Genomic DNA, 44,849 nt, shown 5'->3' with positions numbered 1-44,849 from the left:
TGGTGACGGGCTGCCGCTCGACGGGGGGGGGGGGGTGCTGGGGGGCGGGCCGGGCGAGGGGGGGGGGGACGACGGGGGGGGCGAGCCGCTGCCGCTGCCGGAGCCCGGTGTCGACGGCTCGGAGTTCGACGACTGCGGGGGTGTGGTGGTCGTGGGCGGGGGAGTGGTCGTGGACCCGCCCGTCCCGCCCGGGGAACCGGAGTCCCCGGCCACGCTCAGCATGACGTACTGCCCGAACCCCAGCTCGGTCCCGGCCGGCGGATCGGTCGCCGTGACCTGGGCGTCGTCCGGCGGCAGCCCCTTGCTGCCATAGCCGACCACAAGCCCCTTGTCGGTCAGCGAGCGTCGGGCCTGGCCGAACGTCGCCCCGGCGAGGTTCGGCACCGCGCGCTTCTCCCGGGTGTCGAACGCGGCGTCCTTCGCTCCCGAGGTGCCGACCGGCCGGTTGATACCGCGGTCGGTGTCCTCGACGTCGACGAGGGCGATCTTCTCCAGGGGCCGGGGCGCGGGCCGCACCGCGACGACGGAGGAACGGTCGTACCCCTTCCACTCCTGGTTCCCGTCCTCGAACGTGACCGAGATACGGCTCGTGTCACCAGCGAAGGGCCGCAGCGGATTTCCGCACGAGCACTTCACGGAGGGCTGCCCCTGCGCATCGACCAGAATCGCGATTCCGGCCTGGAGCAAGGAGTCGTAGGGAACAGCCTTTCCCTTTTTGTAGTCGTGGTTCTTCACGAGAGTGTCGTGACGCAACAGGACGGGTGTGAGCCGATCGAGATAGTCCGGTATCCGATCCGTGGAGATTTTGAGGGCACGCGCCCATGCCTGTGCCTTCTGGTCGTTCCTGGGATCGGTGAGGAATTGCTCGAGCTTGTCGACGTCACAGACGGTCGGCTGCTTCGAACCCCCGTACAGACCAGGCGTGTCGCCCTGCTGCAGACTGCCCCGCACGGGCCGCGACGCGACCTGCGCGTCCTTCCCCAGCCCGCTGTTCTCGTCGAAGAAGGGATCGAGCGCGGGCACGCCCGCGGCGATCGCCTTCACCAGCGTCAAAGGCGTCTCGCGGTCGCACCCGCTGAGCGCCAGTACACAGACCAGCAGTACCGCGATCCGGTGGATCGAAGATTTCCCGGCCCTTTGCAGAAAAACGCGAATCGTCATCACCGCTCCCCCCGGCGGTTCCCCAACGCGTTTCATGCTAACGAACGGAAAAGCATTCCCGCCGGATTGAGGACAAAGAGCGGACTGAGGGGAAAGAGGTGTCAGCGACCCTGTGCGTTGAGTGAGGCCAAATAGGCGTTGTACGCCTCGAGTTCCTTGTCCCCGTCCCGGTCGGCGGCGCGGTCCTTGCGCTTGGCCTGCCGCTGCTCGGAGCCGTACCACTGGAACAGCAGCGCGATCAGCACCAGCACGGACGGGATCTCGCTGAACGCCCAGGCGATACCGCCCGCGGCGTTCTGGTCGGAGAGCGCGTCGATACCGAGCGAGGCGGGCGGGTTCTCGAACGTCTTGACCATCGGGGTGGACGCCATCATCAGCGCGATCCCGAAGAACGCGTGGAAGGGCATGCCGGCGAACAGCTCCAGCATCCGCATCAGATAGCCGGGCCGGGTGGGACCGGGGTCGACACCGATGATCGGCCAGAAGAACACCACGCCTACGGCGAGGAAGTGCACCATCATCGCGACGTGCCCCGTCTTCGAGCCCATCAGGAAGTCGAAGATGGGCGTGAAGTACAGCGCGTACAGGCTCGCGATGAAGAGCGGGATGGTGAACGCCGGGTGCGTGATGATCCGCATGTACCGGCTGTGCAGCAGGGCGAGGAGCAGCTCACGCGGCCCCTTGCGGCCCTTGCCCGCGACCGGCAGCGCACGCAGCGCCAGGGTCATCGGGGCGCCGAGCAGGATGAGGATCGGCGACAGCATGCTGATGATCATGTGCTGCACCATGTGCACGCTGAACATGACCATCCCGTAGTCGTTCAGCTTGGTGCACATCATCAGCCCGATGGACAGCACACCGGCGACATACGACACGGTCCGCCACACCGACCAGGCGTCCCCCCGCCGCCTGAGCCGCACGACCCCCCACACGTACAGCACCAGCCCCACGAGGCAGGCGACGAGGAAGAACGGGTCGGCCGACCACTGAAGACCCCGCCCCAGCGTGAACGGCGGCAGATCCATGGTCATGCCGTGCCCGCTGTGATCCATTCCGACGGCTCCTGATTCGTGGGGGTTGTGCAAGTCTGTCCGTCACAGACTAGAACCGCCCCCGGCCGCAGCTGCGGCCGGGGGCGGACTCTTCAGTTCCATGCGAAATGTCCTAGAGGACGCACTCGGCTTCCTCATAGCGCTCCGCGGGAACCGTCTTCAGCGTCTCCACGGCCTCAGCCAGCGGCACCATCACGATGTCCGTCCCCTGCAGCGCGGTCATGTGACCGAACTCGCCACGGTGCACGGCCTCGACCGCATGCCACCCGAATCGCGTCGCCAGCACCCGGTCGTACGCGGTCGGCGTACCGCCCCGCTGCACATGCCCCAGGATGACCGGCCGCGCTTCCTTCCCCAGCCGCTGCTCCAGCTCGATGGAGAGCTGACGGGCGATCCCGGCGAACCGCTCGTGCCCGTAGATGTCCTTCGCGCCCTCGTCGAACTCCATGGACCCGGCGGCCGGCTTGGCTCCCTCCGCGGCGACGACGATCGCGAACCGCTTGCCCGCCTCGAACCGTTCGCCGACCCGCTTGGCCAACTCCTCGATGTCGAAGGGCCGTTCCGGTACGACGATGGCGTGCGCACCGGCCGCCATGCCCGAGTGCAGCGCGATCCAGCCGGTGTGCCGCCCCATGACCTCGACGACGAGCACCCGCTGGTGCGACTCGGCGGTGGTCTTGAGCCGGTCCAGGGCCTCCGTGGCCACCCCCACGGCGGTGTCGAAGCCGAAGGTGACGTCCGTGACCGCGATGTCGTTGTCGATGGTCTTGGGCACGCCCACGATGGGCAGACCGGCATCCGACATCAGCCGGGCCGCCTTCAGCGTGCCCTCGCCGCCGATCGGGATGATCGCGTCGAGACCGAGGTCCTGGAGATGCCCCCTGGCCCGCTCGACCCCGTCACGCAGATGCGAGGGCTGGACCCGGGAGGAGCCGAGGATGGTGCCGCCGCGGGCCAGGATGCCACCCACCGCGTCGAGGTCGAGCTTGAGATAGTCGCACTCCAGAAGGCCCTTCCAGCCGTCCCGGAAGCCGATGACCTCGTCGCCGTGGTCGACGACGGCACGGTGCACGACGGACCGGATGACGGCGTTCAGGCCGGGGCAGTCGCCGCCGGACGTGAGGACACCAATGCGCATAGCCCGAAACAACCTTCTCAACGTGGGCCGGGGACCGGACCACGCTGTCCGGCTCGATCCCCGCCACCCTAGCGGCAGGAGGGGGCGGGGCCGTACCGTGCGTCCGCCTGCTGGACGACCCCGCTCAGGTGTGCGGACCCATCGTCAGACGGGCTGGTAAAAGCCGCCTGGAGCGCAGGTGAACTCGCAGCTCAGGCAGGCTGCTCGGCAGCGGCGATGCGCTCGGTGCGCAGCGCCTCGTACCACCGGTCGTCGGTGGGCGGCAGCGCGTTCACGTCGAGCGCCAGCTTCAGCAGCAGGTCGGCGATGAGCGGGTTGCGCGCCAGCACCGGGCCGTGCATGTACGTACCGAAGACGGTGTCGTTGTACGCGCCCTCCGTACCGTCGCCCGTGCCGTTGCCGTTGCCGAACTTGACCCGGGCGAGCGGGCGGGCCGTCGGTCCGAGGTGGGTGATGCCCTGGTGGTTCTCGAAGCCGGTCAGCGGGGGCAGACCGAGTCGCGGGTCGATGTCCCCGAGCACGTCACCGACGCACCGCGCGCCCTCGCCGCGCACCGACACCACGTCCAGCAGCCCGAGGCCGGGCTCCCGCTGGCCGAGGTCGTTGATGAACTCGTGGCCGAGGATCTGGTAGCCGGCGCACACCGAGAAGACGATCGCGCCGTTCTCCACGGCCCGGTGCAGTCCGCCGTCCCGGCGCAGCCGCTCGGCCGCGAGCCGCTGCGGACGGTCCTCGCCGCCACCGATGAGATAGATGTCCCCGGAGGTCGGGATCGGCTGGTCGCTGCGTACGTCGAGACGGGCCACGTCGAGGCCGCGCTGCCGCGCCCGGCGCTCCACGACCAGGACGTTGCCCTGGTCGCCGTACGTGCTGAGCAGGTCGGGATAGATCCAGACGATCCGCAGCTGGTTGTCGCTCACAAAAGTCCCCTGAGTGTGTCAGTTGCCGACGCGGCGGCGCAGGTCCTGGAAGGCGGTGTAGTTCGCGATGACCTCGATGCGGCCCGGCGGGCACATCTGGACGGCCTGGTCGAGGTTCTCGCAGACCTGGAAGTGCTGGTTCGCGACCTCGAGACGCACCGCGAGGTCCAGCTTCCGGTCGCCGACGACGCAGATCGGGTGCCCCGTCAGCCGCGTGTAGTCGACGTCCCACAGCCAGGAGGTGTCGGTGCCGTCGGCGCCGCGCGCGTTCACGGAGAGGATCACCGGGGTGGGCGGCGGATCGATCAGGCTGAACGTTTCGAGCCAGCCCGCGGGGTTCTTCGCGAGCAGCAGTCGCAGGTCGCGCTCCTGGAACTGCACGACGTCGTAGCGTCCGGCCACGGCCTGTACCTGGTACATGCGTTCCAGGGCGACCTGCGGCGGTACCCCGAACACGGCGGCGACGGCGGCCGAGGAGGCGGCGTTGGCCTTGTTGGCGCGGCCGGGCAGCTGGAGATGGATGGGCCACGCGGAGCCGTGCGGGTCGAGCACATGGTCCCCTGACAGCGCCCAGCTCGGCGTGGGCCGGCGGAAGCCGCACTCACCGCAGAACCAGTCGTCGCCCGGCCGCTGCATCACACCACCGCAGGACGGGCAGGACCAGGCGTCGTCCTTCCACATCTGCCCCGCGGCGACCCAGATCACATTGGGGGAGGAGGAGGCCGCCCACACGACGAGCGGGTCGTCGGCGTTGGCGATGATGACGGCCTTGCTGCCGGCCAGTCCCTCGCGCCAGTTCTCGGCGAGCATGCGGGTCTCGGCGGCCCGGTCCAGCTGGTCACGGGAGAGGTTGAGCAGGGCGATGCACTTCGGGTCGGTGTCGCGGGCGACACCGGCGAGGTACTTCTCGTCGACCTCGATCACGCCGTACCGCGCCTCTGAGCTGCCCGCGAGGGCCGAGGTGATGCCGGCCGGCATGTTGGCGCCGAGGGCGTTGGAGACGACGGGCCCGGCGGCGCGCAGCGCCTCCGCGATGAGCCGGGTGGTCGTGGTCTTGCCGTTGGTCGCCGACACCAGGACGACGTCCAGGTTCTGGGCGAGCCGGGCGAGAAGGTCGGGGTCGAGCTTGAGCGCCACCCGGCCGCCGATCACCGAACCGCTGCCGCGCCCCGCGGCGCGCGATGCCGCTGCGACCGCCTTACCGGCGGTCACGGCGATCTTGGCCCGCGGCGTGAGCGGGTCCGAGTTGCCTGCCATCAGTTCTCGATCCTCCTTGCGTACGCGCCGCGCCTGACGGCAACGTGGTGGTGGTCAGCCTATCGAGATCCATTCGCACTCCCGAATCGCCGTACCCTTGCGGCCATGCGAAACGGCTCCATTCCGGGCACCCGCGGGCGCGTCCGGCCCCTCACGCTGCTCGGTGACCCCCTCCTGCACACCGCGTGCCGGGACGTCACGGACTTCGGCCCGGAACTGGCGACGCTCGTGGAGGACTTGTTCGCGACGATGTACGCGGCCGAGGGGGTGGGCCTGGCGGCCAACCAGATCGGCGAGCCGCTGCGGGTGTTCGTCTACGACTGCCCCGACGACGATGACGTACGGCACTTGGGTCATGTGGTCAACCCACGCCTGGTGGAGGCCGACGGTGTGGTGATCCGAGGCCCGGAGGGCTGTCTGTCGCTGCCGGGTCTGGAGGCGGGGACGGAGCGCTACGACCATGCGGTGGTGGAGGGATTCACGGTGACGGGGGATCGGGTGCGGGTACACGGCACGGGCTTCTTCGCGCGCTGCCTCCAGCACGAGTGCGACCACTTGGACGGAAGGGTCTACGCGGACCACCTGACAGGCTGGCGCCACCGCAGACTGATTCGACAGGTAGGCCGAGCTTCATGGCACAGGGCCACCTGACCCGCCCAGGGGCCCGGGGAACTGCGCGACAAGCCCCCACCGGCCAGTAGCCGGACGACAACCGTCAGAAGCCCGGACCGCCCACCTTGTCCCCTGCCGCGGCGAGCCGCCCCCACAACAGGTCGGCCAGACTCCGCACCAACTCGGCCCGGGAACACGGCCGTTCCCCCAGCCACCAGTCACCCGCCGCATGCATCATCCCGACGATCCCGTGCCCCCAGACCCGGGCCAGCTGCTGGCCGCCGGGCCCGAGATCCAGCCGGTCCTCGATGACCTGGGCCAACTCCTCGCCCATCTGGCGAAGCAGCGGCACCGAGTGCTTGCCGGTGTCGAACCCGGGGTCACCGGACGGCGCACCCTCCGCAGGGTGCATCAGGAACCGGTACACCTGGGGCCGGAGCTCGATCGCCGCGAGGTAGGTGTCGAGCGTGGCCTCGACCCGCTCCCGCCGCGCCGCGGGGGCGTCCAGCGCGGCCCGCAGAGAATCCAGCAACGCATCCGTATGCCTCTTGGCCAAAGCCGCGTAAAGTCCCCCCTTGTCACCGAAGTGACGGTAGAGGATCGGCTTGGTGATGCCCGCTTCCGCGGCGATCGCGTTCATGGAGGCCTGTGGTCCGTCACGCAGGACTACTCTGTCCGCGGCCTCCAGCAGCTCGCGGCGACGGCGGTCGGCGGACCGTTGCTGATCGGTCCGCTGCGTGGTGTCCATGAGCTCTCCCCACCCGTGCTGATTCGGTGACGCCTGCGCAAACTAACACTCAACATGCCCCACGCATCGAACGGGCTACCGAGCGGTCATCAGGAGTTGACTTTTCCTACCGACCGGTAACAGACTCGGGTTACCGCTAGTAACATGCACGTGCGCCGCCGCTGGAGGGGACATGGCCGAGTTCACCATGGAGCTCAACGACGAACAGAAGGAGGTCCGGGACTGGTTGCACGGCTTCGCGGCCGATGTGATCCGGCCCGCGGCCGCCGAATGGGACGAGCGTGAGGAGACTCCCTGGCCGGTCATTCAGGAGGCCGCCAAGGTCGGGATCTACTCACTCGACTTCTACGCACAGCAGTACTTCGACCCCACCGGCCTCGGCATTCCGATGGCCATGGAGGAGCTGTTCTGGGGCGACGCGGGCATCGCCCTGTCGATCGTCGGCACCGGTCTGGCCGCCGTGGGCGTCCTCGCCAACGGCACCGAGGAGCAGATCGGCACCTGGATCCCGCAGATGTACGGCGACGCGAACGACGTCAAGGTCGCCGCCTTCTGCTCCTCCGAGCCCGACGCCGGCTCGGACGTGGCCTCGATGCGCACCCGCGCGGTGTACGACGAGGCCAAGGACGAGTGGGTGCTCAACGGCACGAAGACCTGGGCGACCAACGGCGGTATCGCCAACGTCCACGTCGTCGTCGCGGTCATCGACTCCGAGCTCGGCTCCAAGGGCCACGCGTCCTTCATCATCCCGCCGAGCACGCCCGGCCTGTCCCAGGGCCAGAAGTTCAAGAAGCACGGCATCCGCGCCTCCCACACCGCCGAGGTGGTGCTGGAGAACGTCCGCGTCCCGGGCTCCTGCCTCCTCGGCGGCAAGGCGAAGCTGGACGAGCGTCTGGCCCGTGCCCGTGAGCGCGCGAAGGCGGGCGGCGAGCGCGTGAAGAACGCGGCGATGGCCACGTTCGAGGCCTCTCGTCCGGCCGTCGGCGCGATGGCGGTGGGCACCGCCCGGGCCGCGTACGAGGTCGCCCTCGACTACGCCAAGACCCGCGAGCAGTTCGGTCGCCCGATCATCGACAACCAGGGCGTCGCCTTCCAGCTCGCCGACATGCGCACCTCCATCGACGCCGCCCGCCTCCTGGTCTGGCGCGCCTCCTGGATGGCCGTCAACGGCAGGCCGTTCACCGCGGCGGAGGGCTCGATGTCCAAGCTCTTCGCGAGCGAGACGGCGAAGAAGGTCACCGCCCAGGCGGTCCAGATACTCGGCGGCAACGGCTACACCCGGGAGTACCCGGTGGAGCGGATGCACCGTGACGCCGCGATCTACACCATTTTTGAGGGCACGAGCGAGATCCAGCGGCTGGTGATCGCCCGCACCCTGTCGGGGATGCCGATCCGATAGCGCCGCACGGGGCGTCGGCAGTCGGCACGGCAGCCGGCGCCCCTATCCGATGTTCACCACCCGCGCCCAGTCGGGCGGGGAGTCCGGCACGTAGTCGGGATCGTCCTCGTCCCAGGAAGCGGACCGGGGGAAGAGTCCCACCACCGTCCGGCACGGTGGCCGGGTGTCCGGCCAGGGTGTCTGGCCGTCCGTCAGGACCACGACGACATCGGGCTTGGGTCGCGCCCGCAGCGCCCTGGCGAAGCCCGTACGCAGATCCGTGCCGCCACCGCCCACCAGCGGGATGCCCTCGCCACGGCAGAGCGGATGGATGAACTGGGCCGCCGCGTCGCACGGCAGCACGGAGACCAGATCGCGCCTGCCGCCCACGGCACGCGCGATGGCGGCGACCTCCAACAGCGCACTGCCCAGTTCGGCATCGCTGACCGACCCGGACGTGTCGATCACCACGCAGACCCGGGGCGGTCTGCGCCGCAGGCTCGGCAGGACGGCACCGGGCACGGAGGCCGAGCGCCGCGAAGGGCGGCCGTACGTGTAGTCCTCGCCCACGCCGGGGCCGGAGGCCGCAGAGCGGACCGCCGCGCCCAGCAACTCCCGCCACCGCTGCGGTGGATGGAACGCGTCCTGCGCCCACCGCTGCCAGCCTTGCGGGGTCGTCCCCGGACGCGCGGTGATGCCCTGGGCCACCCGGAACCGGACGGTGTCGCGTTCCTGCTCGCTCAGGCCGTGCGCGCCCTTCGGTCCCAGGTCCCACTCCCGGTCCAGCCCGTCGGCGCCGCTGCCGCAGTCCAGCCAGGAGAGATCCTGCGTCAGCGGTCCGAGCCGGAACTGGCGCAGGTAGTCCTCCATGAGCTGGCCTGTGGGCAGGCGCAGGGACTCCGGGTGGACCGCGCCCTCGGGCCGGACCAGGCCGTCGCCGAAGGCGTCGTCGTTGATCTCGCAGTCCGCGGCGATGTTCATCCGCAGCCGTTCCCCGACTCCGGTCAGCCCGCGTTCGCGCGCCACCCGGTCCCCGCGCCCGTGGTGGTCGCGCAGCAGGTGCGACACCTCGTGCACCCACACCCCGGCAAGCTCCTCGACGGGTGTCCGGTCCACGAACCCCGGTGAGACATAGCACCGCCAGTGCCGGTCGACGGCCATGGTCGGCACCCGTGGTGACGCGACGGTGTGCAGGGCGAAGAGGGCCGTCGCGAGATAGGGCCGGGCCCGCGCGGCCTGCAACCGGGCCGCGAAGAGCTTGTCGAGATCCAGCGCCCCGCGCGCGTCCCCGCTCAACGGCCCGCCCTCACCGCGGCCTTGGCGCGCGACGCCGCCTCGTCGGCCCGCCGGGACAGGGTCACCACCCCCGAGAGCTGCTCGATCGACGGAGGTACGTCCCAGTCCTCCTGCCGCAGCGAGGCGAGCGTGCTCGCGGGCACGACCACCAGATCCGGCGCCCCGGTCTCCACCGCCCGGACCAGCAGCGCCCACGCCGCGTCCCAGCGGGCCCGGTCCGGACGTGCGCGGACCGCCGCCACCACCCCGTCGAGCGCGGCCTGGCGCAGATCACCCCGCTCGGGCAGCACGGCCCCCGTCGGATCGGCGAGCAGCAGCTCGGGGTCGGGAAGATCCATCCTGTCGATGCTCGCCAGCAGTTCGAGCCCCGGCCCGTCTCCCACGGTCCCGCGGACCAGCAGGGACAGCACATCACGGGAGGAGCCGGCCGCGGTCGCGAAGGCGATCAGGCTCAGCGTCATGTCCCAGCTGCGGGGCGAGGGCCAGGGGCCGCCCCGGCGGGTCTCGCTGTTGGGCAGCCGGTGCACGAGCGCGGGGCGGGCGGCGAGGAGCCCGCACACCGCACGCCGGGCGAAGTCCACGGCCTCCGGCAGCTTCTCCGGGGCGAGCCGCGGCAGAGTCGCCCGGGGCCAGGTCCCGCCGAGACCGCGTACGACGACCTCGTGGTCGTGGGTCCACTGGAGATGGACGAACCGGTTGGCCAGCGGCGGGCTCAGTTCCCAGCCGTCGGCCGCCGAGGACCGCGGGTTGGCGGCGGCCACGATCCGGACCCCGGGCGGCAGTCGGAGGGCGCCGATCCGCCGTTCCAGAACGAGCCGGAGCAGGGCGGCCTGCACGGCCGGTGGCGCGGTGGACAACTCGTCCAGGAACAGCAGGCCCCGGCCGGCCCGGACCAGGCGTACGGCCCAGTCCGGCGGGGCCATCGGGACGCCCTGTTCGGCGGGGTCGTCACCTACGACGGGCAGCCCCGAGAAGTCGGAGGGCTCGTGCACGCTGGCGATCACCGTGGTCAGCGGGAGCTCCAGGGCCGTGGCGAGCTGGGTCAGGGCCGCGGTCTTGCCGATGCCGGGCTCGCCCCACAACAGCACGGGCAGGTCGGCGGCCACGGCGAGGGTGAGTGCCTCCAGTTGCATGTCCGGGCGCGGCTCGGTGGTGGTGTCGCGGAGCAGGGTCAACAGGTCGCCGGCGACGTCGAGTTGGGAGACAGGGGCGGCAGCGACGGGCGTACAAGTGGGCATATGTCATCACCTTGGGTAGCAGGAAGGCGTGCGAGGAAGCGGTGCGAGGAAGAGGGGTGCGGGGTCAGCCGCGGGTGGCGAGGCGTGGGTGCGAGCGGTGGGCGCTCGGACGGGGGTCGGCCTGGTGGAAGCGGACGCGGCCGGGTCCGGGACCGGCCATGCCCGCCCTGAACAGCCCGTACACGATCCGCTGTCGCGCGGCCGCCTCCAACTCGTCCCGCAGCGCACCGCCGCGCAGCACCGCGTCGGGGCCGAGCAGCCCCTCCACGACGGCCAGCGCACCGGAGACGTCCCCGTGGGCGAGGCGTTCGCGGACGTCGTCGAGGCACTCCGGATGCCGGTGCGTCTCGTCGATGACCCGCAGACAGGGCAACGGCGTGCCGCTCAGCGCGGCCAGCAGTTCCTCCCGCCGGACCTCGGCCGGATCGTGGTCCAGCGGGGCCAGCACCCCGTCGACCAGGCCGATCCGGTGCAGGGCGCCCCGGCAGTCGACGAGCCGAGGCTGTCCCGCCGGATCCGGTACCGCGGCCGCGGCATCCGGCACATATCCCGGTACGAGGGCGGCGGCGACCAGCGGATGCAGCCGCCCGACCCCGATCGCACCGGTGCGGAGCAACTCCAGGTCGGGCAGCACCCAGGTCGCCGCGTCGGGCAGGACGGGCAGCGCGGAGGCACCGGCAACTGCGGACGCCTCGGCGAGCCGCATCGTCGGCGGCCCGTCCCGGTTCGCGACCAGGTCCAGGACCAGCCGATGCCGGGCTCCGCACCGCACGCCCACGCGACCTTCGGACCGGCCCTCGGCGCGGAGCAGGATCGCGGCCTCGGCCGCCCACCGGTCGACGGCACAGCGGCGCCCCTGCGGCACCAGCCCCAGGACAGCCGGATCCGTGACGGGAGGGCCGTCGACGCCCGAGCGGACGCGCAGCTCATCGGCCCTGCGCGCATCCCACAGGTGACGGTGCAGGTCGAGCCGGTAGCGCCGGTGGGGCGGGGGATGCGGATGGCGGCTGCCACCGGCCCCGGAGCCGGACGATCCGTCCCACAGCGCGAGACTGATCCGCTGCCCGGCATCCGCCCAGGCGGGCGGGGTCCGCACCACGAGGCGCACCGGCCGCTCGCCTTCACCGTCGTAGCGGGCCAGCGTGAGGGTCACGCCCGGGCGCAACAGCCCGTCGGGAGCGATTCTCGGCATGTGCCAGCGCAGCAGGTCGGGAGCCAGATGCCGGAGATCGGCCCGGATCCGGGCGGTGAGCTCCGCGCCATGGACACGCGCCACGGAACGCAGTGGGAGATCGACATCGAACCCTGCGGCGGCGCAGGCCCCACCCCAGTCACCGGCGCGGCGACGAGCGGTCGCGGTCTCGATCATGGAGGGCGGCACGGCGAACTCGCGCACGCGCAGCCAGAAGGAAAGGCGGGAATTCCCGGTCACGGGCGAAGTGAGCATCAGCACTCACCTTGCGCGGACGGGTCCCCCAATCTGTGAACGCAGTGAATGGTCATCGAGGCGATCGTAGCTTCAACTCCCACCGTGTCAACGGTGTTTCAGCGGCGTCAGCTGCTCGATGTCGTACCGTCCGCGCAGTTCCTCGATCGCCGCGTAGTCCGGTGGACCCCCGTCGCCCAGGATCTCCAGGAGCTCCTCGAAGTACCGCTCGTGGTCCGGCGGCGGGGACGCCTGGAAGAACATCTTGGCGGGGGAGTCCGTCGGGTTCGCGAACGCGTGAGGACAGCCGGGCGGTACGACGATGACCGTCCCCGGCGTCGCGCGTACCACCCGGCTGCCCGAACTCGACTCCCAGCGCTGCCAGTTGTCGGGGGTGCGGATCCGCGGCTCGAAGGCGAGGACGTCCAGCTCGCCTTCGAGGACGTAGAACAACTCCTCGCTGCGGGTGTGCACATGGGCACCCACATCGAAGCCGGGCGGCACGATCACCTCGAAGGTGGACGCCGTCCGGGAGTGCGAGCCCGTCACCTTGAAGGTCACGTGCTGGGCCGGGGTCTGGACGACCCGGCCGTGTCCCGGCGGCACCAGGAGCCCTTCGGCAGCCGTCACCACGTCACCGGAAGGGCCTCGGGACCACGGATCAACGCGCCCTTCCTGAAGGGGACCTGCTCCCGTGGCACCGCCAGCCTGAGACCCGGAACACGGTCCAGCAGGGCGTCGACGAGCAGCTCGGACTCCAGCCGGGCCAGCATGCCGCCGGGGCAGTAGTGCGGGCCGAAGCCGAAGGACACATGGGGGTTGGGGCTGCGGGAGAAGTCGATCGTCTCCGGGTAGGGGAAGACGCCCGGGTCGCGGTTCGCGGACAGGTACGACACGTAGACCGCGTCGCCCGCCCGGATCCGTACGCCCTGGATGCCGACGTCCTCCAGCGCGATCCGGGACAGACCGACCGCGTTGCGGTGCGGGATGTAGCGCAGCAGTTCGTCGATGGCCTGGGGGCGGATGTCCGGCTCGGCGCGCAGCCGGTCGGCGAGGTCCGGGCGGGTGAGCAGCAGGTAGAACATCTGGCCGCTGTTGTTGGTCACCGCCTCGCCGCCGATCTGGAGCAGGACCGCGAGGCCCACCGCCTCCTCCAGGGTCACCTCACCGCTCCCCACGGCCGCCCCGAGCAGGGACGCCACGTCCTCGCCGGTGCTGCCCTCCCGGAGCCCGATGAGGTCGGCGAAGTAGGCGCCCATCTCGTTCCTGGCCTTCTCGCTGACGTTCTTGCCGTGCGAGGAGGACAGGATCAGCTGGGTCCAGGTGTGCATGCCGTGAAGGTCGGCGGCCGGGACGCCCATCAGCTCGCAGATCACCGCGATGGGGAACGGCGTCAGGACGGTGGCCGTCAGATCGGCCGGCGGGCCGTCCTGGAGCAGTTCGTCGACCAGCTCGTCCAGCATCCGCCGGGACTTCTCCCGGATCCGCTCCACGCCCTTCGCGGTGAACGCGGCGGCCACCGAGCGCCGCAGCCGGGTGTGGTCCGGCGGATCCAGGAAGCCCACCGCGCCGCGGGCCGGGATGAAGTGCGGGGCGAGCCGGGTGACCTCGGGCCGGCCCATGACGGCCTCGCGGCCGAAGCGGGGGTCGTTGGTCACCATCCGTACGTCCTCGTACCGGGTGACCAGCCAGGCCCAGCCCTCGCCGTTGGGCAGCTGGATCCGGGTGACGGGGCCCTCCCGCATCAGCTCGGTCAGCACCGGGTCGAAGTCCACGCCGTTCAGGTCGAGCGCGGGCCAGTGCCGGATGGGGGGCAGGATCTCGGTGATCGTCTCTTCGGTCATCTCATGCCGTCTCTGCGTAGCGCTGCCAGCGGCCCAGGGCCATTTCCGCGGTGATGCCGGGTCCGAACCCGGCGAGCAGCCCGCGCGCCCGGTCGTGCGCACCGCCCTCGTCGAACAGCCGGCGCAGCGCGTCCAGTACGACGGCGCTGGCGATGTTGCCGTACTCGGTGAGGGTGGCCCGGCTGAAGCGGAAGGCGTCCGGGTCGACCTGAAGGAACTTGCTGAGGTCGTCGAGTATTCGGGGTCCGCCCGCGTGGACGATGTAGAAGTCCAGGTCGGCGGCGTCCCAGCCGTGCAGCCCCGCGAGGTCCCGGAGCGCGGGCGCGAGCGGCTCCATGGTGGCCGGCACCCGCTTGTCCAGCTGGAAGTGGAATCCGGTGGCCCGGACGTCGTACATGATCCACTCCTCGGTCTTGGGGATCAGATACGACCCGTTGCGCTCCAGCGAGATCCCCTCGCCGCCCCGTCCGCGCACCACGGCGGCGGCGATCCCGTCCCCGAACAGTCCGTTGGAGAGCAGGTTGCCGATGCCGAGGTCGGTGGGCTGGTAGCACAGTGAGCAGAACTCGCAGGCCACGATGAGGGCGTTGGCCTCGGGGTAGGCCGTGCAGAAGTCGTGTGCCCGGTTGATCGCGGCCCCGCCTGCCGCGCAGCCCAGCTGGGCTATGGGGAGCTGGCGGGTGGTGCTCTCGAAGTCCATCTCGTTGATCAGCCAGGCCGTCAGCGAGGGCATCATGAAGCCCGTGCAGGACACGTAGATGATGACATCGATGTCGCTGGTCAGAAGCTCGGCGTCGTCGAGCGCCCGCTGCACCACGGCAGGCACGCGCGCCTTCGCCTCGGCCACGTAGACCTTGTTTCGCTCCTCGAAGCCCGGGTGCTTCAGCGTCTCCTCGATGGGCTGCACGATGTGGCGGGTACGCACCCCGGTGTTCTCGATCAGCCGGAGGGCCAGAGCCAGTTGGGGATGGTCGGAGTGCCGGGAGCGAGCCAGCTCCAGCGTCTCCTCCATCGTGATCACATACTCCGGGACGGACACCGAGGGTCTGCACAACGTCGCCATGAACCGTGCCTGCCTTCACCTCAGGAAGTGGTCCAGTCCACGATCACCTGAGAGTCCGACGACTTCGCGCGGGGCTACTCCAAACGCAGGACGCCGGGAGACACCTAAAGGGGCGCGGGGAACTGCGCGACCAGCCACAACGAACCCGTAGACGGCAGCGGCACAGCAACCCCTACGGCGCAGTCCCGCTGCTGTGCGCAATGCACGCCACATCAATACGGTCGGCAAGCTTCGCAAGCTCGATCGTCAGTGCGGCAACCGTATCCTCGTCCAGCCCTTCCTCACCGGCCTCGACCAAGTGCAGCCATCGTCCGCCAACCGTGCGGAGCAGCTTGCTCACATCGGCCGCGGACACCTGCAAGGTGCCCCGGTCATCGACGATCAGAGGCAGAGTCACTTCACGGTTCACACCCGGGATCGTAGCTGCGCAAGCGTCACGCTCCGTGCCAAACCGTCGTGATGTTGCAGAACTCGCGGATTCCGTGCCCGGACAGCTCACGCCCGTACCCGGACCGCTTCACCCCGCCGAACGGGAATGCCGGATGGGAGGCGGTCATGCCGTTGAAGAACACGCCGCCGGCCTCCAGATCCCGTACGAACCGGTCGACCTCGGCCTCGTCCCGGGTCCACACGTTCGAACTCAGCCCGAACGGTGAGTCGTTGGCGATGAGCACGGCCTCGTCGAGGTCACCCGCGCGGTACAGCGTGGCGACCGGCCCGAAGGCCTCCTCACGGTGGATCCGCATCTCGCGGGTGATGTCGGCGAGCACGGTCGGCGGGTAGTACCAGCCGTCCCCGGCGGGCCGCTCTCCGCCGCACAGCACGCTCGCGCCACTGCGCCTGGCGTCGTCGACCAGCTCTTCCAGATCCGCCCGCCCCTGCTCGCTCGACAGCGGACCGACGTCCGTCTCCTCCTCAAGGGGATCGCCGACCTTCAGCGCCTTCATGCCCTCGACGAACCGTTCGGCGAAGGCGTCGTACACGTCCGTGTGGACGATGAACCGCTTGGCGGCGATGCAGGACTGCCCGTTGTTCTGGACACGCGCCGTGACCGCGATCTGCGCGGCCCGGTCGATGTCGGCGGACGGCATGACCACGTACGGGTCGCTGCCGCCGAGTTCCAGCACGGTCTTCTTCACCATGTCCCCGCACACCGACGCGACCGCCCGCCCGGCGGGCTCACTGCCGGTGAGCGTGGCCGCCTTGACGCGTTCGTCGCGCAGGATCTCCTCGACCTCGCCGGAGCCGATGAGGAGGGTCTGGAAGGTGCCCTCCGAGTAGCCGGCCTGGTGGAAGAGGTCCTCCAGGAAGAGGGCGGTCTGGGGGACGTTGGAGGCGTGCTTGAGGAGACCGACGTTGCCGGCCATGAGCGCGGGCGCGGCGAACCGGATCACCTGCCAGAGCGGGAAGTTCCACGGCATCACCGCGAGCACCGGGCCCAGTGGGCGGTAGCGCACGTGGGCCCGGGACGCGCCCGAGTCCTTGACGTCGTCGTCGGCCGGCTCCTCGTCGGCCAGCAGCGACTCGGCGTGCTCGGCGTACCAGCGCATCGCCTTGGCGCACTTGGCGGCCTCCGCGCGGGCCTGCTTGACCGGCTTGCCCATCTCGGTGCTCATGACCCGGGCGATGTCCGGCTGGATCTCGTCGAGCAGACCGGCGGCCCGGTGCAGCAGACGGGCGCGTTCGGCGAAGGGCGTCGTGCGATACGTGCGGAAGGTGGCCTCCGCGAGCTGGAGCCTGCGCTCGATCTCCTCGGGGCCCATGGCCTCGTATGTCTTGAGCGTCTCGCCGTTCGCAGGGTTCACCGTCGCGATGGGCATGACCGACCTCCTGGGCAGCGGACTGTGTTTCGACCTTCCCGCGCGGCGGCGCCCGCCGCAACGTGTCAGGGCGAGTGCTCCGCCAGCCGGTCGAGAAACGTGGTCTGTGCCTTGACGATCACGGTCCGGGCCCGGTCCAGGGCGAACCACTCGACGCGGTCCAGTTCGGGGAAGTCCTGCTCCTGGCCCGACTTCGGCGGCCACTCCATCCGGAAGGTGCCCGGCACGACGGTCGCCGGATCGAGGTCGGCCTCGATCGCCCACGCCGTGACGACCTTCCCGTTGGTCTGCTTCACCTCGCCGAGCGCCACGGCCTCCCCGTCGGGCGGCGGCAGGCCGAGCTCCTCCTGGAACTCGCGCCGGGCGGCGTCCCAGGCCGGTTCCTCGTCGGGTACGTACTCGCCCTTCGGGACGGTCCAGGCCCCGGCGTCGCGGCGCGCGAAGAACGGGCCGCCCATATGGCCCAGCAACACCTCGAGGCCGCCATCGGTGTGCCGGAACAACAGCAGACCGGCGCTCGTCCTCACGGCCTCACCTCGGGATGCTTCACGGCTTCACTCCAGGGTGGGCGGCCAGCAGTGTCTCCACCGTGTCGGCCTCGTCCGGCCGTTTGTCCTCCCGGTAGCGGACCACGCGGGCGAAACGGAGCGTGACACCGGCCGGGTAGCGGGTGGACCTCTGGAGACCGTCGTAGGCGATCTCCACGACGAGGTCGGGGCGTACGGTCACTACGTAGCCGTCGGTGTCGACGGCCAGCTCCTGGAGCCGCTCGGTCTGCCAGGTCAGCATCGCGTCGGTCATGCCCTTGAAGGTCTTGCCGAGCATCGCGAAGCCGCCGTCGGCGGTGCGGGCGCCGAGGTGCAGGTTGGAGAGCCTGCCGGTGCGGCGGCCGTGGCCCCACTCGGCCGCCAGGACGACCAGGTCGAGGGTGTGCACGGGCTTGACCTTCAGCCAGGACGCGCCACGGCGGCCCGCGCTGTACGGGGCGTCCAGGGACTTCACCACCACCCCCTCGTGGCCGCGCTCCAGCGTCTCGGCGAGGAAGGCCTCGGCCGCGCCGACGTTCTGCGGACCGGACACCGGCGTCCGCCGCACCCGCATCGGCTCGGGCACCAGCCGTGCCAGCTCCGCATGCCGCTCGACGAAGGGGAGGTCCAGCAGGTCGCGGTCGTCGACGGACAGGGCGTCGAAGAAGACGGGCGAGACGGGGACCCCGGCGGCGGCCGTCGTCACGTCCACCCGGGAGCCGACGCGGCCGGCCGTCTCCTGGAAGGAACGCGGTCGCCCTTGCGCGTCGAAGGAGATGACCTCCCCGTCCAGAATGAACCGCTCGCCCCTCAACTCCAGGGCGGCAGCCGTCAGTTCGGGCAGCCGGTCGGTGATCTCGTCGAGGGTGCGGGTGTAGATCCGGACGTCGCCGCCGCTGCGGTGCACCTGGACACGGATGCCGTCCAGCTTCTCCTCGACCACACACGCGCCCAGCTTCTCGACCGCCTCGGCCACCGAGGACGCGCTGTGCGCCAGCATCGGCAGGACCGGGCGGCCGACGGTGAGCCGGAAGCGGTCCAGGGCGGCGGGGCCGTCCGCGAGCAGGGCCTCGGCGACCGTCTGGAGGGAACCCGCGAGCATCACCGCCCGGCGGACGTCGGCCGGTGGTGCCTGCGTCGCCTGCGCGAGCCCCTCCGTGGCGACCGCGTCCAGCGCGCCCTGCCGTACCTCGCCGCTGATCAGCCCGAACAGGAACCGCTGCTCGTCCTCGGTGGCCGCGCCCATCAACTCCCCGACCAGCCGGGCCCGTTCGGCCTGCGAGCCGGCGCCCGAGACCTTGCCCAGCTCGGAGAACAGGGCGTCCACGTCACGGACGGCCAGGCTCGGCGCGGTGGCCGGGGCGACCGGGCGGCTCAGCACCTTCCAGCCCACCCCGAGCCGCCCCTGCGGCAGCCGTCCCGCCAGATACGGGATGACGACCGGTACGTCATCCGGCTCGGCCTCCCGGAACAGCTCGGCGAGCAGCGCGATCTTCCTCGAGCGCGCCGAGGTCGCGGCGACCTCCTGGGACACCTGGGCCAGCCGGGCAAGCAGCATGCATCCAGAGTGCGGGACGCTTCGCTGGATTTCACGGCGAAGGACGGGGTGCGTTTTGTCTGCGGTGCGTCGTGGCTGGTCGCGCCCGCGCGGCGGCAGCCGCACATTCGACACAGTCCCGCGCCCCTCAGGGGGTTGCGTCCAGGTCCGTGAACAACAGCTCCCCATTGATGGAGGCCCCTGCCCGGTAACCGCCGGCTGCCGCGTTCACCACCTGTTCGGAGAAGCCCATCGCGTTGCCTACAGCCCAGACGCCCGGCACGGAGGTGAGCCCGGTGGGGTCGACCACCGGGTACGAGCCGAACGGGGTCTCCGTGAGCTCGGCTCCGAGCTGCTCCAGTAGCCCGGTCTGCGGTACCGCGCGGGGCGCGACGAACAGCACCTCGCGAGCCTGCACCGTGCCGTCGACCAGACGGACGCCTGTCAGTCGGTCGTTCTCGATCACCAGCTCGGCCACCGCACCGGGCACCACCTCGACCCCGGCCGTCGCGAGCCTGCGCAGGTCGTCGGCCGACAGGTCGGTCTCCGCGACCTCGTGCAGGAAGAGCGTCACGTCCTTGGACCACTGCGACACCATCAGCGCCTGGTGGACGCTCGGCGGAGCGGTGGCGAGCACGCCGAAGGCCTGGTCGCGGACCTCCCAGCCGTGGCAGTACGGACAGTGCAGCACGTCCCGGCCGAAGCGCTCGGCGACGCCGGGCACGGGCGGGAGCTCGTCCTTCAGGCCGGTCGCGATCACGAGGCGACGGGCTTGGACCGTGCGGCCGCTCGCCAGCGTCACGGTGAAGTCCGCGGTGACATCCACCGCGCGGTCCTGCACGAGCTCCACACCGTACCGTGCGAGCTCCTTGCGGCCGAGCGCCAGGAACTCGGCGGGCGGCATGCCGTCCCGTGTCAGGTAGCCCTGCATGTGCGCGGCGGGTGCGTTGCGCGGCTCGCCCGCGTCGATGACGAGGGTGCGGCGCCGGGCCCGGCCCAGGACGAGAGCCGCGGACAGGCCCGCCGCGCCGCCGCCGATCACGATCACTTCGTAGGTCCCGCTTGTCTCCGTCATACCGACACGGTCGTCCGGTGGGTGCGGTATTGACAAACTTCTTTGCTGATTCTGCAATACGTGACATGACTACCGATGACGTTCTCGCGGAGGTCGGGCCCCGGCTGCGACGGATCCGGAAGGACCGGGAGGTGACGCTCGCGGCGCTCTCCGAGTCGACCGGGATCTCCGTGAGCACCTTGTCCCGACTGGAGTCCGGCCTGCGCAAGCCCAGCCTGGAGCTGCTGCTGCCGATCGCGCAGGCCCATCAGGTGCCGCTCGACGAGCTGATCGGGACACCCCCGGTGGGGGACCCGAGGGTCCGGTCCAAGCCGCTCGTGCGGCACGGGCGCACCTACTGGCCGCTCACCCGGCAGCCCGGGGGCCTCCAGGCGTACAAGGTGCTGGTGCCGCAGAGGCAGGAGGAGCCCGAGCCGCGCACCCATGAGGGCTACGAGTGGCTGTACGTGCTGGCCGGCCGGCTGCGGATGGTGCTGGGCGAGCACGACGTGGTGCTCGCGGCCGGCGAGGTGGTCGAGTTCGACACGCGCGTGCCGCACTGGTTCGGGTCGACGGGGGAGGGGCCGGTGGAGTTCCTGAGCCTCTTCGGTCCGCAGGGGGAGCGGATGCACGTTCGGGCGCAGCCCCGGAGGTCGTGACGCCCGCTACTGTTCCGCGGCTGACTGTTCCCTGATGGGCAAGCGACCGCTTAGTATGCGATGGACCCCGTCAGACGATGCAGTCGCGTGGAGGCACCGCATGCAGGCATGGCAAGTGCACGAGAACGGCGAGCCGAGCGAGGTGATGCGTCTCGAGGAGGTGGCGACACCGACGCCGGGCGACGGCCAGGTCCTGCTGAAGGTGCGTGCCGCGAACATCAACTTCCCCGATGTGCTGATGTGCCGCGGTCACTACCAGGTACAGCCGCCGCTGCCGTTCACACCGGGCGTGGAGATCTGCGGCGAGACCGAGGACGGGCGCCGCGTGCTCGCCAACCCCGCGTTGCCCTACGGCGGTTTCGCCGAGTACGCCGTCGCCGATGCCGCCGGGCTGCTGCCCGCGCCGGAGTCGCTGGACGACGCCGAGGCCGCCGCGCTGCACATCGGGTACCAGACGGGCTGGTTCGGTCTGCACCGGCGGGCCCGTCTGGAGGCCGGTGAGACGCTGCTCGTCCACGCCGCCGCCGGTGGGGTCGGCAGCGCCGCCGTGCAGCTCGGGAAGGCGGCCGGCGCCACCGTGATCGGTGTCGTCGGCGGTGCCGACAAGGCCGCGGTGGCGCGGGAGCTGGGCTGCGACGTCGTGATCGACCGGCGTGCGGAGAACGTCATCGCCGCCGTGAAGGAGGCCACCGGCGGCCGGGGCGCCGACGTCATCTACGACCCGGTCGGCGGCGAGGCCTACACACAGTCCACCAAGGTCGTCGCCTTCGAGGGCCGGATCGTGGTCGTCGGCTTCGCCAGCGGGACCATCCCCAGCCCGGGCCTCAACCACGCGCTGGTGAAGAACTACGCGATCCTCGGCCTGCACTGGGGCCTGTACAACACCAAGAACCCGAAACTGATCCAGCACTGCCACGAGCAGCTCATCGAACTCGCCGCCCGGGACGCCATCAAGCCGCTCGTCAGCGAGCGGGTGCCGCTGAACGAGGCCGCGGCCGCGGTCCAGCGGGTCGGCGACGGGATCACAATGGGCCGGGTCGCCGTCGTCCCGTCTCTTCGGAACGGAGCCGCCGCATGACCGACGCAGCCGAACTCAAGCGCCGCACAGCGCAGTTGCTGGCCGCACACCCGCCGGCCACCACGGACCGCCTCGACTTCCTGAGGGCCCGCTTCGACGCCGGCCTCGCGTGGGTGCACTACCCCGAGGGCCTCGGCGGCCTCGGCGCCGCGCGCTCCCTCCAGGCCGTCGTGGACGCCGAGCTGGAGGCCGCGGGCGCCCCCGACAACGATCCGCGGCGCAACGGCATCGGCCTCGGCATGGCAGCGCCGACCATCCTCAAGTACGGCACCGAGGAGCAGAAGCGGCTCCTGCGGTCGCTGTGGACGGGGGAGGAGGTCTGGTGCCAGCTCTTCAGCGAGCCCGGCGCCGGATCCGACCTGGCCGCGCTCGGTACGCGGGCGGTCCGTGAGGGCGACCAGTGGGTGGTGAACGGCCAGAAGGTGTGGACGTCCAGCGCGCACAACGCCCGCTGGGCCATCCTCATCGCCCGCACCGACCCGGACGTGCCCAAGCACGCGGGCATCACGTACTTCCTGTGCGACATGACCGACCCCGGCGTCGAGGTGCGGCCGCTGCGCCAGATCACCGGCGAGGCCGAGTTCAACGAGGTCTTCCTCACCGACGTCCGCATCCCCGACTCCCGCCGCCTCGGCGAGATCGGCGACGGCTGGCGGGTCGCGCAGACCACGCTCAACAACGAGCGCGTCGCCATCGGCGGTATGCGGCTGCCCCGCGAGGGCGGCATGATCGGCCCGGTCTCCAAGACCTGGCGCGAGCGCCCCGAACTGCGCACCCACGATCTGCACCAGCGACTGCTGAAGCTGTGGGTCGAGGCCGAGGTCGCCCGCCTGACCGGCGAACGTCTGCGCCAGCAGCTCGCCCTGGGCCAGCCCGGCCCCGAGGGCGCCGGCATGAAGCTCGCCTTCGCCCGCCTCAACCAGGAGATCAGCGGCCTGGAGGTCGAAATGCGCGGCGAGGAAGGCCTGTTGTACGACGACTGGACCATGCGCCGGCCCGAGATGGTGGACTTCGTCGGCCGCGACGCCGGCTACCGCTACCTCCGCTCCAAGGGCAACAGCATCGAGGGCGGGACCAGCGAGGTCCTGCTGAACATCGTCGCCGAGCGCGTCCTGGGCCTGCCCTCGGAACCGCGCACCGACAAGGACGTCGCATGGAAGGACCTGTCCCGATGAAAAAGGCGCCCGACCTGCTGTACTCGGAGGAGGAAGACGCGCTGCGGTCCGCCGTACGGGACCTGCTCGCCGACCACTGCGACGCCCCCGGCGTCATCACCCGCGCCGAGTCCGACGCCCCGCACGACCTCGCTGCCTGGAAGGCCCTCGCGGACGGCATGGGCCTCGCCGGGCTCCTGGTACCGGAGGCGCAGGGCGGCCAGGGTGCCACGCACCGCGAAGTCGCTGTCGTGCTGGAGGAGTTGGGGCGCGCGGTCGCCCCGGTGCCGTACCTCACCAGTGCCGTCGTCGCGACCGAGGCGCTGCTGGCCTGCGGCACCGAGGACCTGCTCGCCGAGCTGGCGTCGGGACGGAAGATCGGCGCCCTCGCCGTCTCGCTGCACGTCGCCGCGGGCGGCGCCTACAAGGTCGTACGCCATGAAGACGGCTCCCTGCACGGGGAGTTGACCGGCATCGCGGACGCCACGGCCGCCGATGTGCTGCTGGTTCCGGCGGACGACGGCGGGCTGTACGCGGTGGACGCTTCCAGCGCTGCCGTCACCGCGCAGGTGTCCCTGGACCTGACCCGGCCGCTCGCGACCGTGACCCTGGACGGTGCGCCCGGTCGTCTCCTGGGCGACGCCGAACCCGCCGTACGGCGAGCGCTGCGCTCCGGAGCGGGACTGCTCGCCTCCGAGCAACTCGGCATCGCCGACTGGACGTTGACCGAGACCGTGCGCTACCTGAAGGAGCGCAAGCAGTTCAACCGGTCCGTCGGCGGGTTCCAGGCGCTCAAGCACCGGCTCGCCCAGCTGTGGCTGGAGGTCGTCAACCTGCGGGCCGCGGCGCGCAACGCCGCCGACGCGCTGGCGAGGGGTGAGGACGCCGATGTGGCGGTCGCCGTCGCTCAGGCCTACGCGGCCTCCGTCGCCGTGCACGCCGCCGAGGAGGCCCTGCAGCTGCACGCCGGCATCGGTATGACGTGGGAGCACCCGATCCACCTGTACCTCAAGCGGGCGAAGGCCGACTCCCTCGCCTACGGCACCGCGGGCGCCCACCGTGCCGCACTGGCCGAACTCGTGGACCTCCAGGCTCCCTGACGTTCACCAGGAAAAGCCCGTCCCACCTGGGGCGGGCTTTTTCGTGTGCCCCGCGCGGGGGCGATGAACAGACGGCGGCAGTCCGGCCAACTCCTGTCACGGGCATGCCCTTTGAGGGACCGGCGACCCCATACTCGCCGGTGTCCGTACCGCCCTCAAAGGGAGGCAGGCATGGCCCTCATCACCCGTCGCAGAGCCCTCACCACCCTCGGCGCCGCCCTCGCGGGCGCCGTCGCCCTGCCCGCCACCGACGCGTTCGCGGGTGAACACAAGCACCACCTGCGGCCGTTGTGGCGGGCCCACGCCCACAACGACTACGAGCACCCCCGCCCCCTCCTCGACGCCCTCGACCACCGCTTCGGCAGCGTCGAGGCCGACATCTTCCTCGTCGGCGACCAGCTCCTCATCGGCCACACCGCGGACGACCTCGACCCGACCCGCACCCTGGAATCCCTCTACCTCGACCCGCTGGCCGCCCGCGTGAGGGCCAACCACGGCTCGGTGTACCGGGGTTACCGGACGCCCCTCCAACTGCTCATCGACATCAAGACCGAGGGCTCCTCGACGTACCTCGAACTCGACCTGCATCTGCGGCGCTACAAGCATCTGTTCACCGCGTACGCCCACGGCCGTGTCCTCCCCGGCCCGGTCACCGCCGTCATCTCCGGCGACCGCGCCGCCCGTGCGCCCATGGAGGCGCAGACCGTACGACGCGCCTTCTACGACGGTCGCCTCGCCGACCTCGGCAGCTCGGCGCCCTCCTCCCTCATCTCGCTGATCAGCGACAACTGGACGCTCAACTTCACCTGGCAGGGCGTGGGGGCCTTCCCCGACGTCGAGCGGCGGAAGCTGCGCGGCATCGTCCGGGCCGCTCATGCGCGCGGGCAGAAGGTGCGCTTCTGGGCCACGCAGGACCTGGCGGGTCCCGCGCGTGACGCGCTGTGGGGCGAGCTGCTCGCCGCCGGCGTCGACTACCTCAACACCGACGACCTCGCCGGCCTCGAAGCCTTCCCGGACGCCCACCGGTCGGCGTAGAAACCACACGTTCGGCGGACAGGTCAGCCGCCCGGACGAACCCTCCGCTACGCCACACTTGCGGCCGAACGCCGTGAACCAGGCGTTACTGGCGTGGCGGAGGAGGCCGACGATGGCGATTTCCATCTCTGTGGTGATGTTGCTGCTGATCCTGGCGGTGATCTTCCTGCGCAACGGCGGGCTGAAGGTCTCGCACGCGCTGGTGTGCGCACTGCTCGGCTTCTACATGGCCAGTACGAGCATCGCCCCGACCATCCACAGCGGCCTCACGGCGACGGCGGACATCGTCAGCAGCCTCCGGCCCTGAGGTTCATCCGGTCGAGAAGACCCCGATGCCGTTCGGTACCGGGCGTTCGGCGCCGCCGGTGGGGTGGTTGCGCACCGACACGGCACCCGCCCCGGGATCGCGGGTGACCAGCGTCGACGAACCGCCGCCGTCCAGGCTGAAGGCGTCGACCGAGCCCAACCCCTTCATGGTGTCCGCCACTTCGGCGACAGTCAGACCCGTGCGGTATGCGTCCGCCCCGTCCACCGCGAGCAGCAGCACCCGCCGGCCGCCGTCCGTGATCCCCACGGCGGTGCGCACGGCAGCGGTCGTGCCGTCGAGGCCGGGCAGCGGCTGTCCGTCGTCGAGGACCGGGTAGCCGCCGATGGCGAAGCGGTACGGGATCCGGGTCGCCGAGGCGACCAGGCCGTGCCGGACCCGTACGCGCTCGCCGACAGAGAGTTTCCGTAACTGCCGCGCGCCCTCCTCCCGGCCGACGAGCACGGTGGTACCCGCGGCGACGGGACCGCCGCCCGGGGTCTCGGCGGCCGCCACGACCCGGTCCCGCCGGACCGTCACCTCGTAGGTGTCCGTGCTGCACGGGGCGGCCCGGTCGGTGTCCGTGCCGCAGGTGGCACGCACCCGGGAGGCGCTGCCCCAGGTGCTGGTGAAGGCGCCGACGGAGTCGACCGGCAGCGCGTACTGATTGAGCCCGCCCAGCGGCAGCAGCGTCCAGGGAGTGCGGACGGATCCGGACAGGGCAAGGCTGTCGAGCCGGGCCCGTCGGTCGACCCCCATGCCGAGCACGTTCCTGGTGGAGGTGCCCGGTGGCATCGCGGGGCCGAAACGCTGGCCGTCGGGCACCGCCGCCTTGAGCGTGCGGCCGCCCGCGATCGCCGGGCCCACGCTCGCGCCGGTCGCTTCGACGCCGGGGTGCTGGGTCTCGGTGATGTTGAAGAAGTCGCCGTTGACGCCCGCGATCGCACCCTGGGTGTCCGCCAGTTGCGAGACGGGCGCCCGCGCGGCGACCGCTCCCGGATGCAGCAGGTCGAGCCGGACGTGCGGATCGCGCAGGTTGACGGTGAGGACATGGATGCGCGTGGGGCCCTTGGCCGCCTGGATGTCGTACTGCTGGTATGTGACGCCCGACGCGATCCGGACGGCGGCCTGCGCGGCGCCGGCCGGTGCCGCCCCCGTCAGGACCGCACCGGCCAGCACACCGCATGCCGTGAGAAACGTCAGTACCGCTCTGCCTGCTCGGAACCTGTTCTGACGAAGCGTCACAGTCCCCCCTGAGGTCTCGTCAACTGTCCCAGGACTCAGAGGAAGTGCACCAGACGGCAGTCTGTCCAGGAGCCGAGAAGACGGGAACGGATCAGGAAACGCACCCCTTCGGGTGCTTCGAGCGAGAAGCCGCTGCCACGCCCCTCGACGACGTCGACGATCAGCCGGGTGTGGCTCCACACCTCGAACTGGCTGCGCGACATCCAGAACGTCACCGCCTCCCCGACGCCCTCGACCTCCAGCTCCGCGAGCAGCACGTCCGAGCCGCCGGTGCGGAACTCGCCCGCCGGGTAGCACATGGGGGCGCTGCCGTCGCAGCAGCCGCCGGACTGATGGAACATCAGCGGGCCGTGCGCCTCGTGCAGCCGGCGCAGCAGATCGGCGGCCGCGGGGGTGAGCTCGACGCGCGGGGTCTCCTCATACATGTGCCCCAGCGCAGCACGCGCCACGTTGCGAGAAGGTTGCACCCCGGAGCAGGGTGGGGGCATGTACTCGACCCGCGTCTCCTGTCGTGTGAACGCCCCGCGTGCGGCCGTCTACCGGATGCTCGTGGACGCCGGCGCGCTCGCCAGGTGGCGGGTGCCCGAGGGGATGAGCAGCGAGGTGCACGCCTTCGATGCCCGGGAGGGTGGCGCGTTCCGTATCTCCCTCACCTACGACCTGCCGACCGGCACCGGCAAGTCCGGCTCGCACACGGACACGTACCACGGCCGGTTCCTGCGGCTCGTGCCGGACGAGCGGGTGGTCGAGGAGTTCGAGTTCGAGACCGGGGACCCCGCCCTGCGCGGCACGATGACGATGACGACCACGCTCACCGAGACGGCGGGCGGGACCGAGGTCGTCGTCCTGCACGAAGGGATTCCCGACGCCGTGCCGGCGGACCAGAACGAGGAGGGTACGCGGATGGCGCTGGCCCATCTCGCGCGGCTGGTCGAGGGCTGAGCGTCAGACCTCGCCGACGTTGGCGGTGAGCAGGCGGAGCAACTGCTTGGCCGTGGCGTCCTGTTCGGGGGTCAGTCCCATGGCGTCCCCGATGGCCACCGGAACCGTCTGCGCCCGCTCGCGCAGCTCGGCTCCCGCGTCGGTGAGGGTGAGGGAGACCGAGCGCTCGTCCTCCGGGCGGCGTTCACGGCGCAGCAGGCCGTGCGCCTCCAGGCGCTTCAGCAGCGGGGAGAGGGTGCTGGACTCCAGCTGGAGAGCGGTGCCCAGATCGCGGACCGAGATCGAGTCCTGCTCCCACAGCACGAGCATGACCAGGTACTGCGGGTAGGTCAGCTGCAGCTCGTCGAGCAGGGGCCGGTAGCGGGCGGTGACCGCGCGGGAGGCGGCGTAGAGGGCGAAGCACAGCTGGTCGTCGAGGAGCAGGGAACCGTCGTGCTTCGGTTCGGCAGTACTCATGGCCTGGCTCCTTTGATTGAGTCCTCTCGATTCTATCGAGCCATAAACAGTCGCGAAATAAATAGTCGTCCTTGATTAAGTTGTGCACGACTAAATCGAGCGCTACAGTCATGGATGTGCCGCCGCTCCTGACGAAACAGCGTCGACGGAGCGCGCCCGCGGCCACCCCTTGCGAGGAGATCGCCATGTCCGACCAGACCGGCACCCGCCCCGTCCTCGAGCCCGCCGCCCAGGCCTTCGTCTAGGCGACCGCGAACCCGCCGTACCTCTTCGATCTCGGCCCGGTCGAGGGCCGTAAGGTGGTCGACGAGGTGCAGTCCGGCGACATCGCCGGGCCCGCCGTCGACGAGGAGTGGATCACCGTGTCCGGCGGGCCCACCGGCGAGGTCCGCGCCCGGATCGTCCGCCCGGCGGACGCCCAGGGCACCCTCCCCGTGATCGTCTACATCCACGGCGCCGGCTGGGTCTTCGGCAACGCCCACACCCACGACCGCCTCGTCCGCGAACTCGCCGTCGGCGCCGGCGCCGCCGTGGTCTTCCCCGAGTACGACCTCTCGCCCGAGGCCCGCTACCCGGTCGCGATCGAACAGAACTACGCCGTGGCCAAGTGGATCGTGCGGGAGGGCGCGTCGAAGGACCTGGACGCCTCCCGGATCGCTGTCGCGGGGGACTCCGTCGGCGGCAACATGACCGCCGCGCTCACCCTGATGGCCAAGCAGCGCGGTGACGTCCCCCTGGTCCAGCAGGTGCTCTTCTACCCGGTCACCGACGCCGCCTTCGACACCGGCTCCTACCACCAGTTCGCCCAGGGCTACTTCCTGCGCCGCGACGCCATGGAGTGGTTCTGGGACCAGTACACGACCGACGAGGCCGAGCGCGCCCAGATCACCGCCTCCCCGCTGCGCGCGAGCACCGAACAGCTCACCGGCCTGCCCCCGGCCCTGGTCATCACCGGCGAGGCCGACGTCCTGCGCGACGAGGGCGAGGCCTACGCCAACAAGCTCCGCGAAGCCGGCGTCCCCGTCACCGCCGTCCGCTACCAGGGCATCATCCACGACTTCGTCATGCTCAACGCCCTGCGCGAAACCCACGCCGCCCGAGCCGCGATCGACCAGGCCGTCGCGACCCTGCGCACGGCGCTCGGCACGGCGTGACCGCATGACCCGCCTCCGGCGTCGCGGCCCGTCTCAGGCGGGCTGCGGCGTCAGGCGGCCGTGGCCCTTGCGGTCGTAGTAGACGGTCATCGCGAAGCCGAAGAGGATGCCGAGGGCGGCGCCGAGCGCGGTCATCGTCCAGGCGCGGGTGAGGCCCGCGTCGCCGCGTGCGTCGAAGTAGAGGATCGCGCGGACGCCGTCGCCGAGCTGGCGCATGGGCTCGAAGTGGGACAGGAAGCGGTAGAAGGCCGGCACCGCCTGGAGCGGGACGGTGGCGCCCGAGGACGGCAGGCCCAGGACGATGAACACGAACATCGACACGAGCTGTCCGATGCCGCCGAACGCGGCGTTGATCGCCTGCACGCCCAGGCCGACCGCGAGCGACGCGCAGTAGGAGTAGATCCACAGCAGCGGGAGATGAGTCGCGTCCATGCCCAGGATCGTGACGCAGGCGAGCATCACCAGGGAGACGGTGAGCACGGTGATGCCCGCGGTCATCGCCATCTTCAGCAGCAGCGTCTGGGTACGGCTGATCGGCACGGTGGGCAGCCGGGTGTGCCAGGGGCCGATCTCGTTGTCGGCGTAGCCGAGTGCGGTGTCGACGCCGTTGCTGATGATGTTGCCGCCCATGAAGCCGGCCAGGACGAGCAGCAGCGTGTAGTAGAAGGCGGTCAGCCCCAGCCCGCTGTGGGTGCCGACGGGGTGGCCCACCTCGGTGGAGACGGCCACGGGGTCGGCGAGCAGCAGCTTCTGCGTGGCGTCGGCCCGCGGGGCCGACCGGGTGAGCTGCCTGCCGATGGTCTGCGAGGCCTGGTGTGCCGTCTGCGTGCTGATCTGACTGGCGAGGGAGGAGCCGAGGCTGCCCTTGCCGGGGTTGGTGAGCACGGTGAGCGTCGGCCGCGCGCCGGCGCCGGCGCCGGTGAGCGCACCGACGGAGGCGGTGAAGTCGGCGGGGATGACGAGGGCGCCGTAGACCTTGCCCGAGTCCAGCTCGTCCTGGGCCTGCGTCCGGGTGAGTTGCCGCCAGTCGGCCCTGTCGCTCGAGGTGTCCGACATGATCGCCGCGGCGATCTGCGTCCCCAGGTTCTGCTCCTGCCCCGCCGGCGGCTTGCCGGTGTCGGCGTTGACGAGCGCGATCGGCAGGTCCTTGAGGTCGCCCTGCGGATTGACGATGCCGCCCATGTACAGCAGCGACAGCAGCAGGGCGAGCAGTCCGCTCAGGAGGGTGGGCACCACCCACAGCTTGGGGCGGCCGAGCAGCGCGGAGGCCCGGGCCTGGGGAGCGGGGTTGGTCATGACTCTCCCTGGGGTGGGCGGTGACGCGTTCCTCCCAGTCGTACGCGACCACCGCCCATCCCGCGAGCTCACGCTGCGCCAGGTCAAGCAGGTGACGTACGAACCGACGCAGAGGTGAACGCGGTGTCAATTACCTGTGTGGGTGAGCGATGTGACGGTGACTCGGCCCTGGTCGGCGGGCTAATGTTGAAGCTTCAAGCGATAGGGAGGTATTGATGTTCGACCTTCGGACCGAGGCCGAGATGCGGCTGCACTCGGAGAAGACGGCCAAGGAACTGGCCCTGAAGAAGCAGCGCGAGAACGAGAGCGGGGACGAGGCACCCGCCGCCGACGTGGAGTCAGCCGAGGTTCCGGCCGCGGGATAGCGGCTGTTCGAACCAGACCACCTTGCCCGTGCTCACCCTGGTCGCCCCCCAGCGCTGTGCCAGCTGGTCGACCAGGAACAGCCCCCGGCCGCCCTCGTCGCTCAGCTGCGCGTGCCGCATTCTCGGCACCACGGTCGAGTCGTCCTCCACCTCGCAGCGGAGCACGTCCGTGCGCAGCAACCGCAGGGTGATCGGCCGGCCGGCGAACCGCACGGCGTTCGCCACCACCTCGCTGACCAGGAGCTCGGTGGACTCCAGCAGGGACTCCAGGCCCCACTGGCGCAGCGTCCTGCGGGTCAGCCGCCGGGCCTGGCCCGCGGTCTGCGGACGCGGAGCCAGGTACCAGTACGCGACGGTGTCCGGCCGGATGCCCTTGAACCGGGCGGCGAGCAGCGCGATGTCGTCGTCCCGGTCGCCCACCCCCAGCGTCCCGAGCGCCCGGTCGCACAGCTCCTCCAGCGCCGGGGCCGGGGTTCCCGAGGCGCCCGCCCGCAGCCGCGCGCACAGCTGCTCCACCCCGGTCATCACATCCGAGTCGCGGGACTCCACCAGACCGTCCGTGTACAGCAGCAGGGTCGCGCCGGCCGGTGCGTGCATCTCGACGGACTCGAAGCCACCGGTGCCGACACCGATCGGCGCCCCGGGCGGCACCTGCACGACCTCCGTGCTGCCGTCGGGATGCAGGAGGACGGGCGGCAGATGTCCGGCGTTGGACATCAGCAACCGGTGCAGCACGGGGTCGTACATGGCGTAGAGGCAGGTCGCCGTGTGCTCGCTGCCCAGCCGCTCGGCCTGCTCGTCGAGGTGGTGCAGGATCTCGTCGGGGGAGAGGTCGAGTCCGGCGAGGGTCTGCACGATGGTGCGCAGCTGGCCCATGATCGCGGCCGACGTCATGGAATGGCCCATCACGTCGCCGATGACCAGTGCGACACGGTTGCCGGGCAGCGGGATCGCGTCGTACCAGTCGCCGCCGACCTGCGCGGTCCGTGAGGACGGCAGATAGCGGCTGGCCAGCCCGACTCCGGTCGGCTCGGGCAGGGACGCCGGGAGCATGGTGCGCTGCAACGCGTCCGCCACGGCCGCCTCGCGCGCGTAGAGCACCGCCTTGTGGATGCCGAGAGCGGTGTGAGTGGCGAGCTGGGAGGCGACGAGGAGGTCGTCGTAGGTGAAATCCGGCCGCCCGGGGCCGCGGATGAGGACCACGCTGCCCATCACATGGCTACGACCGTGCAGCGGAGCGATGATCAGCCGCCGTCCGGGCGGCACCGCGCCCGGCGCGTTCACCACCCCCAGCAGCTCTGCCACCACGGAACGCAGACCCGGAGTGTTCCCGAACACCGGCCGCCCGGCCTGGAGCAGCTTGGTGAGCAGACCGTCCGCGGCCGGCTGTACGGCATCGGCCGCCTGGACGGTGGCGGCGTCCGGGTGCGGGGCCGTGGTGTGCAGCCGCAGCACTCCGGCGTCGGCGGTGCTCTCGTCGCCCACCGGAAGCGGCGCGTACAGATGGACGAACGCCGTGTCGGCGAAGGCCGGGACCGCCGCCCGGCACAGTTCGCCCAGCGTCTCGTCGAGGTTCATGCCGCGGGCGATCTGCCGGGTCGCCGCATCGAGATAGCGGAGCCTGTCGGTCTGCGGCGCGGAGGTGAGCGGGCGTCCGGCCGGCGCTTCCGGGGGCGGCGGGCGCATGGCCCCGCCACCCTCCTCGGAGCGTTTGGCGGCGCGTGCCTTGCCGGACGTCGAGGACGGTGCGGGGGACTCGGGCCGACGCGGGGCACCGGAAGGCTCGTGCACGCCGGCCGCCTGCCCGCCGGTGCCGCCATCGGCTCCGGGCTGCTTCGTCACGCGTGTCCTTCCGGCCGTGCGGGCCCGCACGCAGCGGGCTGATCGGTAGCGGTCAGCTACGCCGTCGGCAGCGCAGGAAGATCTGCACCTCGGGCGGCACGTCCACGGACGCCGGAGCGTACGAGAACGAGGACTCCTCGGCGATCTCGAAGCCCTCCGCCTGCACGACCTCGCGCAGCTCGTCCCTGAGATAGCCGGAGACCCGGATGGTGCTGCCGATGAACGGGATCGAGAAGTCGTCCACGTCGGCCTCCACCATCGACAGGGCGAACAGGCCGCCCGGAACGAGGAGATGGCGGATGGTCCGCACGGCGAGGGGGATCTCGGCCCGTGGCAGCATGAGCAGGGAGAAGAAGGCGGCCACCGCGTCGAAACGGCCGAGGTCCCGGGGGCCGTCGGGCCGCAGGTCCGCGATGTCGGCACGGTGGAACGTCCCGGTGGGCACATGTTGCTGGGCCAGTGTGACCATCCGCTCCGACAGGTCGACCCCGACGACGTCCAGGCCGCCCTGCGCCAGCTGGCGTGCGGTCGGGATCCCGGTGCCGCAGCCCAGGTCCAGCACGCGAGACCCGGCCGGCAGGGACCTGATGAGCCACTCGGCGGACGCGACCTGGCCCTCCTTGTGCGGGAAGGCCTCGTCGTAGCGGTCGCCGATGGCGTCGAAGGCCTCGGCCTGACCGGTGCGGTCGAGCCGCATGCTCCCGTAGCCGAGCTCGTCGGCGGGGCTGCTCACGAGGATTCTCCTTTTGATGCCATATGGGTAATTTTTTCACAGTTATACAGACTGGGGCGCGGTCGGGCAGCTGATCACGGTCACGGGGCCGTGGTGTCGCACAGCGCCGGGTCGGCGCGCCGCGTCAGGGTTCCTTCGAAGTACGCCCAGTCGGTCGCCCCGGGGTCGGAGACGTGCAGCAGGTTCTCCAGGGCGTCGTAGTGCGAGGTGGGATAGCGGACGACGCGGCGGACCACCTCCTTGAGGATGTGCAGGCTGCTCAGGCTCTCCTCGCCCGTGAGCAGAAGGATCTCTCCCTCGCTGCCGGTGAGGTAGGCGGTCAGATCGCCGGCGAGCCGGGTGTAGTGGGTGTTGTACGCGTAGAGGCCGAGGACGTCCCGCGGGGGGGGGGGGCGCGGGGGCGGGGGCGCGGGGGGAGGGCGGAGGGCCGCCCCCCCGCCATCCCGAGGATCAGCCCGGCCGTCTGCGTGGGACCGTCTCCGGTGAGCGCGGGGGAGTGCAGGAGGCCGGTCAGCCGGCTCAGGCGTTCCTGCCGGGACCGCAGCTCCTTGTCGTACCAGCCCCGGGCCGCGGTCTTGCGGTCCACGTTGCGCCGGGCCCAGCGGACGGCGCCGTCGGATGTGTCCACCTCGTACGGTCCGGGCGGCCGACCGGCGTACAGGTCGACGAGTCCGCGGACGGCGTCCCTGGCGAGGGGACGCGGGCACACGGCGAACGGGCCGTCCAGCGCGTCCGGCTTGAGGATCATGAGGGCGTCGGAGCGGGGAGTCATCGTCCCTCCTGGTCAGGGTCCGTGGCGGGCGTCATGCGGGCCACGAGGTAGTCGAGCAGGCCGAGCAGGCGCGCGATGTCGGCGGTGCGCAGGGAGTCGTACAGACCGATGCGGAGCGCGCGCGGGTCGGCCGGGTCCGTGAGGCCGTACGCCAGATGGGCGGTCTCCAGGAACCGGCCGAGTCCGGCGACGGTGCCCGGCGGCAGCGCGGTGACCAGACGGACCGTCAGCGTGTCGCCCCCCGCCCCGGCCGTGGGGGCGGTGACCCAGTCGCGGGTGGCCGCCCAGTCGGCGACCAGGGCACGGCGGGCCTCGCGTCCGGCTGCCGTGCGTACGGCGTCGCTCTCCGCCATGTCCCGCACCGCGTGCGCGAACATCACCAGGTCACCGGTGCCGACCGCGGCGCCGGCCACGTCGAGCGCGCGGGTCAGCCCCGGCGACGCGGACGCGGCCCGCGGCGAGAGCACGGCCACGGTGAGGCCGACGCCGACACCGAGCAGTCCGCTCGGACAGAGGAACGCGACGTCGGCGTCGCGGACACCTCGCCCGGTGAGGACCTCGGCGGTACCGGTGAGCTCCGCGACCCGCCAGGCACCTCCCGGAGCCGCCTCGAGCCGCTCCCGCCAGGCGGGATCCTCGTCGGCCACCACGGCGAGCGGGGTGGGGGTGCGCCGTGCATCCGTCGTGGTGGCGTGGGCGGAGGGGGCCGGTGGGTCCGGTGCACCCGGCGTGGTGGCCGGGCCGGCGGGTTCCTGTGGGGTCGTCGCCATGACCGGGCCGGGAACCACTCGCGTGTCCGTCGCGGTGGCTGGACCGGGGGTTTCCCAGGCACCTGCCGGGATGGCCGGGGCGGTGGCGCCCCGTGTACCCGTCCCGGTGGCTGGACCCGGAGCTTCCCGTGCACCTGTCGTGGTGGCCGAGAGGGCGGCGGCGCCATGTTCGACCGTGGCGGTGGCTGGGCCGGTGGTCTCCCGCGCACCTGGCGCGGCGGTCGGATCGGTGGGTTCCGCCGTCGCAGCGGCGGACCGCCAGGCGGTGGCGCGTGGGCCGGTGCCTGTCACCTTCAGGCCCGTGGCCCAGGGCTGGGCGGCGGTGAGGTGGCAGAGTTCCGCCGGTCGGGCCGCCACGATGGTGAGGGTGTGGTCGTCCGGGACCCGGAACAGGGCCCGGGTCTCGGCGAGAACCGACGCCCGGAACTCCCTGAGGTGGATGTCGTCCGGCCGTCGGCCCAGGAGCACCGTGCCGGTGCTGCTCAGCGCCGCCAGTCGCGCCGGGGGTACGGGCACCGCCGCGCCGCCGAGCCGGGGTTCCTCCGGGACGAACGCCTCCGGTATCTCGTGCAGGGCAGGGCCCGGAAGTCCGAGGACAGCGGTCATGTCAGCCCAGCTTCCGGATCACGCGCCGCGTGTACGGCCCGACGACCGTGCCGGGCGCGAGGTCGACCGTGCTCCGCAACAGCCCCTTGACCTCGGCGACCGCCGCGGGCAGATCCTCCTCGGACTCGGTGAGCAGCTGGGCCAGACGCGACCGCAGCCGGGGGTCGGGGCCACCGACCTCAAGCAGTCTGACCAGCCACTTGGGCGCCGGGTTGGTCTCTCCGTCGAGGGCGAGCACCAGCCGGGCGAAATGGGCGACGGCCTCCCGGAACATCCAGCACGCCGAGGCGTCGTTGCTCTCGGCGAGTTCCCCCTCCACATCGGCGAGCCGGTTGACGGCGGCCACCGCCTGGACGTTGACGTGGTATTCGGCCAGCCGCTGCGTGCCTGTGGACGCCCGCAGCTTCTCGAGCCGCTCCGCACCGCGCAGCGGGACGCCCGTACGGATGCGGTGCAGCACCTTGAGATCGTTCTGGCTCTCCAACTGGACGATCCCACCGCCGTCGGACAGCGCGGCCAGACAGTCCTGGAAGGAGCGCGTCAGCTCCTCGACACCGGCGGGCTCCAGGATCGAGAGGCTGACCTCGCGCCCGTCGAGCTCGCCGATGGTGCCGCTCTTCTCGCCCTTGCGGACGGTGGTGTCGGCCCCGACGACCGCGGCCCCGTCGCCGCCCAGGAAGTAGACGTCCAGGTCGGAGTTGCGGTTGGCCAGTCCGTCGACGACCGACCCGGCGACGAACAGCACGCCGTCCGCCGGGTCCGCGACGGCGCCGAGCGCCAGCTCGGCCACGGAGTCGAGGAAGGGCCCGGACAGGTTCAGCACGACTTACTCTTCTCTCTGCGCAGACGGCAGCGCCGCCCGAAGGATTCCAGGATGGTCCGGTTCAGCGCGCTGTCCCCGGTGTGCTGCTCGAAGTGCCACTGGATACCGAGGACATACCGTGCGGGATGGCCGACACTGATCGCCTCGAGCACACCGTCGGGCGCCACGGCCTCGACGCGTACGTCGTCCGGCAGCGCGCAGACCACCTGAGAGTGCTGGGAGTTGACGGGTACGGCGGTCCCGGCGAGCTCCCCGGGGAGCCCGGCGAGCAGCCCGCCCGGCCGGATGTGCACGGGGTGCGCGTCGGCCCAGCGGTCGCCGCCCGCCGGACGCGGCGTGAAGCGGTGGACGGCGGTCTCGGCGCCCTCGGTGTCCCGCAGCGACGCCCCGGCCGCCACCCCGATCTCCTGCATGCCCCGGCAACTGCCGAGCACCGGAAGGTCCGGCAGCTCACGGGCGCGGCGCAGCAGGGCGAGCGCGGCGGCGTCGCGGTCGGTGTCGTACTCCCGCCCCGCGATCTCCGCGCCGGCCTCCGCGGTGAAACGGGGGTGGACGAAGGAGCCACTGCCGGGAAGCACCAGCCCGTCGAGGTCGTCCAGGGCCGCGGCACCGGCCTCGTCGGGCGGAACGACGAGCGGCAGCACGCGCGCGTACCGCAGCAGGCTGTCGGTGAGGACGTCGTTGACCCGGGAGTAACTGGTGCCGTTGGCACGCTGCTTGCGGCAGGCCAGGACGCCGACGACCGGGAGGTCCGGCGGGTGCGCGGAGTTCGCACGGTCCGGCACGCGGCCCTACCGTCCCGTCCGGCGGCGGAGGTCCTCGAGGATCTCCGGGATCGTGTCCGGGTCCTGTGCCGTCACCACCACGACGACCTCGTCCTCGGGGGAGGGCCACTGGGCGGCGACCCGTACGGCCGGGTGCTCCGCGAGGCGGGACAGCAGCGCCGGGAGGCCGGCGTCGGCGGGCACCGGCAGCAGGTGCATCGCCGCGGTGGTCACGAAGGGGGCGGGGCGCGGCAGTTCGCCGTCCGCGAGGGTCTCGACGAGCGAGCGGTACGGGTCTGCCGCGCCGTCGGTGGCGAGGGGCACGAGATGGGAGTTGATCAGGTCGCCGCCGAGCCGTGCGCCGATCTCCAGGACGACGGGTCCCTCGGCGGCGTAGCGCAGGTCCACATGGAAGCCGCCGGTCTCGATGCCCACGGCGCGCACCGCGCGCTCGGCCGCGTCGTGGACCCGCACGAGCTGCTCCGTGGTGAGCGCGGAGGGGACGACCGTGGTGGTCGTACGGAGTTCCCCGGGGGCCAGGTACTTGTCGGACACGGCGAGGATCACCACCTCGTCCCCATGCACAAGACCGGAGACCGAGTGCTCGCTGCCGTCGACGAGCTCCTCGACGAGGAAGGCGTCGGAGTCCTCGTAGTTGAGGGACGTCAGCTTCATCAGCTCGCCCGGTTCCGTGTCCGCGTCGAGCACGACGGAACCGCGGCCGCCCGAGGAGTGGGCGAGCTTGAAGATCAGGGGAAGGCCGAGCTCGCCGACTGCGGCCTTCAGCTCGTCGGCCGTGGTGCCGGTGCGCCAGCGGGGGTTGAGACCGTGCGGTTCCAGCGCCCGGCGCTGCGCCGCCTTGTCCAGGCACACGGCGGCCGCGGCGACCGAGGGCCCGCGCAGGCCGAGCGCCTGCGACACCCTGGCGGCGATGTCGACGTACCGGTCGCCCCAGCACAGCACCGCCGCGGGCCGGTGGCCGGCGTCCTGTGCCTGCCGCAGGGCGCGGGCCGCCACGTCCTCGGCGGGCTCCGTCCGGGTGAAGGCGGCGATCCGGTCGTCGGGCAGTCCGAGATGGCCGAGGCCGGTGTCGGAGTGGACGTACACGGCGTGGCCCAGCTGTGCGGCGGCGTCGATCTCGGGCTGCCACTCCAGGGGGGAGCGGCGCAGGCCGAGGTGGAGGACGGAACGGTCGGGGGACATGGGAGGGCCTTCCTGGGGTCGGTGTGCGGGCGGGAGGTGGGAGGGGTCGGGAGCGGAGGCGGGTGTCACAGTGCGGCCGCGGCGGGAGCGTGACGCCGCTGGTACCAGGTGTTGCCGAAGTCCGAGACGACCAGGGCGGGTCCGGTGCGCTCCGAGCGGTCCGCGTGGGCCTGGTAGACACTCTGGAGGACACGGCCGATGGCGATGGCAGCGCGCAGCTCCGGGACGCCGTACGTCTCGCCGTCCGTGCGCATCAGGCGGAAGTCGTGGATTCCCGGCCGGTGGGCGCCGGCCAGGGTCAGGCCCAGCGGGACCCGGATGGCGTGCCGGACTCCGTTCGCGACATGGCCCTGGTGATGGTGCGAGGTCCACTCGGTCATGTCGGGCATGGTGGGAGCGTAGAACCAGTCCCGGTCCGCGAAGCTCGGGTGGTCGCTCACACCGCCGGCGTGCGGCATGAAGTGCCAGCCGTTCCAGCGCATCCGGGCGGCTATCGCCCTGACGACCTGCGGCAGTTCCTCCGGGGCCCGGTCGAAGCGCCGGGTGAAGTCCTGGCCGGGCACGACACAGCAGTAGTAGTCGCTGGTCTTCCAGTGCCCGGGGTCCGGGCTGCCGGCGGCGATCAGTGCGGACAGCGTCGTGATGTCGCGGGGGCCGCGGGACATGCCGACATGGGACCCGGTGGACTCCGTGCCCGCCTCGACCAGCCCGTGGATCACCTCCTCGAGGCCGGTGGTGAACGCGTCGTCGGTCGTGGGGCCGTGCAGGGCGGGCATCAACCGCGCCCAGGCCGCCACCAGATGGTCCGGACGGTCGAGGTCCGCCCCCGGCAGCAGCTCCGTCACCTTCGCGGTGAAGGCGGCGGGCAGATCGGCGGAGGTCACCGGGCGGTCGAGGAACTGCTCCTGCTTGTTGATCGTCATGGCCTGGACCGTGCGGTAGATCTGCGGTCCCCGTTCGAGCTTGCCGGGGCGCAGCCGCCCGGCGTGCGCCGCGAGCGCGAAGAGCCGTTCCACGAGCGGCAGTTGCTCCGTCGCGGCGGTCACCTCACCGTCGTAGGAGGTGATCTTGGCGCGTATGAAAGCCTCCAGGCGTCCGGCGGTCAGCTGGGTGCCGCTGAACTCCTCGGTTCTGGAAGGGGTTCCGGAGGCGATGAGGGCGGACATGCAGACGACGAAGACGGCGTCGTGGGCCGCCCACCGCTCGACCGGCACTGCGTCGATCCCGTTGAGCCGGCACTGCTCGGAGCCGGCGGAGACCGACTTGCCCACCAGATTGCTGTGTTCCCGGCCGAGGTTGGTGTAGCAGCGGTCGCCGATGTACACACGCATCGGCCCGACATGGGTCAGGGTCCGGCGCAGGTCCGCGACCATGGTGTCCACCGTGTCGGCCGGGCGGGCGCGCAGCCACGCGTGCAGGCTCAGCGACTCGGCGTCCTCGGCGCGCTGTTGCTCGTCCCAGCGCCGGTCGAGGTCCGCGGGGCGGCTGCCGCCCCAGTCGACGCGGCCGATCTCCAGCACACCTTCCGGCGCCGGCTCGCCGTCGCGGAGAACGCGCAGGCGTCCGGTGCCGGTGAGTACCAGGCGCTCGCCCACCGTGTCCTGCACCAGGGGGAGATGGCGGCGGGCGCCGGTGTTCCGCAGCTCGGCGAGCGCGACCGACTCGCCGCGGCTCAGGGCGCCGAGGCCCACCTCGGCCTTGAGCCGGCCGCCGAGCGTCGCGGCGTGCAGGGCCGCGGCGTACGCCGAATCCAGCGTGTCGGACTCCTCCGCGACGAGCTCCAGAAGCTTCGTGAATCCCTCTGTACGAAGGAGACCCAACGTAAGACACCTCGTTCCAGTGCGGTGACAGACAGTCACAAAAGTGGAGATAAAGGGTGCTGAGAGGCAGTCATGTGCCCGGGGTCGTGGGGTGTGGTCAGGGCTGCGGGGCTCTCGACCGCGTCAGCGCGCGATCGGGACCGGGACCGGGGCCGGGGTTCGGGAGGCGAGGAACGGCAGGGCCGCACCGGTGGCGCAGAGCAGGACGGCGAGCCCGGCCCAGCCGGCCCAACCGCCCTGGAGACAGGCGACGACAAGGACGTACGGCGCGACGATCTCGGCCACTCCCATGCCGAGTCCGAACACGCCCTGGTACTCGGTCATCCGCTTCTCCGGGGCCAGCCCGTAGCTGAGCTCGGAGGCGCCCGCGGCGTGGTACAGCTCGCCGACCGTGTGCAGCCCGACGCCCGCCACCAGCAGCAGCACGGCGGGCACCGCGGCCACCTGCCCGGCGAGCAGCAGTGCGGCCAGGCTGACCAGGAAGAGAGCCCCGGAGACCCGTACCGCTCGGGCGGCCGCCGCGATCGTGCGGGCCCGTCGGCTGACCCGGATCTGGAAGAGCGCCACCAGCAGCATGTTGAGCGCGAAGAGGACGGGCACGACGGCCCGGGGCGCCGAGGTGTGCTCGACGACCCACAGCGGAAGCACCAGCGTGATGACGAAGTACTCCAGGCACATCACGCCGTCGGCCAGCGTGACCGCCCCGTAGCGGGAGTCCCGCAGCGCCGAGCCGTACCGGCTGCGCCCGGCCGCGGCCAGCCGGCCCGCGCCCCGTACCGCGGGCACGAGTGCGGCGGCGAGCAGAAAGGTCACCGCGTCGGCGTGGACGAGGAGTTCGTAGGCCCGGTCGGTGCCGCTGACCACGGCCGCCGAGGACAGCAGGGCCCCGCCGGCGGTTCCCAGGTTGTTGACGGACCGCGAGACGGCCCGTACGTCGGCCCGGCGGGGGCCCGCCACCTGCCCGATGAGCGCGTTGTTCACCGCGCGGGCGCTCTTCTGCCCGGCGGCTCCCAGGGCGAGGACGGCGACGAGGACCCCGAACGACCGGGCCGACGGCAACAGCGCCATGGCCACGGCCTGGACCATCAGCAGCGCACCGTAGGCGGCGCGCAGCGAGCGGCCGTCCAGGGCCCGGGTCACCGGCACGCTGGCGGCGAGCCCGAAGGCGGCGGCGACGGCCAGGCCCACCCCCATGCGCAGCGGCGACAGGTCCAGGACCTGGACGAAGAACAGCGTGCCGGCGACGGTGAACAGGCCGTTGCCGAGGGCGTTGACGAGGGTGACGGTGTGCAGGACGAGTTCGGCCCGCCGGGGTCCGCGCGCCACCGCGGCCCACCGGGAAACGCGGGTCACGGCGCCTCCAGCGGAGCGGAGAACACGTCCAGGCGGGCGGCCGTGGTGTTGCTGAAGCCCGCCTTGAAGTGACCGATCGCCCGGAACTTGTCCGGCAGTTCGGGATACATGCCCGGGTAGAGCTGTTCACCGAGTTCGAAGTGGACACAGCCCAGAGCGCGGGCGTGTTCCATGGCCCGCCACAGCACCCGGTGGCTGAGTCCGCTGCCGTAGCTGTCGGCGTCGTTGACACCGGAGGCGTAGAGGCAGTGGCGGTCCGACACCGCGAAGTAGGCCATCGCCACCGGCCTGTCGTCCTGGCGGCCGACCACCATGAACCCCTCGTCGGCACGGACCGAGGCCAGGATCGAGTCCCACGAGGCCCGCGTCCGCAGGGTCTTGCCGAAGAACTCCAGATGGAGCCGGACGAACGCGTCCAGGTGCGCCCGGGTCACGTCGCGTGCGGTGACCACGTCGAGTGCGAAGCCGCCGCGCTCCCTGCGCAGGATCTTGCGGAAGTTCTTGCGCAGTTCGGCGAAGCGCTCCTCGGCGGCCGGGCGCAGGTCGGCGGTCTGGGTGAAGTGGTGCCGGCTGACGCCCCCGTGCCGGAGCATCACCTCGGTCAGGGGCGAGATCTCCCCGCCGACCAGGTAGTCCCTGGCGTGGTAGCGCTCCGCGCCGTAGCGCTCGGTGAGCTCCTGGAGCCGGGTGTGGATCGCGGCGGCGGCCTGTCTGCGCAGCCGTGCGGGTGCCGTACGGTCCTCGACCAGCATCAGCGGCCGCCCGTAGGCCGACAGCCGGTGCCGTGCGGGGAGCACCTCGACGGTGAGCGCGAGCCCGGCCACCGGGCCGTCGGGGCCGGACGCCAGCAGGTGGTGCGGAACGAACCGCTCGGCGCACGGCCGGTACTCGCTGACGTCGTGTTCGGCGGGGAGGTAGTAGAGGCGGGTGTAGTGGGCGGCGCCGACCGCCAGTGAGGTGACGGTGTAGTTGGCGTGCTGGTGATCGTCCGCCCGCCACAGCCGCAGCCACTCCTTGTCGGCGCTCAGGTCGTCGACCTCGGTGAGGATCACCGGCGCTGCCCTCCTCGCGGGTGTCCGGCCCCGTCCACGACGTCCTCGAGCTCCGCCATGAGCGCCTCGGCGCGGTCCGGGGCGACGAGGCCGGGCAGGAAGGCGAGTTCGAGCGCGATGTCGCCGCCGTTGTCGCCGGCCCGGAGGCCGAGGGCGAAGGACGGCGTCAGCGCGATGTCGACGCGGACCGACCGCGAGGTCACTCCGTCGAGCTCCAGCCGGTCCAGGCCCGAGCGGTCCTGGCTGCGGACGTTCAGGAACGCGTAGCGCGCGCTGCCCGCGAGGTCCTCGTGGCCGGGCAGCATCGTGGCGAGCCAGAACGGGAAGGGCACGGCCTCCCGCTGGGCGGCGCGGCCCACCTCGCGGGCGGCGCGGTCGATCATCTCGGCGGGCGACAGACCGGCGGCGCGGCCCAGGAACACCGGGACGTTGTTGGCGAAGAAGCCCACGGAGCGGTCCGCGTCCGGGACGGTCCGGTTGGCGAACGTCGAGACCAGGGCGACCTCGTCGCGTCCCGACCAGCGGGCGAACGCGGTCGCGTAGAGCGCGGTGAGCACGGAGCCCATCGGGTGCCCGGTGGTCCGGGCGAGTTCGTGCACGGCCGCCGTGCGGTCCGCGTCGAGCCGCCTGCGGATGAGTGTCTCGCGGGCGTAGTGCGCGGGCGGGCCGGGTTCGATCGCCGGGTAGAGCAGGGCGGCGGCCGGGTCCTCGGGCACCTGGGGCTGCCGGCCGAAGTCCGCGCGGAGGGTGGCGGCGAGGTCCTCGCCCAGCCAGGCGTTCTCCGCGCGGGCCCAGTCGAGGAACCTCAGGTCGGGCTCGGCCGCCGGGGGCGCCTCGCCGCGCAGGGCCGCGCGGTAACAGACGGCCAGGTCCTCGTTGAGCACCCCCACCGACCAGCCGTCGAACACGATGTGGTCGGCGCACAGGAACAGGTGGTGCTCCCGCTCGGCGATCCGGATCAGCGTCGCCCGCAGCAGTCCGTCGTACGCCGTTCCGCACCGGACGAAGGGGCGCTCGGCGTCCTCCTGGACCAGGGCCGGCGCCCGCTCCCGGGCGGCTTCGACGGACAGCTGCGGGTCGAGCCGCACGCTGCGCAGCGTGGGCGTCCAGTCGGTGAGCCGCTGGCGGTGCGCGCCCGGGGTCTCGTCGATCTCCAGAGCGAGCGCCGGGTGCCGGGTGACGAAATGCCTCAGCGCGGTCTCCAGGGCACTCGCGTCCAGTGCCCCCTGAAGGTGGTACGCCATGGGGACGTTGCTGATGCTCGGCAGTCCGTGCCGGGCCCGCCAGGCCTCGCGGTTCATCCGGTGCGCCTGGGTGAGCGCGACCGGCAGCCACGCGCCGCGCTGCGCGGCACCGGCGGCGGGACGGGGCCGGAAGCCGTCGGTCGCGTCGGTGGCCTCGAAGAAGGCGACGCACGCCTCGAACTCCGGGCGCAGCAGCAGATCGCCGACGGAGATCTTCCGCGCGAAGTGCTGGTTGAGCTCGACGACCAGGCGGACCGCGGTGAGCGAGTCGCCGCCCACGTCGAAGAACCGGGCGCCGTCGGGCACGGCCCTGCCCAGGGCCCGCTGCCACACCGCGCGCACGGTCTCCCTGGCGCCCAGGGGCGGGCCGTCCTCGGCGGCCGGTGCGGGGGTGGCCCGAGCGGCGAGAGCGCGCCGGTCCACCTTGTTGGTGGCGGTCCGGGGCAGCGTGTCGGCCGGCAGGAAACGCCGGGGGACGGCGTGCGCGGGCAGCAGCCGGGCCGTGAAGGCGCGCAGCCCGTCCTCGTCCGGTGCCGTTCCGCGGCGTGCCACCACGAAGGCCACCAGGTGCCGGGTGCTGGGGCCGTCCCCGACGGGGACCACCGCCACCTGGCCGACCTCCGGGTGCGCCGAGACGGCGGCCTCGACCTCGCCCGTCTCGATGCGGTGCCCGCTGATCTTCACCTGGTCGTCGCGTCTGCCCCGGTAGAGCAGGACGCCGTCCTCGACGATCCCGAAGTCTCCCGTGCGGTACAGCCGTCGGATCCCGTCGAGATGACCGGTCGCGACGAATCTGCCGCGGGTGCGGTCGTCGTCGACGGCGTACCCGTCGGCGAGGGAGATCCCCGCGACGCAGATCTCCCCCTCGGTGCCCTCGGGCACGGGCGTCAGCGAGTCGTCGAGGAGCAGGACCGAGCAGTTGTCGAGGACCTCGCCGAGCGGCGGCACCCGCGGCCAGTGCCGCGGCGCGCCGCGCAGCACGCTCTGCGTCGCCGCATGGGTCTCGGT

The 44,849-nt window shown here is 71.6% G+C and carries 43 protein-coding genes and 1 pseudogene (1 of these 44 running past the window's edge); 11 read left to right on the top strand and 33 right to left on the bottom strand.

The features are described 5' to 3' along the window. The 5 genes from TN53_RS05980 to TN53_RS05960 all read right to left on the bottom strand — a co-directional run. Positions 1-1,161 (bottom strand): PASTA domain-containing protein (locus tag TN53_RS05980; protein ID WP_095046320.1); only part of this gene is annotated, 1,161 nt, incomplete at its 3' end. A 101-nt stretch (positions 1,162-1,262) separates the two neighbouring features. Beyond that, positions 1,263-2,213 (bottom strand): cytochrome c oxidase assembly protein, encoded by a 951-nt coding sequence (locus TN53_RS05975; protein ID WP_046257295.1) that lies wholly within the window; start codon positions 2,211-2,213, stop codon positions 1,263-1,265. A gap of 112 nt (positions 2,214-2,325) precedes the next feature. Next, positions 2,326-3,351 (bottom strand): 6-phosphofructokinase, encoded by a 1,026-nt coding sequence (locus tag TN53_RS05970; protein ID WP_046257294.1) that lies wholly within the window; start codon positions 3,349-3,351, stop codon positions 2,326-2,328. A gap of 191 nt (positions 3,352-3,542) precedes the next feature. After that, positions 3,543-4,271 (bottom strand): type 1 glutamine amidotransferase, encoded by a 729-nt coding sequence (locus tag TN53_RS05965; protein ID WP_046257293.1) that lies wholly within the window; start codon positions 4,269-4,271, stop codon positions 3,543-3,545. A gap of 18 nt (positions 4,272-4,289) precedes the next feature. Then, positions 4,290-5,528, bottom strand: coding sequence for a MurT ligase domain-containing protein (locus TN53_RS05960; protein ID WP_046257292.1), 1,239 nt, complete (start codon positions 5,526-5,528; stop codon positions 4,290-4,292). A gap of 105 nt (positions 5,529-5,633) precedes the next feature. Here TN53_RS05960 and def point away from each other — a divergent pair, with 105 nt between their 5' ends. Further along, positions 5,634-6,179, top strand: a complete 546-nt coding sequence (def, locus tag TN53_RS05955; protein ID WP_046257291.1) for a peptide deformylase — start codon at positions 5,634-5,636, stop codon at positions 6,177-6,179. A 64-nt stretch (positions 6,180-6,243) separates the two neighbouring features. Here the strand turns inward: def and TN53_RS05950 are convergent, their stop codons facing one another. Then, positions 6,244-6,888, bottom strand: a complete 645-nt coding sequence (locus tag TN53_RS05950; protein ID WP_046257290.1) for a TetR family transcriptional regulator — start codon at positions 6,886-6,888, stop codon at positions 6,244-6,246. Between the two features lie 172 nt (positions 6,889-7,060). Here TN53_RS05950 and TN53_RS05945 point away from each other — a divergent pair, with 172 nt between their 5' ends. Next, positions 7,061-8,287, top strand: coding sequence for an acyl-CoA dehydrogenase family protein (locus TN53_RS05945; protein WP_046257289.1), 1,227 nt, complete (start codon positions 7,061-7,063; stop codon positions 8,285-8,287). 42 nt (positions 8,288-8,329) lie between these two features. On the opposite strand, the gene TN53_RS05940 is transcribed toward TN53_RS05945, so the two are convergent. The 11 genes from TN53_RS05940 to TN53_RS05890 form a co-directional block, all read right to left on the bottom strand. Then, complete coding sequence (locus tag TN53_RS05940) at positions 8,330-9,562, bottom strand: DUF2201 family putative metallopeptidase (protein ID WP_046257288.1); 1,233 nt, start codon at positions 9,560-9,562, stop codon at positions 8,330-8,332. Next, a complete protein-coding gene (locus TN53_RS05935) occupies positions 9,559-10,800 on the bottom strand; it encodes an AAA family ATPase (RefSeq protein ID WP_046257287.1) in 1,242 nt (413 codons plus the stop codon). Before TN53_RS05935 ends, TN53_RS05940 begins: the two co-directional genes overlap by 4 nt. Positions 10,801-10,864: 64 nt before the next feature. Then, positions 10,865-12,247: a hypothetical protein gene (locus tag TN53_RS05930; protein ID WP_046257286.1), complete on the bottom strand. Its 1,383-nt coding sequence runs from the start codon at positions 12,245-12,247 to the stop codon at positions 10,865-10,867. An 87-nt stretch (positions 12,248-12,334) separates the two neighbouring features. After that, positions 12,335-12,856, bottom strand: coding sequence for a cupin domain-containing protein (locus tag TN53_RS05925; protein ID WP_046257316.1), 522 nt, complete (start codon positions 12,854-12,856; stop codon positions 12,335-12,337). Beyond that, complete coding sequence (locus TN53_RS05920; RefSeq protein ID WP_046257285.1) at positions 12,853-14,070, bottom strand: cytochrome P450; 1,218 nt, start codon at positions 14,068-14,070, stop codon at positions 12,853-12,855. Before TN53_RS05920 ends, TN53_RS05925 begins: the two co-directional genes overlap by 4 nt. Before the next feature lies 1 nt (position 14,071). Further along, positions 14,072-15,133, bottom strand: coding sequence for a type III polyketide synthase (locus TN53_RS05915; protein WP_046257284.1), 1,062 nt, complete (start codon positions 15,131-15,133; stop codon positions 14,072-14,074). Positions 15,134-15,305: 172 nt separating this feature from the next. After that, positions 15,306-15,542, bottom strand: a complete 237-nt coding sequence (locus tag TN53_RS05910) for a DUF6213 family protein (RefSeq protein WP_046257283.1) — start codon at positions 15,540-15,542, stop codon at positions 15,306-15,308. A 25-nt stretch (positions 15,543-15,567) separates the two neighbouring features. Next, complete coding sequence (locus tag TN53_RS05905) at positions 15,568-16,953, bottom strand: NADP-dependent succinic semialdehyde dehydrogenase (protein WP_046257282.1); 1,386 nt, start codon at positions 16,951-16,953, stop codon at positions 15,568-15,570. 65 nt (positions 16,954-17,018) lie between these two features. Continuing rightward, positions 17,019-17,480: an NUDIX domain-containing protein gene (locus TN53_RS05900; protein WP_046257281.1), complete on the bottom strand. Its 462-nt coding sequence runs from the start codon at positions 17,478-17,480 to the stop codon at positions 17,019-17,021. A gap of 19 nt (positions 17,481-17,499) precedes the next feature. After that, positions 17,500-19,038, bottom strand: coding sequence for an ATP-dependent DNA ligase (locus TN53_RS05895; RefSeq protein ID WP_046257280.1), 1,539 nt, complete (start codon positions 19,036-19,038; stop codon positions 17,500-17,502). Positions 19,039-19,165: 127 nt separating this feature from the next. Beyond that, on the bottom strand, positions 19,166-20,092 hold the full coding sequence (locus TN53_RS05890) for an NAD(P)/FAD-dependent oxidoreductase (protein ID WP_046257279.1): 927 nt from the start codon (positions 20,090-20,092) through the stop codon (positions 19,166-19,168). 65 nt (positions 20,093-20,157) lie between these two features. Here TN53_RS05890 and TN53_RS05885 point away from each other — a divergent pair, with 65 nt between their 5' ends. From TN53_RS05885 to TN53_RS05860, 6 genes are all read left to right on the top strand, one after another. Then, complete coding sequence (locus tag TN53_RS05885; RefSeq protein ID WP_046257278.1) at positions 20,158-20,730, top strand: helix-turn-helix domain-containing protein; 573 nt, start codon at positions 20,158-20,160, stop codon at positions 20,728-20,730. 100 nt (positions 20,731-20,830) lie between these two features. Then, on the top strand, positions 20,831-21,808 hold the full coding sequence (locus tag TN53_RS05880; protein ID WP_046257277.1) for an NADPH:quinone oxidoreductase family protein: 978 nt from the start codon (positions 20,831-20,833) through the stop codon (positions 21,806-21,808). Further along, positions 21,805-22,983 carry an acyl-CoA dehydrogenase family protein gene (locus TN53_RS05875; protein ID WP_046257276.1) on the top strand — a complete coding sequence of 393 codons (1,179 nt, stop codon included), beginning with the start codon at positions 21,805-21,807 and terminating at the stop codon, positions 22,981-22,983. Before TN53_RS05880 ends, TN53_RS05875 begins: the two co-directional genes overlap by 4 nt. After that, on the top strand, positions 22,980-24,062 hold the full coding sequence (locus tag TN53_RS05870; protein WP_046257275.1) for an acyl-CoA dehydrogenase family protein: 1,083 nt from the start codon (positions 22,980-22,982) through the stop codon (positions 24,060-24,062). Before TN53_RS05875 ends, TN53_RS05870 begins: the two co-directional genes overlap by 4 nt. A gap of 171 nt (positions 24,063-24,233) precedes the next feature. Next, a complete protein-coding gene (locus TN53_RS05865) occupies positions 24,234-25,097 on the top strand; it encodes a phosphatidylinositol-specific phospholipase C/glycerophosphodiester phosphodiesterase family protein (protein WP_046257274.1) in 864 nt (287 codons plus the stop codon). A 112-nt stretch (positions 25,098-25,209) separates the two neighbouring features. Continuing rightward, a complete protein-coding gene (locus TN53_RS05860) occupies positions 25,210-25,404 on the top strand; it encodes a hypothetical protein (protein WP_046257273.1) in 195 nt (64 codons plus the stop codon). Positions 25,405-25,407: 3 nt separating this feature from the next. Here the strand turns inward: TN53_RS05860 and TN53_RS05855 are convergent, their stop codons facing one another. Continuing rightward, on the bottom strand, positions 25,408-26,580 hold the full coding sequence (locus TN53_RS05855) for a phosphodiester glycosidase family protein (RefSeq protein ID WP_420719082.1): 1,173 nt from the start codon (positions 26,578-26,580) through the stop codon (positions 25,408-25,410). Positions 26,581-26,681: 101 nt separating this feature from the next. Then, positions 26,682-27,071, bottom strand: a complete 390-nt coding sequence (locus tag TN53_RS05850; RefSeq protein WP_046257272.1) for a DUF779 domain-containing protein — start codon at positions 27,069-27,071, stop codon at positions 26,682-26,684. A gap of 61 nt (positions 27,072-27,132) precedes the next feature. On the opposite strand from TN53_RS05850, the gene TN53_RS05845 reads away from it, so the two are divergent. Beyond that, positions 27,133-27,588: an SRPBCC domain-containing protein gene (locus TN53_RS05845; protein WP_046257271.1), complete on the top strand. Its 456-nt coding sequence runs from the start codon at positions 27,133-27,135 to the stop codon at positions 27,586-27,588. 3 nt (positions 27,589-27,591) lie between these two features. Here the strand turns inward: TN53_RS05845 and TN53_RS05840 are convergent, their stop codons facing one another. Beyond that, positions 27,592-28,044, bottom strand: coding sequence for a MarR family winged helix-turn-helix transcriptional regulator (locus tag TN53_RS05840; protein WP_199924518.1), 453 nt, complete (start codon positions 28,042-28,044; stop codon positions 27,592-27,594). Positions 28,045-28,229: 185 nt separating this feature from the next. On the opposite strand from TN53_RS05840, the pseudogene TN53_RS05835 reads away from it, so the two are divergent. Beyond that, positions 28,230-29,198, top strand: a pseudogene (locus tag TN53_RS05835) (alpha/beta hydrolase fold domain-containing protein). Positions 29,199-29,231: 33 nt separating this feature from the next. Here the strand turns inward: TN53_RS05835 and TN53_RS05830 are convergent. Then, positions 29,232-30,494, bottom strand: coding sequence for a YhgE/Pip domain-containing protein (locus TN53_RS05830; protein ID WP_046257270.1), 1,263 nt, complete (start codon positions 30,492-30,494; stop codon positions 29,232-29,234). 215 nt (positions 30,495-30,709) lie between these two features. Between TN53_RS05830 and TN53_RS47205 the strand changes: the two genes are divergently transcribed. Then, the gene (locus TN53_RS47205) at positions 30,710-30,859 is read left to right on the top strand and encodes a hypothetical protein (protein WP_159038102.1); all 150 of its coding nucleotides are present in this window, start codon (positions 30,710-30,712) and stop codon (positions 30,857-30,859) included. Here the strand turns inward: TN53_RS47205 and TN53_RS05825 are convergent. The 12 genes from TN53_RS05825 to TN53_RS05775 form a co-directional block, all read right to left on the bottom strand. Then, positions 30,833-32,545, bottom strand: coding sequence for a SpoIIE family protein phosphatase (locus TN53_RS05825; protein ID WP_046257313.1), 1,713 nt, complete (start codon positions 32,543-32,545; stop codon positions 30,833-30,835). The two genes, TN53_RS47205 and TN53_RS05825, sit on opposite strands and share 27 nt — an antisense overlap. A 208-nt stretch (positions 32,546-32,753) precedes the next feature. Then, positions 32,754-33,398 (bottom strand): class I SAM-dependent DNA methyltransferase, encoded by a 645-nt coding sequence (locus tag TN53_RS05820; protein WP_046257312.1) that lies wholly within the window; start codon positions 33,396-33,398, stop codon positions 32,754-32,756. Between the two features lie 116 nt (positions 33,399-33,514). Further along, positions 33,515-33,670 carry a hypothetical protein gene (locus TN53_RS47200; RefSeq protein WP_159038101.1) on the bottom strand — a complete coding sequence of 52 codons (156 nt, stop codon included), beginning with the start codon at positions 33,668-33,670 and terminating at the stop codon, positions 33,515-33,517. A gap of 83 nt (positions 33,671-33,753) precedes the next feature. Further along, complete coding sequence (locus TN53_RS05815; RefSeq protein WP_046257269.1) at positions 33,754-34,206, bottom strand: hypothetical protein; 453 nt, start codon at positions 34,204-34,206, stop codon at positions 33,754-33,756. Then, a complete protein-coding gene (locus TN53_RS05810; protein WP_046257268.1) occupies positions 34,203-35,582 on the bottom strand; it encodes a hypothetical protein in 1,380 nt (459 codons plus the stop codon). The genes TN53_RS05815 and TN53_RS05810 overlap by 4 nt, the downstream gene beginning before the upstream one ends. Before the next feature lies 1 nt (position 35,583). Further along, the gene (locus TN53_RS05805) at positions 35,584-36,405 is read right to left on the bottom strand and encodes a hypothetical protein (protein ID WP_046257267.1); all 822 of its coding nucleotides are present in this window, start codon (positions 36,403-36,405) and stop codon (positions 35,584-35,586) included. Continuing rightward, complete coding sequence (locus TN53_RS05800) at positions 36,399-37,190, bottom strand: gamma-glutamyl-gamma-aminobutyrate hydrolase family protein (RefSeq protein WP_046257266.1); 792 nt, start codon at positions 37,188-37,190, stop codon at positions 36,399-36,401. The genes TN53_RS05805 and TN53_RS05800 overlap by 7 nt, the downstream gene beginning before the upstream one ends. 6 nt (positions 37,191-37,196) lie before the next feature. After that, positions 37,197-38,372 (bottom strand): ATP-grasp domain-containing protein, encoded by a 1,176-nt coding sequence (locus TN53_RS05795; protein WP_046257265.1) that lies wholly within the window; start codon positions 38,370-38,372, stop codon positions 37,197-37,199. 65 nt (positions 38,373-38,437) lie between these two features. Continuing rightward, positions 38,438-40,192 carry a hypothetical protein gene (locus tag TN53_RS05790; RefSeq protein WP_046257264.1) on the bottom strand — a complete coding sequence of 585 codons (1,755 nt, stop codon included), beginning with the start codon at positions 40,190-40,192 and terminating at the stop codon, positions 38,438-38,440. Positions 40,193-40,315: 123 nt separating this feature from the next. Beyond that, positions 40,316-41,545 (bottom strand): hypothetical protein, encoded by a 1,230-nt coding sequence (locus TN53_RS05785; protein WP_052745144.1) that lies wholly within the window; start codon positions 41,543-41,545, stop codon positions 40,316-40,318. Beyond that, entirely contained in the window at positions 41,542-42,597 is a 1,056-nt protein-coding gene (locus tag TN53_RS05780; protein WP_046257263.1) for a GNAT family N-acetyltransferase, read from the bottom strand. Before TN53_RS05780 ends, TN53_RS05785 begins: the two co-directional genes overlap by 4 nt. Further along, positions 42,594-44,849, bottom strand: the 3' portion of a protein-coding gene (locus tag TN53_RS05775) for a non-ribosomal peptide synthetase (RefSeq protein WP_095046313.1). Its footprint extends 933 nt past the window's final position; only the last 2,256 of its 3,189 coding nucleotides appear in the window; the start codon falls outside the window, past its right edge; it ends in the stop codon at positions 42,594-42,596. The genes TN53_RS05780 and TN53_RS05775 overlap by 4 nt, the downstream gene beginning before the upstream one ends.

This window comes from Streptomyces sp. WM6386 (assembly GCF_000972385.1).
Classification (GTDB): domain Bacteria; phylum Actinomycetota; class Actinomycetes; order Streptomycetales; family Streptomycetaceae; genus Streptomyces.
Note: the sequence above shows the minus strand (reverse complement) of the source record. Positions and strands in the feature narration are given on the sequence as shown.

Bases quoted from the DNA above. Each gene is read 5' to 3' on its own strand.
- TN53_RS05975 (WP_046257295.1), bottom strand. From the start codon at position 2,213: ATGGATCACAGCGGGCACGGCATGACCATGGATCTGCCGCCGTTCACG.
- TN53_RS05970 (WP_046257294.1), bottom strand. From the start codon at position 3,351: ATGCGCATTGGTGTCCTCACGTCCGGCGGCGACTGCCCCGGCCTGAAC.
- TN53_RS05960 (WP_046257292.1), bottom strand. From the start codon at position 5,528: ATGGCAGGCAACTCGGACCCGCTCACGCCGCGGGCCAAGATCGCCGTG.
- def (WP_046257291.1), top strand. From the start codon at position 5,634: ATGCGAAACGGCTCCATTCCGGGCACCCGCGGGCGCGTCCGGCCCCTC.
- TN53_RS05950 (WP_046257290.1), bottom strand. From the start codon at position 6,888: ATGGACACCACGCAGCGGACCGATCAGCAACGGTCCGCCGACCGCCGT.
- TN53_RS05945 (WP_046257289.1), top strand. From the start codon at position 7,061: ATGGCCGAGTTCACCATGGAGCTCAACGACGAACAGAAGGAGGTCCGG.
- TN53_RS05935 (WP_046257287.1), bottom strand. From the start codon at position 10,800: ATGCCCACTTGTACGCCCGTCGCTGCCGCCCCTGTCTCCCAACTCGAC.
- TN53_RS05930 (WP_046257286.1), bottom strand. From the start codon at position 12,247: ATGCTCACTTCGCCCGTGACCGGGAATTCCCGCCTTTCCTTCTGGCTG.
- TN53_RS05920 (WP_046257285.1), bottom strand. From the start codon at position 14,070: ATGACCGAAGAGACGATCACCGAGATCCTGCCCCCCATCCGGCACTGG.
- TN53_RS05915 (WP_046257284.1), bottom strand. From the start codon at position 15,133: ATGGCGACGTTGTGCAGACCCTCGGTGTCCGTCCCGGAGTATGTGATC.
- TN53_RS05905 (WP_046257282.1), bottom strand. From the start codon at position 16,953: ATGCCCATCGCGACGGTGAACCCTGCGAACGGCGAGACGCTCAAGACA.
- TN53_RS05895 (WP_046257280.1), bottom strand. From the start codon at position 19,038: ATGCTGCTTGCCCGGCTGGCCCAGGTGTCCCAGGAGGTCGCCGCGACC.
- TN53_RS05890 (WP_046257279.1), bottom strand. From the start codon at position 20,092: ATGACGGAGACAAGCGGGACCTACGAAGTGATCGTGATCGGCGGCGGC.
- TN53_RS05885 (WP_046257278.1), top strand. From the start codon at position 20,158: ATGACTACCGATGACGTTCTCGCGGAGGTCGGGCCCCGGCTGCGACGG.
- TN53_RS05880 (WP_046257277.1), top strand. From the start codon at position 20,831: ATGCAGGCATGGCAAGTGCACGAGAACGGCGAGCCGAGCGAGGTGATG.
- TN53_RS05875 (WP_046257276.1), top strand. From the start codon at position 21,805: ATGACCGACGCAGCCGAACTCAAGCGCCGCACAGCGCAGTTGCTGGCC.
- TN53_RS05870 (WP_046257275.1), top strand. From the start codon at position 22,980: ATGAAAAAGGCGCCCGACCTGCTGTACTCGGAGGAGGAAGACGCGCTG.
- TN53_RS05865 (WP_046257274.1), top strand. From the start codon at position 24,234: ATGGCCCTCATCACCCGTCGCAGAGCCCTCACCACCCTCGGCGCCGCC.
- TN53_RS05860 (WP_046257273.1), top strand. From the start codon at position 25,210: ATGGCGATTTCCATCTCTGTGGTGATGTTGCTGCTGATCCTGGCGGTG.
- TN53_RS05850 (WP_046257272.1), bottom strand. From the start codon at position 27,071: ATGTATGAGGAGACCCCGCGCGTCGAGCTCACCCCCGCGGCCGCCGAT.
- TN53_RS05845 (WP_046257271.1), top strand. From the start codon at position 27,133: ATGTACTCGACCCGCGTCTCCTGTCGTGTGAACGCCCCGCGTGCGGCC.
- TN53_RS05840 (WP_199924518.1), bottom strand. From the start codon at position 28,044: ATGAGTACTGCCGAACCGAAGCACGACGGTTCCCTGCTCCTCGACGAC.
- TN53_RS05830 (WP_046257270.1), bottom strand. From the start codon at position 30,494: ATGACCAACCCCGCTCCCCAGGCCCGGGCCTCCGCGCTGCTCGGCCGC.
- TN53_RS47205 (WP_159038102.1), top strand. From the start codon at position 30,710: ATGTTCGACCTTCGGACCGAGGCCGAGATGCGGCTGCACTCGGAGAAG.
- TN53_RS05825 (WP_046257313.1), bottom strand. From the start codon at position 32,545: ATGCGCCCGCCGCCCCCGGAAGCGCCGGCCGGACGCCCGCTCACCTCC.
- TN53_RS05820 (WP_046257312.1), bottom strand. From the start codon at position 33,398: ATGCGGCTCGACCGCACCGGTCAGGCCGAGGCCTTCGACGCCATCGGC.
- TN53_RS05815 (WP_046257269.1), bottom strand. From the start codon at position 34,206: ATGACTCCCCGCTCCGACGCCCTCATGATCCTCAAGCCGGACGCGCTG.
- TN53_RS05810 (WP_046257268.1), bottom strand. From the start codon at position 35,582: ATGACCGCTGTCCTCGGACTTCCGGGCCCTGCCCTGCACGAGATACCG.
- TN53_RS05795 (WP_046257265.1), bottom strand. From the start codon at position 38,372: ATGTCCCCCGACCGTTCCGTCCTCCACCTCGGCCTGCGCCGCTCCCCC.